At 70.8% G+C, this 57,106-nt stretch carries 50 protein-coding genes, 1 tRNA gene and 3 pseudogenes (2 of these 54 only partly in view); 28 read left to right on the plus strand and 26 right to left on the minus strand.

Annotated elements, in window-relative coordinates; genetic code table 11:
- A protein-coding gene (locus ABD374_RS01635; protein WP_344489371.1) for a carbon-nitrogen family hydrolase crosses the window boundary here: on the minus strand, positions 1-393 show its 5' portion. 393 nt of this gene lie to the left of the window's left edge; 393 of the gene's 786 nt are visible here — the first part of the coding sequence; it begins with the start codon at positions 391-393; the stop codon falls past the left edge of the window.
- Positions 394-551: 158 nt separating this feature from the next.
- On the opposite strand from ABD374_RS01635, the gene ABD374_RS01640 reads away from it, so the two are divergent.
- The gene (locus ABD374_RS01640) at positions 552-1,376 is read left to right on the plus strand and encodes a maleylpyruvate isomerase family mycothiol-dependent enzyme (RefSeq protein WP_344489374.1); all 825 of its coding nucleotides are present in this window, start codon (positions 552-554) and stop codon (positions 1,374-1,376) included.
- Between the two features lie 117 nt (positions 1,377-1,493).
- Here the strand turns inward: ABD374_RS01640 and ABD374_RS01645 are convergent, their stop codons facing one another.
- Together ABD374_RS01645 and ABD374_RS01650 are read right to left on the minus strand one after the other, a co-directional pair.
- Positions 1,494-2,774 carry an MFS transporter gene (locus tag ABD374_RS01645; RefSeq protein ID WP_344489532.1) on the minus strand — a complete coding sequence of 427 codons (1,281 nt, stop codon included), beginning with the start codon at positions 2,772-2,774 and terminating at the stop codon, positions 1,494-1,496.
- A gap of 62 nt (positions 2,775-2,836) precedes the next feature.
- A complete protein-coding gene (locus ABD374_RS01650; RefSeq protein ID WP_344489377.1) occupies positions 2,837-3,520 on the minus strand; it encodes a GntR family transcriptional regulator in 684 nt (227 codons plus the stop codon).
- A gap of 267 nt (positions 3,521-3,787) precedes the next feature.
- Between ABD374_RS01650 and ABD374_RS01655 the strand changes: the two genes are divergently transcribed.
- Together ABD374_RS01655 and ABD374_RS01660 are read left to right on the plus strand one after the other, a co-directional pair.
- On the plus strand, positions 3,788-4,732 hold the full coding sequence (locus ABD374_RS01655) for a BRO-N domain-containing protein (protein ID WP_344489380.1): 945 nt from the start codon (positions 3,788-3,790) through the stop codon (positions 4,730-4,732).
- 233 nt (positions 4,733-4,965) lie between these two features.
- Positions 4,966-5,136 (plus strand): annotated as a pseudogene (locus ABD374_RS01660) (VOC family protein); the annotation flags it as partial.
- Positions 5,137-5,307: 171 nt separating this feature from the next.
- Here the strand turns inward: ABD374_RS01660 and ABD374_RS01665 are convergent.
- From ABD374_RS01665 to pdhA (ABD374_RS01675), 3 genes are read right to left on the minus strand one after another with little or no spacing between them, the layout of a single operon-like run.
- Positions 5,308-6,786 (minus strand): dihydrolipoamide acetyltransferase family protein, encoded by a 1,479-nt coding sequence (locus ABD374_RS01665; RefSeq protein ID WP_344489383.1) that lies wholly within the window; start codon positions 6,784-6,786, stop codon positions 5,308-5,310.
- Positions 6,787-6,800: 14 nt separating this feature from the next.
- On the minus strand, positions 6,801-7,790 hold the full coding sequence (locus tag ABD374_RS01670) for an alpha-ketoacid dehydrogenase subunit beta (RefSeq protein WP_344489387.1): 990 nt from the start codon (positions 7,788-7,790) through the stop codon (positions 6,801-6,803).
- A gap of 2 nt (positions 7,791-7,792) precedes the next feature.
- Complete coding sequence (gene pdhA, locus ABD374_RS01675; protein WP_344489390.1) at positions 7,793-8,950, minus strand: pyruvate dehydrogenase (acetyl-transferring) E1 component subunit alpha; 1,158 nt, start codon at positions 8,948-8,950, stop codon at positions 7,793-7,795.
- Between the two features lie 325 nt (positions 8,951-9,275).
- On the opposite strand from pdhA (ABD374_RS01675), the gene ABD374_RS01680 reads away from it, so the two are divergent.
- The 3 genes from ABD374_RS01680 (at position 9,276) to ABD374_RS01690 (ending at position 11,512) form a co-directional block, all read left to right on the plus strand.
- The gene (locus ABD374_RS01680) at positions 9,276-9,938 is read left to right on the plus strand and encodes a response regulator (protein WP_344489393.1); all 663 of its coding nucleotides are present in this window, start codon (positions 9,276-9,278) and stop codon (positions 9,936-9,938) included.
- A gap of 95 nt (positions 9,939-10,033) precedes the next feature.
- Positions 10,034-10,483: a pyridoxamine 5'-phosphate oxidase family protein gene (locus ABD374_RS01685; RefSeq protein ID WP_344489395.1), complete on the plus strand. Its 450-nt coding sequence runs from the start codon at positions 10,034-10,036 to the stop codon at positions 10,481-10,483.
- Positions 10,484-10,498: 15 nt separating this feature from the next.
- Positions 10,499-11,512, plus strand: coding sequence for a phosphotransferase (locus ABD374_RS01690; protein WP_344489398.1), 1,014 nt, complete (start codon positions 10,499-10,501; stop codon positions 11,510-11,512).
- Between the two features lie 10 nt (positions 11,513-11,522).
- On the opposite strand, the gene ABD374_RS01695 is transcribed toward ABD374_RS01690, so the two are convergent.
- On the minus strand, positions 11,523-13,211 hold the full coding sequence (locus tag ABD374_RS01695; RefSeq protein WP_344489401.1) for a protein kinase domain-containing protein: 1,689 nt from the start codon (positions 13,209-13,211) through the stop codon (positions 11,523-11,525).
- Positions 13,212-13,560: 349 nt separating this feature from the next.
- Here ABD374_RS01695 and ABD374_RS01700 point away from each other — a divergent pair, with 349 nt between their 5' ends.
- The 6 genes from ABD374_RS01700 (at position 13,561) to ABD374_RS01725 (ending at position 21,309) form a co-directional block, all read left to right on the plus strand.
- Positions 13,561-15,252 (plus strand): Stk1 family PASTA domain-containing Ser/Thr kinase, encoded by a 1,692-nt coding sequence (locus tag ABD374_RS01700; protein WP_344489404.1) that lies wholly within the window; start codon positions 13,561-13,563, stop codon positions 15,250-15,252.
- 231 nt (positions 15,253-15,483) lie between these two features.
- Positions 15,484-16,200: a hypothetical protein gene (locus ABD374_RS01705; protein WP_344489407.1), complete on the plus strand. Its 717-nt coding sequence runs from the start codon at positions 15,484-15,486 to the stop codon at positions 16,198-16,200.
- Positions 16,201-16,338: 138 nt separating this feature from the next.
- Entirely contained in the window at positions 16,339-17,019 is a 681-nt protein-coding gene (locus ABD374_RS01710) for a PadR family transcriptional regulator (protein WP_344489410.1), read from the plus strand.
- A 46-nt stretch (positions 17,020-17,065) separates the two neighbouring features.
- Positions 17,066-17,818, plus strand: coding sequence for an ABC transporter ATP-binding protein (locus ABD374_RS01715; protein ID WP_344489414.1), 753 nt, complete (start codon positions 17,066-17,068; stop codon positions 17,816-17,818).
- Positions 17,815-20,655, plus strand: coding sequence for an ABC transporter permease (locus ABD374_RS01720; RefSeq protein ID WP_344489417.1), 2,841 nt, complete (start codon positions 17,815-17,817; stop codon positions 20,653-20,655). The genes ABD374_RS01715 and ABD374_RS01720 overlap by 4 nt, the downstream gene beginning before the upstream one ends.
- A 114-nt stretch (positions 20,656-20,769) precedes the next feature.
- The gene (locus tag ABD374_RS01725) at positions 20,770-21,309 is read left to right on the plus strand and encodes a bacterial proteasome activator family protein (protein ID WP_344489420.1); all 540 of its coding nucleotides are present in this window, start codon (positions 20,770-20,772) and stop codon (positions 21,307-21,309) included.
- 81 nt (positions 21,310-21,390) lie between these two features.
- Here ABD374_RS01725 and ABD374_RS01730 read toward each other — a convergent pair.
- The 7 genes and pseudogenes from ABD374_RS01730 to pdhA (ABD374_RS01760) all read right to left on the minus strand — a co-directional run bounded on the left by ABD374_RS01730 (position 21,391) and on the right by pdhA (ABD374_RS01760) (position 29,585).
- Positions 21,391-22,409: pseudogene (locus ABD374_RS01730) on the minus strand (NAD(P)H-quinone oxidoreductase).
- 60 nt (positions 22,410-22,469) lie between these two features.
- Positions 22,470-23,543, minus strand: a complete 1,074-nt coding sequence (locus tag ABD374_RS01735; RefSeq protein WP_344489534.1) for a potassium channel family protein — start codon at positions 23,541-23,543, stop codon at positions 22,470-22,472.
- Positions 23,544-23,563: 20 nt separating this feature from the next.
- Positions 23,564-25,048: a molybdopterin molybdotransferase MoeA gene (locus ABD374_RS01740; protein ID WP_344489423.1), complete on the minus strand. Its 1,485-nt coding sequence runs from the start codon at positions 25,046-25,048 to the stop codon at positions 23,564-23,566.
- Positions 25,045-25,950, minus strand: a complete 906-nt coding sequence (locus tag ABD374_RS01745; protein ID WP_344489426.1) for an NTP transferase domain-containing protein — start codon at positions 25,948-25,950, stop codon at positions 25,045-25,047. The genes ABD374_RS01740 and ABD374_RS01745 overlap by 4 nt, the downstream gene beginning before the upstream one ends.
- Before the next feature lie 67 nt (positions 25,951-26,017).
- Positions 26,018-27,391: a dihydrolipoamide acetyltransferase family protein gene (locus ABD374_RS01750; RefSeq protein WP_344489429.1), complete on the minus strand. Its 1,374-nt coding sequence runs from the start codon at positions 27,389-27,391 to the stop codon at positions 26,018-26,020.
- A 17-nt stretch (positions 27,392-27,408) separates the two neighbouring features.
- Positions 27,409-28,455 carry an alpha-ketoacid dehydrogenase subunit beta gene (locus tag ABD374_RS01755; RefSeq protein ID WP_344489432.1) on the minus strand — a complete coding sequence of 349 codons (1,047 nt, stop codon included), beginning with the start codon at positions 28,453-28,455 and terminating at the stop codon, positions 27,409-27,411.
- Positions 28,452-29,585, minus strand: a complete 1,134-nt coding sequence (gene pdhA, locus ABD374_RS01760; protein WP_344489537.1) for a pyruvate dehydrogenase (acetyl-transferring) E1 component subunit alpha — start codon at positions 29,583-29,585, stop codon at positions 28,452-28,454. The genes ABD374_RS01755 and pdhA (ABD374_RS01760) overlap by 4 nt, the downstream gene beginning before the upstream one ends.
- A gap of 189 nt (positions 29,586-29,774) precedes the next feature.
- Here pdhA (ABD374_RS01760) and ABD374_RS01765 point away from each other — a divergent pair, with 189 nt between their 5' ends.
- Positions 29,775-30,341: an Lrp/AsnC family transcriptional regulator gene (locus ABD374_RS01765; protein WP_344489435.1), complete on the plus strand. Its 567-nt coding sequence runs from the start codon at positions 29,775-29,777 to the stop codon at positions 30,339-30,341.
- Positions 30,342-30,347: 6 nt separating this feature from the next.
- Here ABD374_RS01765 and ABD374_RS01770 read toward each other — a convergent pair whose 3' ends face one another.
- Positions 30,348-30,950, minus strand: a complete 603-nt coding sequence (locus tag ABD374_RS01770) for a TetR/AcrR family transcriptional regulator (RefSeq protein ID WP_344489438.1) — start codon at positions 30,948-30,950, stop codon at positions 30,348-30,350.
- Positions 30,950-32,458 carry a 3-hydroxyacyl-CoA dehydrogenase gene (locus tag ABD374_RS01775; RefSeq protein WP_344489441.1) on the minus strand — a complete coding sequence of 503 codons (1,509 nt, stop codon included), beginning with the start codon at positions 32,456-32,458 and terminating at the stop codon, positions 30,950-30,952. Before ABD374_RS01775 ends, ABD374_RS01770 begins: the two co-directional genes overlap by 1 nt.
- A gap of 125 nt (positions 32,459-32,583) precedes the next feature.
- Between ABD374_RS01775 and paaN the strand changes: the two genes are divergently transcribed.
- On the plus strand, positions 32,584-34,275 hold the full coding sequence (paaN, locus tag ABD374_RS01780) for a phenylacetic acid degradation protein PaaN (protein ID WP_344489444.1): 1,692 nt from the start codon (positions 32,584-32,586) through the stop codon (positions 34,273-34,275).
- A gap of 90 nt (positions 34,276-34,365) precedes the next feature.
- Here the strand turns inward: paaN and ABD374_RS01785 are convergent, their stop codons facing one another.
- From ABD374_RS01785 to ABD374_RS01795, 3 genes are all read right to left on the minus strand, one after another.
- On the minus strand, positions 34,366-35,130 hold the full coding sequence (locus tag ABD374_RS01785) for a TrmH family RNA methyltransferase (protein ID WP_344489448.1): 765 nt from the start codon (positions 35,128-35,130) through the stop codon (positions 34,366-34,368).
- A 39-nt stretch (positions 35,131-35,169) separates the two neighbouring features.
- A complete protein-coding gene (locus ABD374_RS01790) occupies positions 35,170-36,402 on the minus strand; it encodes an HTTM domain-containing protein (RefSeq protein WP_344489540.1) in 1,233 nt (410 codons plus the stop codon).
- Between the two features lie 86 nt (positions 36,403-36,488).
- Positions 36,489-37,301 (minus strand): DUF5819 family protein, encoded by an 813-nt coding sequence (locus ABD374_RS01795; RefSeq protein WP_344489451.1) that lies wholly within the window; start codon positions 37,299-37,301, stop codon positions 36,489-36,491.
- A 162-nt stretch (positions 37,302-37,463) separates the two neighbouring features.
- Here ABD374_RS01795 and paaA point away from each other — a divergent pair, with 162 nt between their 5' ends.
- Genes paaA through ABD374_RS01820 form a run of 5 tightly spaced genes read left to right on the plus strand, consistent with a single transcriptional unit; the run spans position 37,464 to position 41,075 of the window.
- Entirely contained in the window at positions 37,464-38,453 is a 990-nt protein-coding gene (paaA, locus tag ABD374_RS01800) for a 1,2-phenylacetyl-CoA epoxidase subunit PaaA (protein WP_344489454.1), read from the plus strand.
- Entirely contained in the window at positions 38,450-38,737 is a 288-nt protein-coding gene (gene paaB, locus ABD374_RS01805) for a 1,2-phenylacetyl-CoA epoxidase subunit PaaB (protein ID WP_344489457.1), read from the plus strand. The genes paaA and paaB overlap by 4 nt, the downstream gene beginning before the upstream one ends.
- Positions 38,734-39,480, plus strand: coding sequence for a 1,2-phenylacetyl-CoA epoxidase subunit PaaC (paaC, locus tag ABD374_RS01810; protein ID WP_344489460.1), 747 nt, complete (start codon positions 38,734-38,736; stop codon positions 39,478-39,480). Before paaB ends, paaC begins: the two co-directional genes overlap by 4 nt.
- Positions 39,474-39,971 (plus strand): 1,2-phenylacetyl-CoA epoxidase subunit PaaD, encoded by a 498-nt coding sequence (gene paaD / locus ABD374_RS01815; RefSeq protein WP_344489463.1) that lies wholly within the window; start codon positions 39,474-39,476, stop codon positions 39,969-39,971. The genes paaC and paaD overlap by 7 nt, the downstream gene beginning before the upstream one ends.
- Complete coding sequence (locus ABD374_RS01820; protein WP_344489466.1) at positions 39,972-41,075, plus strand: 2Fe-2S iron-sulfur cluster-binding protein; 1,104 nt, start codon at positions 39,972-39,974, stop codon at positions 41,073-41,075.
- Positions 41,076-41,118: 43 nt separating this feature from the next.
- Here the strand turns inward: ABD374_RS01820 and ABD374_RS01825 are convergent, their stop codons facing one another.
- The 4 genes from ABD374_RS01825 to ABD374_RS01840 all read right to left on the minus strand — a co-directional run bounded on the left by ABD374_RS01825 (position 41,119) and on the right by ABD374_RS01840 (position 45,415).
- Positions 41,119-41,463, minus strand: coding sequence for a rhodanese-like domain-containing protein (locus ABD374_RS01825; RefSeq protein ID WP_344489469.1), 345 nt, complete (start codon positions 41,461-41,463; stop codon positions 41,119-41,121).
- 93 nt (positions 41,464-41,556) lie between these two features.
- Positions 41,557-42,543, minus strand: coding sequence for a J domain-containing protein (locus tag ABD374_RS01830; RefSeq protein WP_344489471.1), 987 nt, complete (start codon positions 42,541-42,543; stop codon positions 41,557-41,559).
- Positions 42,544-42,614: 71 nt separating this feature from the next.
- Complete coding sequence (locus ABD374_RS01835) at positions 42,615-44,105, minus strand: DUF2252 domain-containing protein (protein ID WP_344489473.1); 1,491 nt, start codon at positions 44,103-44,105, stop codon at positions 42,615-42,617.
- Between the two features lie 167 nt (positions 44,106-44,272).
- Positions 44,273-45,415, minus strand: coding sequence for a hypothetical protein (locus ABD374_RS01840; protein WP_344489476.1), 1,143 nt, complete (start codon positions 45,413-45,415; stop codon positions 44,273-44,275).
- Between the two features lie 81 nt (positions 45,416-45,496).
- Between ABD374_RS01840 and ABD374_RS01845 the strand changes: the two are divergent.
- Positions 45,497-45,916, plus strand: a pseudogene (locus tag ABD374_RS01845) (MarR family winged helix-turn-helix transcriptional regulator); the annotation flags it as partial.
- 85 nt (positions 45,917-46,001) lie between these two features.
- Here the strand turns inward: ABD374_RS01845 and ABD374_RS01850 are convergent.
- From ABD374_RS01850 to ABD374_RS01860, 3 genes are all read right to left on the minus strand, one after another.
- Positions 46,002-46,163 carry a hypothetical protein gene (locus ABD374_RS01850; RefSeq protein ID WP_344489479.1) on the minus strand — a complete coding sequence of 54 codons (162 nt, stop codon included), beginning with the start codon at positions 46,161-46,163 and terminating at the stop codon, positions 46,002-46,004.
- A gap of 18 nt (positions 46,164-46,181) precedes the next feature.
- Positions 46,182-46,571, minus strand: a complete 390-nt coding sequence (locus tag ABD374_RS01855) for a hypothetical protein (protein WP_344489482.1) — start codon at positions 46,569-46,571, stop codon at positions 46,182-46,184.
- Between the two features lie 640 nt (positions 46,572-47,211).
- A tRNA-Leu gene (locus ABD374_RS01860) sits at positions 47,212-47,294 on the minus strand.
- A 425-nt stretch (positions 47,295-47,719) separates the two neighbouring features.
- On the opposite strand from ABD374_RS01860, the gene ABD374_RS01865 reads away from it, so the two are divergent.
- The 8 genes from ABD374_RS01865 to pknB all read left to right on the plus strand — a co-directional run.
- The gene (locus tag ABD374_RS01865; protein WP_344489484.1) at positions 47,720-48,598 is read left to right on the plus strand and encodes an FHA domain-containing protein; all 879 of its coding nucleotides are present in this window, start codon (positions 47,720-47,722) and stop codon (positions 48,596-48,598) included.
- Positions 48,599-48,608: 10 nt separating this feature from the next.
- Complete coding sequence (locus ABD374_RS01870; RefSeq protein WP_344489487.1) at positions 48,609-49,118, plus strand: FHA domain-containing protein FhaB/FipA; 510 nt, start codon at positions 48,609-48,611, stop codon at positions 49,116-49,118.
- A 128-nt stretch (positions 49,119-49,246) separates the two neighbouring features.
- Complete coding sequence (locus ABD374_RS01875; protein ID WP_344489490.1) at positions 49,247-50,794, plus strand: PP2C family protein-serine/threonine phosphatase; 1,548 nt, start codon at positions 49,247-49,249, stop codon at positions 50,792-50,794.
- Positions 50,795-50,816: 22 nt separating this feature from the next.
- Positions 50,817-52,214, plus strand: a complete 1,398-nt coding sequence (locus ABD374_RS01880; RefSeq protein ID WP_344489493.1) for an FtsW/RodA/SpoVE family cell cycle protein — start codon at positions 50,817-50,819, stop codon at positions 52,212-52,214.
- Positions 52,211-53,671, plus strand: coding sequence for a peptidoglycan D,D-transpeptidase FtsI family protein (locus ABD374_RS01885; protein ID WP_344489496.1), 1,461 nt, complete (start codon positions 52,211-52,213; stop codon positions 53,669-53,671). Before ABD374_RS01880 ends, ABD374_RS01885 begins: the two co-directional genes overlap by 4 nt.
- Positions 53,672-53,875: 204 nt before the next feature.
- On the plus strand, positions 53,876-54,295 hold the full coding sequence (locus ABD374_RS01890) for a hypothetical protein (RefSeq protein WP_344489502.1): 420 nt from the start codon (positions 53,876-53,878) through the stop codon (positions 54,293-54,295).
- A 326-nt stretch (positions 54,296-54,621) separates the two neighbouring features.
- Positions 54,622-55,317: a hypothetical protein gene (locus ABD374_RS01895; RefSeq protein ID WP_344489504.1), complete on the plus strand. Its 696-nt coding sequence runs from the start codon at positions 54,622-54,624 to the stop codon at positions 55,315-55,317.
- Between the two features lie 207 nt (positions 55,318-55,524).
- Positions 55,525-57,106, plus strand: the 5' portion of a protein-coding gene (pknB, locus tag ABD374_RS01900) for a Stk1 family PASTA domain-containing Ser/Thr kinase (RefSeq protein ID WP_344489507.1). The gene runs 464 nt beyond the window's last position; 1,582 of the gene's 2,046 nt are visible here — the first part of the coding sequence; it begins with the start codon at positions 55,525-55,527; its stop codon lies beyond the right edge, outside the window.

A 57,106-nucleotide genomic window follows, 5' to 3' on the forward strand; every position in this document is an offset into this window, starting at 1 on the left:
GCCGGCGCCCATCAGCACGGCCTCGCCCGTGTCGAAGCCGAAGCGGTGGATCTTGCGGTACGCACGGACGAGCTCGCCGTCGGGGGAGAAGACCAGCGAGGTGTTGTAGAGGGGGCCCTCGGGGTCGCGCTCGACGATCGACCCGGCGTGCAGCCACACCCCGGCACCGGCCGCCGCCTCCGCCATCACCTCGTACGTCGGGCCCTCCAGGGGTTCCGCCTCGTCGACGAAGGACGTGTACGCGAAGGCCCCGGTCGGCCACAGCTCGGGAAGGACCACCAGATCCGCACCGTGCCGCTCGCGCTGCTCACGCACGAGCGAAGCCGCGCGCCGCCGACGGGAATTGACCGGTTCGTCCGGGTCTACTGCGATCTGGATGAGGGAGGCGCGCACACTACCACCGTCCTGGCATTCGAGCCGTCAACACGGGCCTACGATCGTCACACCAAAGCACTGCCAGGGTGCCACGGGGCAGCGTAACTTAGCGTGCAAGCCTCCCACAGAGCCCAGACCAGCCCGCGCCACCGCCACTGAACCGCACGAGGGGTCCCGTGACCGTCCATCCCAGCCTCCAGCCCTACGCCGAAGCATGGACCCACTCCATCGAAGCGATATCCGAGCTGGTGACACCGCTCGTCGAGGGCGAGTGGAACCGCCGTACGCCGTGCCCCGGCTGGTCGGTGCGCGACATCGTCTCGCACGTCATCGGCATGGAGTGCGAGATGCTCGGCGATCCCCGGCCGATCCACTCGCTGCCGCGCGACCTGTACCACGTGACGTCGGAGTTCGCCCGGTACATGGAGATGCAGGTCGACGTACGGCGCCACCACACCGCGCCGGAGATGACCTCCGAGCTCGAATACACGATCATCCGCCGCGCGCGTCAGCTCCGCAACGAGACGCGCTCCCCCGACACCATGGTCCGCGCCCCGCTCGGCGCCGAGCAGACCCTGGAACTGGCCCTGCGGATGCGCGCCTTCGACACCTGGGTGCACGAGCAGGACCTGCGCACGGCGCTCGGCCGGCCCGGCAACCTCGACTCCCCCGGCGCGCTCGTCACCCGCGACGTCCTCGTCCAGGGGCTGCCGAAGGTCGTCGCGAAGGGAGCGGACGCGCCCGCCAACTCCGCGGTCGTCTTCGACGTGCACGGCCCGGTCGAGTTCATGCGCACGGTCCGCGTGGACGCGGAGGGCCGCGGCACGGTGGACGGCACGCCCTCGCTGGGCCCGCTCGCGACGATCGCCCTGGACTGGGAGACGTACGTGCGCCTGGCCTGCGGCCGGGTCCGCCCCGGCGCGGTCGCCGACCTGATCAAGGTCGAGGGCGACGAGGAGCTGGCGGACGCGATCCTGCGCAACTTCGCCGTCACCCCGTAGAGCCGCCACCCCCTGAGGCCGCCACCCCCTGAGGCGGTCACCCCTTGATGCGGCCGGCCCTTGAGGCCGTCGCCCCTTGAGGCGGTCACCCCTTGAGGCGGTCGCCTCCCGGCCCCGTCAGACCGGGACGTGCACCGCCTCGACGCGGCTGGCGACCAGGTGGTCCCGCTCCCGGCGCGCCGTGCGCTTGCGCAGGCGCAGGATCTGCGCGACCCCGGCCGCCTCCAGCACGAAGACCGAGGCGAACGCGATCCGGTAGTTGTCCCCGGTGGCGTCGAGCAGCACGCCCACCGCGAACAGCGTCGTCATCGAGGCGACGAAGCCGCCCATGTTGACGATCCCGGACGCGGTGCCCTGGCGCTCCGGCGGGTTGGCGGGCCGGGCGAAGTCGAAGCCGATCATCGAGGCGGGACCGCAGGCCCCGAGCACCGCGCACAGCGTGATCAGCAGCCACATCGGGGCGTGGTCGCCCGGGTACGCGAGGGTCGCCCCCCACAGCAGGGCGGTGGCCCCGACCGTGCCGAGGGCGAGCGGCGCGCGGGCCGCGCCGTGGCGGGCGATGAGCTGTCCGTACACCAGGCCGAGCGCCATGTTGGACAGCACGACGAGCGTCAGCAGCTCGCCCGCCGTCCCGCGCGAGAGCCCCTGCGCCTCGACGAGGAACGGCAGCCCCCACAGCAGCAGGAACACCATCGCCGGGAACTGCGTCGTGAAGTGCACCCACATCCCGAGCCGTGTCCCGGGCTCGCGCCACGCGGCGGCGATCTGCTGGCGGACGTAGGCCGCGCCCGCGTGCTCGGCGGGCGCCGGCGCGTGCCCCTCGGGGTGGTCCTTGAGGAACAGCAGCAGCAGTACGAGCACGACCACCCCGGCGAGCGAGCTGCCCGCGAAGGTGGCGGTCCAGCCGACGCCGTGCAGCATGCGCGCGATGACGAGCGTGGACATGAGGTTGCCCGCCATCCCGCAGAGCGCGGCGACCTGGCCGATGAGCGGTCCGCGGCGGGCCGGGAACCAGCGGGCGCCGAGCCGCAGGACGGCGATGAAGGTCATCGCGTCGCCGCAGCCGAGGAGGGCGCGGGCGGCGAGAGCCATGCCGTACGAGGGGGAGAGGGCGAATCCGAGCTGTCCGAGGGTGAACAGGGTGACGCCCAGGGTCAGGACCTTCTTCGTCCCGAGGCGGTCGACCATGAGGCCGACGGGTATCTGCATGCCCGCGTACACGAGGAGCTGGAGGATCGAGAACGTCGACAGCGCGGACGCGTTGACGTCGAACCGGTCGGCGGCGTCGAGCCCCGCGACCCCCAGGCTCGTACGGAAGATGACGGCGACGAAGTAGACGGCGACGCCGATGCCCCAGACGGCGACGGCGCGCCGGCCGCCGGGCGGGTCGCCGGGCAGGGAGGCGGCGGAGCCAGGAGGGCCGGGGGGAACGGAGGAGCCGGGAGGAACGGGGGGAACCCTCACCGGTCCTCACCCCGGACCAGCACCTTGACCCGGCCGACGTGGCGGCGTACGCACTGCGCGGCGCCTTCCGCGTCCCCCGCCCTGATGGCTTCGAGCATCTCGGCGTGCTCGGTGATGTTCTTGGCCACGCGGTCGGGGTGCGCCTCCATGATGGTGACGCCCATGCGCAGCTGACGGTCGCGGAGCTGGTCGTAGAGGCGGGAGAGGATCTGGTTCCCGGCGTTGCGGACGATCTCGGCGTGGAAGCAGCGGTCGGTGACGGCGACTTCGGCGAGGTCGCCCTCCAGGGCGCGTTGCTTCTGCTCCTCCAGCAGCTCTTCGAGCCGGGCGACGAGAGCGGGGGGCGCGGGAACGGCCCGGCGTACCGCGAACTCCTCGACCAGCAGCCGGGTTTCGACGACGTCCGCGATCTCCTGGGCGGAGACGGCGAGGACGAGGGCGCCCTTCTTCGGGTACAGCTTGATGAGCCCCTCGACCTCCAGCCGCAGCAGCGCTTCCCGCACGGGCGTCCTGGACACGCCGACGGCGTCGGCGAGGTCGCCCTCGGTGAGGAGGGTGCCGCCCTCGTAATGGCGGTCCAGCACACCCTTCTTGATGTGGGCGTAGACGCGCTCGGCGGCGGGGGGCCGCTTGCCGGGGACGGTGGCGGGACGGGCGGGAACCGGGGGCGCGGCAGGCATGCGCACAGCATAGATACAACAGGGGTGCAACAGAAACCGGCGTCCGCATCCCGGGACGGACCCGGAAGGGAGACCGGAAGGAAGCCCGGAGGAGGAGACGGAACGGAAAGCGGAACGGAAGGCGACTGCCGGACAGCGTTCGTTATACGGACACCGGTGATCGTCCGCAGGGAAATCCGCCCCGTCCACTCGCACTTGTGAACATCACCGATTCGACTGGCATATTCGGTTCGTCCCGTTCTACGTTCCGCCCTGGAGGTGGTCCGAATGAACGAACACGCCATGCCGCCGCAACACGAGGCGATCGACATCGGCGACTTCGCCTACGGCGCGACCGGGGCACGGCTGCGGAGGCTGACGATGCCCGACGGAAGCCACTGGTTCCCGGCATCCGACGTCTGCAGGAAGCTCGGGTACACCACGACCGGGAAGGCCCTTCTCGATCACGTCCCGGAAGAACACCGCAAGCGCCTCGAAACGGTGACCAGGAGCCACGGTCTCGGCATCCCCGCGGGCAGAGAGTGGCGCCGGGACCTCCAGCTCATCGATCTGCACGGGCTCGTCCTCCTCGTCAGCGGTTGTACGAAACCCGCCTGCGCGCCGTTCAGGGAATGGGTCGCCGAGGTGGTCCTGTCCGTCCAGCGGCACGGCTCCTACGCCCTCCCCCGGGCCGAGGTGCAGCCGTCGGACCCGGCAGCCCCCGCGGCCTACGCCATGCCGGCGCGGATCGCCGATGCCATCGTCCGGCTGGAGGAGCGGAACCTCCGGGCGGACGAGGAGTTCGCGGCCGTACAGCGCGAAGCGCTCGCGGCCCAGCGCGAATCCCTTGCCGCCCAGCGCGCGTCCCTCGCCGCGCACCAGGCGACCGCGCGGGCCATGGAGCGGATCGCGGACCGGCTCGACGTGCTGCTCACCGACCACGCCGCGCCGCCGGCCGTACGGCACCCGCGCCTCACCGCCGAGGCGGTGCTGGCCGACTGGAAAACGCGCATGTCGGTGACGGAGGACGTGTGGGCCGTGGCCGTCACCATCGCTCCCGTACTGGCCCAGGACGGTGAGCTCCGGCAGCCGCTCGAATCCATCGCGGAGCGGACGGGGCTGCCGGTGTCCCGTGTGGACGAGTGTCTGGGGCTCATGCGCGAACACGCGTGCATCCGCCCTGCGGACGGCACGGAGGAGGGGGCGCCGGTCTACGTCCTGCACCGGCCGTAGGTCCGGACCGTCCGGTGCGGCCCGGTGCGGTCCGGTGCGGTCCGGTGCGGTCCGGTGCGGTCCGGACCGGGAGGACGGCCCATGGAGAGAACGCCGCAAGCGACGGTCGACTGCGCGGACCCGCAGAAGCTGGCGGCCCTCTGGTGCGACGCGCCGGGTTACGTGGAGGAGCCGGCCACCGGGGCCGACGAGAGTCCCGGGTCGATCCTCGCCCCGGCGGGGCGGGGACACGGGTGTGGTTCCAGCGGGTCCCGGAAGCCGAGTGCGTCAAGAACCGGGTGCACCTCGGCGTGAAGGCGAGCGGTGGGCACGGCGTTCCGCCCGGCCTCCGGACCCGGCGCGTCACCGACACGGTGAGACGGCCGGCCGACGCCGGTGCGCCGGTGTTCCGGGTCCTGGACCGGCCCGGCATGGAGTTCCGCGCCGTCGTCCTCCAGGACCCCGAGGGCAACGGGTTCCGCGTCGGCCGAGCCCGGGAACAGCCGGGCCGGAAACCGGCCGGACCGGGCCCCGCCGTGCGGCGGGACCCGGTCCGGGGGAGGCGTCCGGGGGAAGCCCCCGGGGAAAGCGGATGCCTAGGCCCAGGTGATCAGGCGCTTCGGCTGTTCCAGTACGGCCGCCACGTCCGCCAGGACCCGGGAGCCCAGTTCGCCGTCGACCAGGCGGTGGTCGAAGGAGAGGGCGAGGGTGGTCACCTGACGGGGCTTCACCTTGCCCTTGTGGACCCACGGCTGGAGCTTGATCGCGCCGACCGCGAGGATCGCGGACTCGCCCGGGTTGAGGATCGGCGTACCGGTGTCGACACCGAAGACGCCGACGTTGGTGATGGTCACCGTGCCGCCCTGCATCGCCGCCGGAGACGTCTTGCCCTCACGGGCGGTGGAGACCAACTCGCCGAGCGCGGAAGCGAGTTCGGGCAGGGTCTTCACCTGGGCGTCCTTGATGTTCGGGACGATCAGGCCGCGCGGGGTGGCCGCCGCGATGCCCAGGTTCACGTACTCCTTGCGCACGATCTCCTGGTTCGCCTCGTCCCAGGCCGCGTTGACGTCCGGGTTGCGCCTGATCGCTACCAGGAACGCCTTGGCGACCAGGAGGAGCGGGTTGACCCGCAGGCCCGTCATGTCCTTGTCGGACTTCAGCTCCTCGACGAGCTTCATGGTGCGCGTGATGTCGAAGGTGATGAACTCCGTGACGTGCGGCGCGGTGAACGCGCTGTTCACCATGGCCGACGCGATGGCCTTCCGTACGCCCTTGATGGGGGTACGGGTCTCCCGGGCGCCGGTGGTGACCGGCCCGGCAGCCGCAGCGGGCTCCGGCGCGGACACCGGCTCGGGCTCCGCCCGCTGTGCCCGGGCCGCCTGTTCCCGCACCTGCTCCTGGGGTGCCGGAGCCGGGACCGCCGCACGGACGTCCTCGCGGGTGATGATCCCGTCGGGGCCGGTCGGCGTGATCGTGGCCAGGTCGATGCCCAGGTCCTTGGCGAGCTTGCGGACCGGGGGCTTGGCCAGCGGGCGGGACTGCCGGGGCTCCGGGGCCGCCGTGGCGCCGGAACCGTGGCCGTTGAGCTCCGCCTGGACGGCGGCGGCGACCGCCGCCGTCTCCGCCGGGGCCACCGCGCCCCTGCGCGGGCGGCGCTTGGTGGAGGCTTCGGACACGCCGTAGCCGACGAGCACCGGCTGGCGGGCCGCGGGCCTGGCTTCCGCCGGCTTCTCCGCCTCGGGCCCGGGCTCCGCCACCGGGGCCTGATCCGCAGCACCGGCCGTGTCCGTCCCCGGCGCCACGTCCACCGTGATGATCACCTGGCCGACATCGACCGTCACGCCCTCGTCGAAGCGCAGCTCGTGCACCACGCCGTCGTACGGGATGGGAAGTTCCACGGCGGCCTTCGCCGTCTCGACCTCGCACACCACCTGGCCGTCGGTGACCGTGTCGCCCGGCCGGACGTACCACTTGAGGATCTCGGCCTCGGTGAGCCCCTCGCCCACGTCGGGCATCTTGAACTCGCGGAAGCGCTGGGAGGCGGGGGTACGGGGAGTCTGGGAAGTCTCAGTCATCGTCACGGCTCTCCTCAGTACGCAAGCGAGCGGTCGACGGCGTCGAGTACCCGGTCGAGTCCCGGCAAGTACTCCTCCTCCAGGCGCGCCGGCGGGTACGGCGCGTGGAAACCGCCCACCCTCAGCACCGGCGCCTCCAGGTGGTAGAAGCACCGCTCCGTCATGCGGGCGGCGATCTCCGCGCCCGAGCCGTAGAAGACCGGGGCCTCGTGGACCACGACCAGGCGGCCGGTCTTCTCGACCGACGTCTGGACCGTGTCGAAGTCGATCGGGGACATCGACCGCAGGTCGAGGACTTCGAGGGACTTGCCCTCCTCGGCCGCCGCCGCTGCCGCCTCCACGCAGACCTTCACCATCGGGCCGTACGCCGCGAGCGTCAGGTCGGTGCCCTCACGCACGACGCGCGCCGTGTGGAGCGGGCCGGGAACGGCCTCGACGTCGACCTCGCCCTTGTCCCAGTAGCGCCGCTTCGGCTCGAAGAAGATCACCGGGTCGTCGCTCCGGATGGCCTGCTGCATCATCCAGTACGCGTCCGAGGAACTGGACGGCGAGACCACCTTCAGGCCGGCGACGTGCGCGAACAGCGCCTCCGGGGACTCGCTGTGGTGCTCGACCGCGCCGATGCCGCCGCCGTACGGAATGCGGATGACGACCGGCATCTTGATCGTGCCGAGCGAACGCGCGTGCATCTTCGCGAGCTGCGTGACGATCTGGTCGTACGCCGGGAAGACGAACCCGTCGAACTGGATCTCCACGACCGGGCGGTAGCCGCGCAGCGCGAGGCCGATCGCCGTGCCGACGATGCCGGACTCGGCGAGCGGGGTGTCGATGACCCGCTCCTCGCCGAAGTCCTTCTGGAGACCGTCGGTGACCCGGAAGACACCGCCGAGCTTTCCGACGTCCTCGCCCATGATCAGGACCTTGGGGTCGGTTTCGAGGGCCTTGCGCAGCGACTCGTTGATCGCCTTCGCGAGGGGAAGTTTCTGTACGGACTGAACGGACATGCTTACTTGCCCTCCCCTGACTCGGCCGCGAAGGACGCCTGGTAGGCGGCGAACTGCGCGCGCTCCTCGTCGACGAGGGCGTGGCCGTCCGCGTAGACGTTCTCGAAGATCGCCAGCTGGTCCGGGTCGGGCATGGCGCGCACCGCCTCGCGGACCCGCCTGCCGAGGCTCTCGCTCTCGGTCTCCAGCGCCTCGAAGAAGGCCGCGCCGGCGAGGCCCTCCTTCTCCAGGTACGTGCGCAGGCGCAGGATCGGGTCCTTCGCCTCCCACGCCTCGCGCTCCTCGTCGGCCCGGTACTTCGTCGGGTCGTCGGAGGTGGTGTGCGCACCCATCCGGTACGTGAACGCCTCGACCAGCGTCGGCCCCTCGCCCCGCCGCGCGCGCTCCAGCGCGTCGCGGGTCACGGCCAGGCAGGCGAGGACGTCGTTGCCGTCGACCCGCACGCCCGGGAAGCCGAAGCCCTGCGCGCGCTGGTAGAGCGGCACGCGGGTCTGGCGCTCGGTGGGCTCGGAGATCGCCCACTGGTTGTTCTGGCAGAAGAAGACGACCGGGGCGTTGTAGACCGCCGAGAAGGTGAACGATTCAGCGACGTCACCCTGGCTGGACGCGCCGTCGCCGAAGTACGCGATGACCGCGGAGTCCGCGCCGTCCTTGGCGACACCCATCGCGTAACCGGTCGCGTGCAGCGTCTGCGACCCGATGACGATCGTGTACAGATGGAAATTGTTGGTGCTGGGATCCCAGCCACCGTGGTTCACGCCACGGAACATTCCCAGCAGATTCGTCGGATCGACACCTCTGCACCAGGCGACACCGTGCTCGCGGTACGTCGGAAAGACGTAGTCGTCGTCACGCAGCGCACGGGCCGAGCCGATCTGGGCGGCCTCCTGGCCGAGCAGCGAGGCCCACAGGCCCAGCTCGCCCTGGCGCTGGAGAGCGGTGGCCTCGGCGTCGAAGCGGCGGGTCAGGACCATGTCCCGGTACAGGCCGAGCAGTTCGTCCGGGGTGAGGTCGATCGCGTAGTCCGGGTGCTCGACGCGTTCGCCCTCGGGGGTGAGCAGCTGTACGAGCTCCGGCTCGGATCGCTGGGGTTTCTTGGCGCTGACGCGCTTGGTGCTGCTGCGTCGCGGCTTACGCGCGGCAGTGCTCTCCACGGTCACGTGCGTGCTCCTCCGTCTGTCCGGCCCCCGGGGTCTGCCGGTGACCAGTGCGGCTCACCTGCTCGCGTCCTCGTGCACGGGGTGGGTGCGACTCGGCCGGGAACAGATGTGACAGGTGCCCCGGCGAAACGCCTGCCACAGGCACGTTACCCAGTGGGTCGCATAACTGCGAAACCCCGTTTGACCTGCAATTTTGCTTGGATATCCAAGTAAATCGCAGAATTCGGGAACAACCACTGGTCAGAGCCTTGCAGTCTGCCGGAACAACGGCACGTTATCCCGGCGACCTACGGCACGGGAAGAGTTCGTGTGTGAGGATGACGGCGTGCGCGAAGATGGAAAAATCACCGTATTTCTCGTCGACGACCACGAGGTGGTCCGGCGCGGCGTCCACGAACTGCTCTCCGTCGAGGACGACATCGAGGTGGTCGGTGAGGCGGGCACAGCCGCAGAGTCCCTGGTCAGGATCGTTGCGACCCGTCCCGACGTGGCCGTTCTCGACGTACGGCTGCCCGACGGAAGCGGGGTGGAGGTCTGCCGCGAAGTCCGCTCGCAGAACGAGGACATCAAATGCCTGATGCTCACCTCGTTCTCCGACGACGAGGCACTTTTCGACGCGATCATGGCCGGCGCCTCCGGATACGTGCTCAAAGCGATCCGCGGCAACGAGCTGCTGGCGGCCGTGCGTGACGTGGCGGCGGGCAAGTCGCTGCTCGACCCGGTGGCGACCGCCCGCGTCCTGGAGCGGCTGCGTTCGGGCAGCGCGGCCAAGGACGACAGCCGGCTCGCGCGCCTCACCGAGCAGGAACGCAGGATCCTCGACCTGATCGGCGAGGGCCTGACCAACCGGGTCATCGGCGAGCGGTTGCACCTCGCGGAGAAGACCATCAAGAACTACGTCTCCAGCCTGCTCTCCAAGCTGGGCATGGAACGCCGCTCGCAGGCCGCCGCGTATGTGGCGCGCAAGCAGGCGGAGGAGAGGCGCTAACCGCCCGCTCGCTTGCTCGCGGCTCCCGGTTCCTGGTTCGATTCGGGACTTCCGTCCCTTTTACGGGCCCCTGCCGGTGGCCGACAGTGAAGGGCATGCCCACCGAGCCCGCCGAGCCCGCCGAGCCCGCCGAAGGTCCATGCGCCGTCGAGCTCCTCCGCCGCGTCCCCTACGGCCGAGTCGTCACGAGCATGCGGGCCCTGCCCTTCCTCGCCGTCGCGCGTCACATCGTCGTGCGCGGGCGTGTGCTGCTGCGCATGCATGCGGGTTTCAACCACCACCAGGCCTGCCACGGCAGCGTGGTCGCGTACGGTGCGGACAACTTCGGCTGCGGTTCCGACGACGCCACCCTGTGGTCCGTCCAGTTCACCGGCACCGCCGAACTGTTCGAGCCGGCCACCGACGAGCTGGAACTCTTCGGCCGTGGCCCCCACCATGTCAACGGCGAGCTCTTCGATCCCGTCTACATGCGCATCGAACCGCAGTTCACCACCGTGCACACCTTGAGCGGTACCCCGGAGCAACGCTATGCGTACGCTCTGTGATCTAACATCTGACGGGTGTCACGCTCATCTGTATCCGCCCCTCCGCCGCCCGTCGGCCCCCTGCTGCGCCACTACCGCGACCCGGGCGAGCCGCTCTCCTGCGAGCCCGTGGCCCAGGGCCTGCTCAACCACGGCTACCGCCTCGTGACCACCCGCGGCGACTACTTCCTCAAGCACCACCTGGACGGCGACCGCGACACGATCAGACGCCAGCACCGCGCCACCCGCCACCTCCAGGCGTTCGGCGTCCCCGTCGCCCCGCCCGTCGAGGACACCCACGGCGGTACGGTCACGGTGATCGGCGGCCACTGCTACGCCCTGCACCCGTGGATCGACGGCCGGCACCGGGGCGGCGCCCAGCTCACGACGGCGGAGTCCCGGCGGCTCGGGGCGCTCCTGGGGCTCGTGCACACCTGCCTCGACCGGGTGATGGAGGAGGCCGCACGGCGTACGCACGACTGCGCCGACCCCGCCGACACCTTCACCCTGATCGACGGGCTGCTGACGCTCGCGCGCGGGCGGCGGCCCCGCGACGCCTTCGACGTACTGGCGGAACACCGCCTCCTGGAGCGGCGGACCCTCCTGGAGCGGCACGCCCACCGGCGGCCCCCGCCGGTCGCCGAGCCCGCCACCGGGTGGGTGCACGGCGACTTCCACCCGCTGAACCTGCTCTACCGGGGCGCCGAGCCCGCAGCGATCGTCGACTGGGACTGCCTCGCGGTGCAACCGCGTGCGGAGGAGGCGGTACGGGCCGCGGCGATCTTCTTCGTGCGGCCGGACGGGGAGCTGGAGCTGGCGAAGGTACGGGCGTACGCGGCGGCGTACCGGCGGGCGGCCGGGGCCGGGGCGGACGAGCTGGCCGCGGCGGTGCACCGGGTGTGGTGGGAGCGGCTCAACGACTTCTGGATACTGCGCTGGCGCTACCAGCTGAACGACCGCAGGGCCGACCCGCAGTTTCCTGCGGCGTCGGCCCTGGTGGTGTGGTGGACGAGGGAGTACGAGGCGGTGCGCGAGGCGTTCGCCGGGTGAGGGGCCCGGGTCAGGGGGTGGCGGCCCCGCCGGCCGCGTCCGTACCGCCGACATCCGTACCACCCGCGTCGGTGCCGCCGGTGTCGGTGCCACCCGCGTCCGTGCCGCCCGTGTCCGTGCCACCCGCGTCCGTGCCGCCCGTGTCCGTGCCACCCGTGTCGGTGCCACCGGTGTCCGTGCCACCGGTGTCCGTGCCGCCCGTGTCCGTGCCACCGGTGTCGGTGCCACCGGTGTCCGTACCGCCGTCCGTCGTCGTGCCCGGGGCGGTGCCCGTCGCCGACGGGGTGCTGCTGGGCGTGTACGACGGCGTACGGCTCGGGGGATACTTCGGGTACTTCTTCGACGGGGTCCAGCTCGGCTGCTGACCGCCGGTGGAGGTGCCCGGGTCGGTGCCGGGCGAGGACTCGTCGTCCGAGGGCTTCGCCGTCTTCTCGTCCGTCTTGGTCGGGGTGGAGGAGACCGACGGGTTCTTGTCCTTGTGGTCCGTGCCGCCGCCGCCGTTGTCGTCCGGCCGGTTCATCGCGAAAGCGACGCCCGCCGCGATCGCGACGACCGCGAGCACCGCGAAGATCCACATCCTGCCGCGGCCGCTCCCGCCGCCGCCGTGCCCGCCGTCGTACGCCCCGTCGTGCGGGTTCATCGGCGGCAGTATCGCGCCGCCCGCCTGCATCTGCGAGGTGTCGCCGTGGTTCGGGTGGCCCATCACGGTCGTCGCGTAGGCACCCCCGGCGGGGGTGTGGCCGCCCTCGTGCACTTCCACGGGGCCGGTGTTCCAGGTGCCGGTGTGGCTGCCCTGCTCCTGGAGCATCGACAGGCCGTACTGGATGAGCCCGCGCATCTCCTCGGCGCTCTGGAACCGGTCGTCCGGGTCCTTGGCGAGGGAGCGCATGACGAGCCCGTCGAGCTCGGGCGGCGCCACGTCCGAGATCTCGGACGGAGGTACGGGGATGTCCTGCACGTGCTGGTAGACCACCGAAAGGGGGGTCTCGCCGGTGAAGGGGGGCCGCAGCGCGAGCAGCTCGTAGAGCAGGCAGCCCGTCGCGTACAGGTCGCTGCGGTGGTCGACGGCCTTGCCCAGCGCCTGCTCCGGCGAGAGGTACTGGGGCGTGCCCATGACCATGCCGGTCTGGGTCATGGTCGACTGCGCGCCGTGCAGGGCGCGCGCGATGCCGAAGTCCATGACCTTGACCGCGCCGCTGTGCGTGATGATCACGTTCGCGGGCTTGATGTCGCGGTGCACGATGCCGTGCTGGTGGCTGTACGCGAGCGCTTCGAGCACGCCGGAGACGATGATCAGCGCCTGCTCGGGGCCGGGGGCCTCCGCGTTCTGGAGCAGCTCGCGGATCGTACGGCCCTCGACGAGCTCCATCACGATGTAGGGGACGACGCTTCCGCCGACCTGGTCCTCGCCGGAGTCGTACACGGCGACCACGGCGTGGTGGTTCAGGCCGGCGACCGACTGTGCCTCACGCGTGAACCGCGCCTTGGAGGTGGGGTCCTCCGCAAGATCGGAGCGGAGCAGCTTCACCGCCACGGTACGGCCGAGCCGTACGTCCTCGGCGGCGAACACTTCCGCCATGCCGCCACGGCCGAGGCGGTGCGTCAGCCGGTAGCGGCCATCGCCGACCAATCCGCCCATACCCCATGATTCCGGGGCGTCCGACACTCCGCCGCCGCTTCCCTCGGGTTCGGGTGCCATCAGTCCTCGCCGTCGTTTCTGTCCACGTCGCGTTCGCGGTGGTCCTCAGGGCCTCAAGGTTCTCCGCCACGTCACGCTACAGCCTCCGCGCGGCGCGCCGGTCCGGGATGGACCGGCCATCAAACCCGTTGCCGATGTACCCGTGCAAATTCCGGGCCCCTGCCGGACCCCTGCCGGGCTCGCGCCGGGCCCTCGCCGGACTCCCGCCGGGTCCGTGCCGGGCCCCTGGCTGTAACGCTTGCGCGACGCTTGTGGCGCGTACGGTCACGGAACGGGCACCGCGCTTGACGTGTCAGTGCCCTCGGGCAGACTTGGCCCGTAAATCTTGCGCTGAGGGGGAAGCACGGTAATGAGCCAGGACGGCGGACAGGGCCGCTACGCGGGCGGCTCGGTCGCGGGCGGGCGGTACCAGCTGCGCGACCTGCTCGGAGAAGGCGGCATGGCGTCGGTGTACCTCGCGTACGACTCCGCGCTGGACCGCCAGGTGGCCATCAAGACGCTGCACACGGAACTGGGGCGCGAGCAGTCGTTCCGCGAACGGTTCCGGCGCGAGGCGCAGGCGGTCGCCAAGCTTTCCCACCCCAACATCGTCTCCGTCTTCGACACCGGTGAGGACGCGCTGGACGGCGCGTTGATGCCGTACATCGTCATGGAGTACGTCGAGGGGCAGCCGCTCGGCTCCGTCCTCCGGGCGGACATCGAGCAGTACGGCGCCATGCCGGCCGACAAGGCGCTCAAGATCACGGCGGATGTGCTGGCCGCGCTGGACACCAGTCACGAGATGGGCCTGGTCCACCGCGACATCAAGCCCGGCAACGTGATGCTGAACAAGCGCAATGTGGTCAAGGTCATGGACTTCGGCATCGCGCGCGCCATGCAGTCCGGCGTCACGTCGATGACGCAGACCGGCATGGTCGTCGGTACGCCGCAGTACCTCTCGCCCGAGCAGGCCCTGGGGCGCGGCGTCGACGCGCGCTCCGACCTGTACTCGGTCGGCATCATGCTGTTCCAGCTGGTGACGGGACGGCTGCCGTTCGACGCGGACTCGCCGCTCGCCATCGCGTACGCACACGTCCAGGAGGAGCCGGTGGCTCCTTCGTCGATCAACCGGTCGATCCCGCCGGCAGTCGACGCCCTCGTCGCGCGGGCGCTGAAGAAGAACCCGAACGAGCGGTTTCCCAGCGCGGCCGCGATGCGCGACGAGTGCGCGCGGGTGTCGGGGTCGGGTCAGACGGGCGCCACCCCGGTGATCGTCGGTGGCAGTCCGGCGGCGCAGAGCGGGTCCGGGGTCGGGGCGGCGGTCTTCCCGCCGGTCGAGCAGACGGGTTACCCGCAGAGCGGCAGCGTCCAGACGCCGTACCAGCCGGGCCCGGCACCGTACGGGCCGCCGACGCCCGCCCCGGGCCCCGCGCAGCAGGGGTACGGGTATCCGGCGCAGGCGGCGCACCATACGCCCGCTCCTTCGCCGTACGCGACGCACGGGATGCAGCACGGCGGGCACGGCATGCAGGGCGGCCAGGGCGGGCAGACCCCGCCGCCGTACACGATGTCGCCCCGGATGGCGCCGGGTCAGGGGGGCGGGAACGGCGGCGGCAACCGGAACATGCCGGTGGTCGTGGGGGCGGTCGTGGTCGCGCTGCTGGCGATCGGCGGCCTGGTCACGGCGCTCTCGCTCAGGGACGACCCGAAGGGCGGGAACGAGGGCGGCGCCGACCCCACCGAGAGCGCGGTGGCGGCCAAGCCCGGCTACAAGGGCCCGGACCGCTCCAGGACCATGAAGACCACCGACTGCTCGCCCGGCAGGGAGTCGATGTCGGACCCGGAGAAGGTCGTGGTGCCGAGCTTCCTCTACAAGGACATCCGCTCGGTCAAGCTGTGTCTGAACGCGGCGGGGTGGAAGCTCAAGGAGACCAAGGTCGACGACCCCACCTGGGGCGAGGACACGGTGGTCAACCAGTACCCCAAGCGCGATGCCGACATCGATCCCGAGGACTTCACGATCGAGCTGGAAGTCGCCACCGGCAACCCGCCCTCGGACTAGACCGGACGGCCGAACGGAGCGTTTCGACCCCGTTCAGGCCGGCTTGACAGCGTCTGTCCGGTTCGGGCCGGTTCGGTGTGGATGCACGGAAGGGGCCCCGCGCGCAACACCGCGGGGGCCCCTTTCGTGTGACCCGGGGTGCCGGAGGTGTGGCGGCGTGTGACGCTGGGTCCGGCATCCCAGCGGCGGACACAGCGGTCCGGCGCATCTCGGCACAGGAGGCGGAGTCCCATGGCTGTCCGGTTCGCGGCGGTGGGGGTGGCCGCGGTGCTGGCACTGCCGGCCCCGGGGGCGTACGCCGGCGAGCGTGCGCCGGACCCGACGCCCGCACGTACCTCAGCACCCCTTTCCGCCCCCGACTCCGCCTCCTCACCCCTGTCCACTTCGTTCACTTCCTCGTCTTCCTCGTCCGGGCCCGCCTCCGCAGGAGAGCCGGGGCCGGGCGCCGGAGCGTCCGACGGTTCGAAGCGGTTCTCCGGTCCCACCGTCGCGCCCTCCAGGAGCCTGGCCGGGAGGCCGGCCGGGGAGGGGCGTACACGGCCGGGAAGGACTCCCGGGAAGAACGCGGCTCCCAGCGGGAGCGGGTCCGCCACGGCGGAGGCGGCCGAGAGCGGCGGTGCGAGCCCGTCGGGCAGTACCGGCGCCCCGCGCAGCCCCTCGGCGTCCGCGTCCGGCTCGGCTTCCGCGTCGGCGAGCGCCTCGGCCACCCCCCGTGAGGCGTACACGCCCACACCCGGGGACGTCCACGAAGAGGCGCTGGAGGACCCCTGGCACGAGTCCGCCGCCTCCCCCTCCCACGCCGTCCCGCCGGGCGCCGCCCACGAGGGGTCCCAGCAGGCCGTCGCACAGTCAGGACCCCTGGGCGTCCATGTGCTTCCACTGGGAGTGGGGCTCTCACTGGTCGGGCTCGGGCTCGGGTTCCTGGGGCTCCGGCTGCGGCGCGGCTGACCTGACCCGGCCGGCGGTGCGTCCCCCTCAGGGCCTGCTTCCCTTCTCAGGACCTACTTCCCCCCTCTCAGGACCTACTCCCGATGTCCTCCTCGGGTCGGTTGGCGTTCGACGGCATACTCGGTATACATACTCAGTATGTCGATCCGCCACGGGCTGCTGGCCCTCCTGGAACAAGGCCCCCGCTACGGCTCCCAACTGCGTACCGAATTCGAGTCGCGCACCGGTGCGACCTGGCCTCTCAACGTCGGCCAGGTCTATACGACCCTGGCGCGCCTCGAACGCGACGGCATGGTCGTCCAGGACGGTGAGGACGGAGCGGGCCACGCGCTGTACGCGATCACGGACGCGGGGCGGGGCGAACTCAAGAGCTGGTTCGAGCGGCCCGTCGACCGCGCCAGTCCGCCCCGCGACGAGCTGGCCATCAAGCTCGCCATGGCCGTCGGCGCCCCCGGCGTCGACATCCGGGCCGTCATCCAGGCCCAGCGCCACGCCACCCTCAAGGCGATGCAGGACTACACCCGCCTCAAGGCCCGGGCCCTCGCGGCCGTCGAGGGCGAGTCCGGGAGCGAAGACGGCGAGCAGGCGCGTGACGACATCGCCTGGCTGCTCGTACTGGAACAGCTGATCTTCCAGACCGAGGCCGAGGCGCGCTGGCTCGACCACTCCGAGTCCCGGCTCGCCCGGCTCTCCGTGACGGCCGGGCGCAGGGCCAGGAACACTCCCGCGGCCGCGCCACCGGTCCCTGCGGGCCATGACGTCACCGCCGTTGCCGATGCCGCTCGTACGGCCTCGATGTCTCACAGCACAGGGCGCTAGAACCCGCGCCCCGCCACCACCCTTCCACCCCAGGGGGACCTTTTTCATGCCTGAATCCACGCCCCACGAGTCACAGCAGCCCGTACTGCAACTTGAGCAACTGACCCGCGTCCACGGCAGCGGCGCCACCGAAGTCCACGCCCTGCGCGGCGTCAACCTCTCCGTCTTCCCCGGTGAACTCGTCGCCGTCATGGGCCCGTCGGGCTCCGGCAAGTCCACCCTGCTCACCATCGCGGGCGGTCTCGACAGCCCCACCTCGGGCCGGGTCGTCGTCGAAGGCACGGACATCACGACCGTGGGCCGCAAGGAACTCGCCGCCCTGCGCCGCCGCAGCATCGGCTACGTCTTCCAGGACTACAACCTCATCCCGGCCCTGACCGCCGCCGAGAACATCGCCCTGCCCCGCGAACTGGACGGTGTGTCCGCCCGCAAAGCGCGCGTCTCCGCCGTCGCCGCCCTGGAGGAAATGGGTCTCGGCCGGCTCGCCGACCGCTTCCCCGACGAGATGTCCGGCGGCCAGCAGCAGCGCGTGGCCATCGCCCGCGCCCTGGTGGGCGACCGCCGCCTCGTCCTCGCCGACGAACCGACCGGCGCCCTGGACTCCGAGACGGGCGAGTCCGTGCTCGCACTGCTGCGCGCCCGGTGCGACGCGGGCGCGGCCGGTGTCCTCGTCACCCACGAGCCGCGCTTCGCGGCCTGGGCGGACCGGGTGGTCTTCCTGCGCGACGGCTCCGTCGTCGACGAGACCCTGCGCAGCCAGGCCGACTCGCTGCTCTCCGAGCAGGCGGCCGCACAGTGAACCACTGGTACCACTCATGGGTGGCCGCGGTGCGCATAGCCCGCCGCGACGCCTGGCGCTTCAAGGGCCGCAGTTCCCTCGTACTCGCCATGATCGCCCTGCCGATCCTGGGCGTGAGCGCCGCCGATCTGACCCTGCGCAGCGCCGAACTCTCCACCGAGCAGGAGATGGAGCGCGGCCTCGGCGCCGCCGACGCCCGGATGTCCGATCCGGGCATGGGCGGTGTGCCGATCCACCAGTCGCCCGACGGCGCCGACAACATGACGGTGGAGAACTTCGACGACAAGCCGTGGCCCGAAGGCTCCGCCGACATCCGGGCGGCGTTCCCGGCGGGCGCGAAGATACTCAAGGACACGAGCGGCAGCGGCAAGCTCCGTACCGAGCACGGCCTGCTCAACACCGCGATCCATGAGCTGGACGCGACCGATCCGATGGCCAAGGGCCTCCTGACCCTCGACCGGGGCCGGTTCCCCGGGAAGGCCGGCGAGATCGCCGCGACCACCCACTTCCTGGAGACCAGCGGCCTGAAGGTGGGCTCGAAGCTCACCGCCCGCGGGCTCGCCACCGAGTACCGGATCGTCGGCTCGTACGAACTCCCCGGAGCCCTCAAGACCGACGAGGTCCTCGCGCGGCCCGGCACGTTCCTGGCGCCGCTCGACAAGGCGCTCAAGGCCGACGGCCTGCCCGGCACGGCGGCCGGCAGCACGTACCTGGTGTCGGTCGGCGGCGACGGTTTCACGTGGAACATGGTCAAGAAGGCCAATGCCCGGGGTGTCACGGTGACTTCGCGGGCCGTGGCCCTCGACCCGCCCGCCGACTCCGAGGTGCCGCTCTACCAGCGGGACGACTGGTCCGACTACGAGCAGAGCGCGGCGGCCAAGACCGCGGAACTCGCCGCCGTCGGCACCGTCGTCGGCCTCGCCATGCTGGAGATCTGCCTGCTCGCGGGCCCGGCGTTCGCGGTCGGGGCCCGGCGTTCACGCCGTCAGCTCGGCCTGGTCGGCGCCAACGGCGGTGACCGCCGCCACATCCGCGCCATCGTGCTCTCCGGCGGTCTGGTCATCGGTTTCGCCGCGGCCGTCGTGGGCACCGCGCTCGGTCTGCTCCTCACCTTCGTGCTGCGGCCGCTGCTCGAGGACGCCATGGGCAAGCGGTTCGGCAGCTTCGACGTCCGCCCCCTGGAACTGCTCGGCATCGGCCTGCTCGCCGTCCTCACCGGTCTGCTCGCCGCGATCGTCCCGGCCGTCACCGCGTCCCGGCAGACCGTGCTGGCCTCGCTCACCGGCCGCCGCGGTGTACGCCGTTCCAGCCGCGTCCTGCCCGTCGTCGGCCTGATCGCGACCGGCCTGGGCATCACCATCACGCTGTTCGGTGCCACCGCCACCGACAGCATCGTCGTCGTCGCGGGCGGCAGCGCCCTCGCCGAGCTGGGCATCGTCGCGCTCACCCCCGCCCTGGTCGGCCTCTTCGGCAAGCTCGGTGGGTGGCTGCCGCTGTCGCCGCGCCTGGCGCTGCGCGACGCCGTACGCAACCGGGGCCGCACGGCTCCCGCCGTCGCCGCCGTGCTGGCCGCCGTAGCGGGCACGGTCGCCGTGGCGACGTACGCCACCAGCGTCGACGTACAGCAGCGCGCCTCCTACCAGGCACGGCTGCCGCACGGTGCGGTGACCGTGTCCGACACGGAGGGCGGCGGCCGCGGTGTGCCGGCCCTGCGCGCGGCCGTCCAGAAGCACTTCCCCGTCGACATGCGCGCCGATGTCGGCCGGATCGTCGTGGGCAACGCCAACTGCGAGCCGTACAGCGACGCGAAGGGCTGCGGGCAGTACGAGCTGGTCGTACCCGAGGAGAACCGCTGCGCCCTGTGGTCGCAGGACGTCCCGGGCTCGAAGGAGCTGTCGCCGGCCGAGCGCCGCAAGCTGTCCGGGGACTGGCGCTGCCAGGAGGACGGTCAGTACGCCGATCAGGAGGTCCTCGTCGCCGACGAGAAGCTGCTGTCGGTCCTCGCGATCGACGACCCGGCCGCCGTCGACGCCCTCAAGAGCGGCAAGGCCGTCTCCTTCGACCGGCGCAACGTCGACAAGGGACAGATCGGCGTCAAACTGATCACCGACACCGAGAAGGCCGACCTGATGCGGCAGGAGGGCAAGGACGCGCCCGGCGAGATCGCGTCCTTCCCCGTCCACCAGGCCCCCGAGTCCGTCCAGTCGTACGGACTGAACGTCGTCCTGCCGGTGCAGGCCGCGAAGGCCGCCGGTCTCACCACCGTCCCCTTCGGCGCGTACTTCTCGACCGACAACCTGCCGAACAGCACACAGCGGCAGAAGCTCGACGCGGCGCTCGACACGCTGGGAACCGAAGGCGGCCTGTACGTGGAGGAGGGGTACGTCAGCGACAACAGCATCGTCCTGCTGGCCCTGACCGTCTTCGCCGGACTCGTCACCATCGGCGCGGCCGGCATCGCGACGGGCCTCGCCCAGACCGACGCCGAACCCGACCTGAAGACCCTCGCCGCGGTCGGCGCGCCCCCGCGGGTGCGCAGGACACTGAGCGGTTTCCAGTGCGGGGTGGTCGCCGCGATGGGCGTGGTCCTCGGCTCGGCGGCGGGCGTGCTGCCCGCGATCGGACTGCGGCTGACCGAGGAACACCAGCAGCTGAAGTGGTACGAGAGGGACCTGGACGCCGGCATGGGCGGCATGATCGATCCGCCGTACGTCCCGATCGTCGTCCCGTGGGAGACCCTCGCGGCGCTGCTCGTCGCCGTACCCGTGGGCGCGGCGCTCCTCGCCGCACTGGTCACCAGGTCCCGTACCGCGGTGGCGCGGCGCGCGGCGGGCTGAGCCGGGGCGCCTGTTCCCGCGCCCCCCGCTGTTCCCGTACCCCCGCGCAGGGTGGATCACCTCTGTGCGGGGGCACACCGTGGGTGTGACGGAGGTGTACGAGAGAATGGCGGCATGGAGATGCCGAGGAGTGAACGGTCGCAGGAGAGCCCGAAAGTTCTTGTCATGGGACAGGACGGAATGGCTTTCGGCGGCGCTGACGACGAGCCGCGCGAGGTGCCAGTGACGGAGATGGTCGAACAGCCCGCGAAGGTCATGCGCATCGGCAGCATGATCAAGCAACTCCTGGAGGAGGTCCGCGCGGCTCCTCTCGACGAGGCGAGCCGGGTACGGCTGAAGGACATTCACGCCAGCTCGGTGAAGGAGCTCGAAGACGGTCTCGCGCCTGAGCTCGTCGAGGAACTGGAGCGGCTCTCCCTGCCGTTCACGGACGAGGCGATCCCCTCCGAGGCGGAACTGCGCATCGCGCAGGCCCAGCTGGTCGGGTGGCTCGAAGGCCTCTTCCACGGCATCCAGACGGCGCTCTTCGCCCAGCAGATGGCGGCGCGGGCGCAGTTGGAGCAAATGCGGCGCGCGCTTCCGCCGGGCGCGGGCCACGAGGACGACGGTCAGGAAGAAGGCCACGGCCCGGTGCGTTCGGGCCCGTACCTCTAGCCCGCCGCACCCGCTCACCGGCGGGGAGAGGCCCGCCCCGCCGTGACGGCGGCGCGGGCCTCTCGCGCGGATCGGGTCCGCTCAGGCCGTGGTCAGCAGGATCTTGCCGACATGGCCGCCCGCGTCCAGCGCCCGGTGGGCCTCCGCCGCCTCGGCCATCGGCACGACACGGTCCACCANTCCGCCGCCTCGGCCATCGGCACGACACGGTCCACCACCGGGCGGACGCGGCCGGTGGTGATCAGCGGCCAGACATGCTCCCGTACCGCCGAGACGATCGCCGCCTTCTCGCCCAGCGGGCGCATCCGCAGCGACGTCGCCGTGATCGCGGCGCGCTTCTTCATCAGCGCGCTCAGGTTGAGCTCGCCCTTCACTCCGCCCTGCATGCCGATGATCGCGAGGCGGCCGTTGACGGCGAGTGCCTTCACGTTCCGGTCCAGGTACTTCGCACCGATGATGTCGAGGATGACGTCCGCGCCGGCCCCGTCGGTGGCCTTGCGCAGCTCCTGTACGAAGTCCTGCTCCCGGTAGTCGATCAGGATGTCCGCGCCCAGCTGCGCGCAGCGCGCCAGCTTCTCGGGACCGCCGGCGGTGACCGCGACGCGCGCGCCGACCGCCTTGGCGAGCTGGATCGCCATCGTGCCGATGCCGCTCGCACCGCCGTGCAGCAGCAGCGTCTCACCGGGCCGCAGGTGGGCGATCATGAAGACGTTCGACCAGACCGTCGCGGTCACCTCGGGCAGCGACGCCGCGGTGACCAGGTCCACACCGTCGGGCACGGGCATCAGCTGCCCGGCCGGTACGGCGACCTTCTCGGCGTATCCGCCGCCGCTCAGCAGGGCGCACACCTCGTCGCCGACGGACCAGCCCGAGACGCCGGGCCCCAGTGCCGCGATCCGGCCCGAGCATTCGAGGCCGGGGTACGGGGACGAGCCGGGCGGCGGGTCGTAGAAGCCCTGGCGCTGCAGCAGGTCGGCGCGGTTGACGGCGCTCGCCGCGACCTCGACGAGGACCTCGCCCTCGCCGGGTACGGGATCGGGGACCTCCGCCCACACGAGCGCCTCGGGGCCACCGGGTTCAGGAATCGTGATCGCATACATGGCCGCGAGGCTACTCCGCACCGGCCCGTTCCCGTCCCGGCCGTAGTCCTGGACGTGGTCCTAGTCCGGCACCGTCACCCGCATGTCCCCCGCGCTCGTGGCACCGGGCGAGGCGCGCACAATGGTGATCAGCCGGTCCGTCAGCTGCAGCGGACTGGCCGCCGGGTCGTCGTAACCGAGCAGCCGGTGCCCGCGCAGGACACTGACCACCAGGTCCTCGGTCTCCCGCACGTTCCGCCCCACCTCGGCCTTTATCACCGGCCGCTCGACGAGATCGAGTCCGCTGCCCTGCTGGATCAGGTCCTCCATCACCGTGCCCGCGCTGGGACTGAGCACGGACAGGCCGAGGAGGCGCCCGGCCGCGCTGGCGCTGGTGATGACCGCGTCGGCACCGGACTGGCGCAGCAGCGGCGCGTTCTCCTCCTCACGGACCGCGGCGACGATCTTCGCACCGCGGTTGAGCTGACGCGCGGTGAGCGTGACCAGGACCGCCGTGTCGTCGCGCTGGGTCGCGATGATGATCTGGCGGGCCTTCTGGAGCTCGGCGCGGAGCAGTACGTCGCTGCGGGTGGCATCGCCCAGGACGCCCGTGAACCCGTCGGCGTTGGCCGCCTCGATGACCTTCGCACTCGGGTCGACGACCACGATCTGCTCTTTCCTGAGCCCCGTGGCGCCCAGGGTCTGGATCGCGGAACGTCCCTTGGTGCCGAATCCGACGATGACGGTGTGATCGCGCAACTGGGCCCTCCAGCGGTTCAGCCGCCACTCCTCCCGGGTCCGTTCGGTGAGGACCTCGAGAGTGGTGCCGACCAGGATGATCAGAAAAAGCACGCGCAGCGGCGTCACCAGCAGCACGTTGGTGAGCCGGGCGCTGTCACTGTGCGGCACGATGTCGCCGTAACCCGTCGTGGAGAGGGTCACGGTCGAGTAGTAGACGGCGTCGAGGAAGTCGATGCTCTCGTCGGCGTTGTCGTGGTAGCCGGCGCGGTCGATGTAGACGATGAGCACCGTCACGGCCAGAACCATCATCGCCATCAGCAGACGCTTGCCGACCTGCCGCAGCGGGCGGTCGACGATACGGCGCGGCAGCCTGATCCTGGCGGTGACGAGGTGCTCGTCGGCATGCCTGGCCATCGCGTCTTGGCCGGGAAGTTTCACGTGAAACGTCCTTCTGTCCAGGGCAGGTCGAGGATTTCCAGTACCTGGCCGGCCCGTGCGCCGCCGGGCGGGACGACGGCCAGGCCGTCGGCGGCGGCGATGCCGCGCAGCATGGCCGGACCGTTGTAGTGCAGCGGCACGGCCTGTTCCGGTCCGTTCCCGTCCCTCCCCCTTCGGCGGCGGACGACAGGAACGAGACGGGTGTCGTACGGGTGGCCGCTCACATCGTCCCGTACGGACGAGAAGTGCGGAGCGCGGGGTGCCTGTTGGGCACGGGCACGCAGCAGCGGCTCGGCGAGGGTCAGCAGGCCCGACACGGCGGCCAGCGGATTGCCGGGCAGACCCACCAGATACGGACGCCCCTCTGCCCCGCCGGCTCCTCCCTCCCCTTCCCCTTCTTCCCCTTCCCCCGCTTCGAGGCGCGCCAGCAGCATCGGGTGGCCGGGCCGCACCGCGACACCGTCGACCAGCAGCTCGGCGCCCGCCTTGCGCAGGATCGGGTGGACGTGGTCGACGGGGCCGGCCGCCGTACCGCCTGTGGTCACGACCAGGTCGGCCGTGGACGCGGTGACGGCCCGGTGGAGCGCTTCGGCGTCGTCACCCAGGCGGCGGGTGCCCAGCACTTCGGCACCGAGGGCGCGCAGCCAGGGGTCGAGGAGCGGGCCGAGGGCGTCGCGGACCATTCCGTCGTGCGGCAGGCCCTCGCTCAGCAACTCGTCACCCAGGACGAGCACTTCGACGCGGGGCCGGCACACCACGGACAGCGCGTCGTAACCCGCGGCCGCGGCGAGGCCGAGGACGGCGGGGGTCACGAGGGCGCCGGCGGGCAGCAGCCGGTCACCGGTACGGCACTCCTGGCCGCGCGGCCGGATGTCCTGGCCCTGGACGACCTCGCGGCGCGCGTACAACCGCCCCTCGGTCTCCGCCGGCCGGGCGTGCTCGGTGCGGATCACGGCGGTGGTGTCGGGCGGGACACGGGCCCCGGTGGCGATGCGTACGGCCGTACCGTCGGTGAGCGCTCCGGGGGCGGCATGCCCGGCGAGGACCTGGCCGCCTTCCCCGATGTGCCACGGCCCTGGGCCCGCGACCGCCCATCCGTCCATGGCGGACGTGTCGAAGGACGGCAGATCGGTGAGCGCGGTGAGGGGTTCGGCGAGGACCTGCCCGAGGGCCTGCCCCAACGCCACCCGCACCGTGCGGGGCGCGGCGGCCCCACCGGCCCGGGCGGCGACGGCGCGCGCCTCGGTCCAGGCAGTGGCGCCGGTACGGGCCTGGGGCGCGGGTACGGCGGCGGTCCTGTCGGCCCGACCGGCCTGTCCGGGCGGCTCCGGCGCCTGCGGCTGCTCCGGTGCCCCGCCCGGATCCGGAGCCGGCTCCCGCGCTGATGCGGATGCCGGTGCCGGTGTCGATGTCGATGTCGGTGTCGGTGCCCGGCTGACGAGAGCGAGTGCCTCGTCGATCTCGCGATCCTCCTGGTTCACCCCGCGCCGTCTTCCCTGCGGTCTCCCGTGGCGGCCCCCGAGACCTCCCCCTTGGCCTCTTCCTCGGCTTCCTGCGCCCAACGGGCGGCGAGAGCCGCGGCCTTGCGAGCCGCTTCGGCAACGGCCTGCGGCCCGCCCCCGCCCGCCTTCGCCGCCGCATAACCGACCAGGAAGGTGGTGAGCGGCGCGGCGGGCCGGGCGACACCGTGCGCGGCGTCGCGGGCGAGGTCGAGCAGGAGGCCGGTGTCGACATCGAGTTCGACGCCGAGCTCGTCCTTGACTGCGGTCATCCATTCATCCAGCACATGTCCATGCTCCCTGATCCGCGACCGGGCTGCGGCAATGTTTTCCCAGGTGTCGCAGTCGAAGGAGTCCAGGGGACCGGCGGGGACGCGTGTCAGTGCGAGTTCGCCCGTGAGCAGCCGGAGGGGCAGGCCGGAGAGACTGCCGTGCTCGGTGGCGAGGAGCGCCAGCTCGCGGCGGAGCGGTTCGGCGCGGTAGGCGGCGACGAGGGGCTGGTCCCGCCCTCCCGCGTCCACCAGCAGGGCGGCTTCCCTCCCGCTCTCCTCCAGAGCACCGAGGAGCCGCTGAACCGTACCGCTCCCGATGAACGGCAGATCGGCGGAGAGTACGAGCACGCTGTCCGCGGTGGTACGCCGCACTCCGGCGTCCAGCGCGGCCAGCGGCCCGCCCCCGGCCGGTTTCTCCCGCGCCCACTCGACGGGGCGCACGGTCGCCCGCCGTCCGCCGGCGACGACGGTCGTACCGGCTCCGCGGCAGGCCCCCAGCACCCGGTCGAGCAGGGTTCGCCCGCCCACGCGCACCCCGGGTTTGTCCACCCCGCCCAGTCGCCTCGCGGCGCCTCCGGCCAGCACGATGGCGTCATACGGGGTCGTGGTCATTCCCCGAGTATGCGGCCCTCCGGGAAGAGGCGGGTAGGGGCAGCGCCCGCGCAGCGGTCCGAGCGGTCTAAAGGGTGCGCAGCAACAGCGCCGGCTGCTCCACGCAGTCCGCCACGTACCGCAGGAAGCCGCCCGCCGTACCGCCGTCGCACACCCGGTGGTCGAAGCTCAGGGACAGCTGAACGACCTTGCGGACCGCCAGTTCGCCCTCGTGCACCCACGGCTTGGGGACGATCCGGCCGACCCCGAGCATCGCCGCCTCCGGATGGTTGATGATCGGCGTGGAGCCGTCGACACCGAACACCCCGTAGTTGTTCAGCGTGAACGTGCCGCCGGTCAGGTCCGCCGGGGTCAGCGCCCCCTTCCTGGCCGACTCCGTCAGCCGGGCGATCTCCGCGCCCAGTTGCTCCACGGTGCGGGCATGGGCGTCCCGTACGACCGGGACGACCAGTCCCCGCTCCGTCTGCGCGGCGAACCCGAGGTGCACACCGGGGAGGCGCACGATCTCGCGGGAGGCCGTGTCCACGGTGGAGTTGAGCTCCGGGAAGCGGGCCAGGGCAGCCGTACAGATCCGGGCGAGCAGCGCGAGTACCGAGACCGGTGGCCCGGCCGGCCGGTTCATCGCCGTACGGGCCGCCATGAGCTCCGTCGCGTCCGCGTCCACCCAGCAGGTGGCGTCCGGAATCTCGCGACGGCTGCGCGAGAGCTTGTCGGCGACGGCCCCGCGCGTCCCCCGCAGCGGGACACGCTCCCCGGCGCCGACGGAAGCCCCCGCGGACACCGGAACGGACGCCGGTACAGACGCCGGTGCCGGTACCGTCGCAGGCTCCTGCTCCTTGCTGCGGATCGCGCTGTCCACGTCGGACCGCAGGATCAGGCCGTCGGGCCCCGTGCCCTTCAGTTCCCGCAGATCCAGGCCGTTCTCGCGCGCCAGCCGTCGCACCAGCGGCGAGATCACCGGCACCGGCCCGGCCGACCTGGCCGCCGCGACCTCAACCACCGGCACCACCGCCGGCCCGGCCTCAGCCACCGGCCCGGCAGCCGCGACCGGCCGGACACGCCGCCGCCGGGCCACCGTCGCCCCCGTGCCGTACCCCACCAGCACGTTCCCCGAGGACTCCGCATCCACGGAGGAATCCGCCTCCGCGGGAGAGACGGCAACCGGCACAGCACCGGGGGCCGCCGCGGCGTCGGGGGCCGCTCCCACCGCGACCGTCAGCAGGGGAGAACCCACCGGCAGCTCGGTCCCCTCCTCGCCGAAGCGGGCGGTCACCACGCCCCCGTACGGGCACGGCACCTCCACCATGGCCTTGGCCGTCTCGACCTCGACCACCGGCTGGTCGACGGCGACGACATCGCCCACCTCCACCAGCCAGCGCACGATCTCCGCCTCGGTGAGGCCCTCACCGAGGTCGGGGAGCTTGAATTCCAGACTCGCCATGTCAAAAGCGTGTGGCATCAGCTGCCCGCCTCCCACTGAAGCCGCGCGACCGCGTCGAGGACCCGGTCCACTCCCGGCAGATGGTGCCGCTCCAGCATCGGCGGCGGATACGGGATGTCGAATCCGGCCACCCGCAGCACCGGCGCCTCCAGGTGGTGGAAGCAGCGCTCCGTCACCCGGGCGGCGATCTCCCCGCCGGGTCCGCCGAAGCCGGTGGACTCGTGGACGACGACCGCGCGCCCGGTCCGCCGTACCGAAGCGGCCACCGTCTCGTCGTCGAAGGGCACGAGCGAGCGCAGGTCCACGACCTCGAGGTCCCAGCCCTCCGCCCCGGCCGCCTCCGCCGCCTCCATGCACACCGGCAGGGACGGCCCGTACGTGATGAGCGTCGCGCTGCGTCCGGAGCGCCGCACCACCGCCCGGCCGATCGGCTCGACGGCGGCCGGCGCGTCCGGCGACCACGCCGCCTTCGACCAGTACAGCCGCTTCGGCTCCAGGAAGACCACCGGGTCGTCGGAGGCGATCGCGGCCCTCATCAGCCCGTACGCGTCCTCGACCGTGGCCGGCGTGACGACATGGAGCCCCGGAGTCGCCATGTAGTACGCCTCGGACGAGTCGCTGTGGTGCTCGACGCCGCCGATCCCGCCGCCGTACGGCACCCGGATCACCATCGGCATCGGCATCGCGCCGCGCGTGCGGTTGCGCATGCGCGCGACATGGCTGACGAGCTGCTCGAACGCCGGATAGGCGAACGCGTCGAACTGCATCTCGACGACCGGCCGCAGCCCGTACATCGCCATGCCGACGGCCGTCCCCAGGATCCCCGCCTCCGCGAGCGGTGTGTCCGTGACCCGGTCCTCGCCGAACTCCTTCACGAGCCCGTCGGTGACCCGGAAGACACCGCCGAGCGCGCCGACGTCCTCGCCCATCACATGGACGGTCGGGTCCTCGGCCATCGCGTCGCGCAGCGCCCGCCCGAGGGCCTGCGCCATCGTCGCGGGCTTCGCGGCTTTCGCGGCGGCCGCCGCCGCAGCCCTCGCACCCGTCTTCGCCGCCGTCGTCATCGCTCGCCCTCCGCGTCGAGTTCGGCCCGCAACAGGGCTTCCTGCTCCCTCAACTGCGCGGTCTTCCCGGCGTAGACGTGCGCGAAGAGGTCCATGGGGTCGAGCACCGCGTCCGCGTTCATGCGCTCGCGCAGGTCCGCCGCCATCTTCTCGGCGTCCTCACGCGCCTGCCGTACGGCGTCCGCGTCCAGGATCGCCCGCTGGGTGAGTTCCCGCTCCAGCAGCTGGACCGGGTCGTGCGTACGCCACGCCTCCACCTCGGCCTCGCCCCGGTAACGGGTCGCGTCGTCGGCGTTCGTGTGGGCCTCGAGGCGGTACGTGACCGCCTCGACCAGCGTCGGGCCGCCGCCCCGCCGGGCGCGCTCCACCGCCTCGGCGAGCACCTCGTGCACGGCGGCGGCGTCGTTGCCGTCGACGAGCCGGCCCGGCATGCCGTACCCGACGGCCTTGTGGGCCAGGGAGGGCGCCGCGGTCTGCTTGGCGAGCGGCACGGAGATCGCGAAGCCGTTGTTCTGCACGAGGAAGACGACCGGTGCCTGCCAGACCGCGGCGAAGTTGAGCGCCTCGTGGAAGTCGCCCTCACTGGTGCCGCCGTCACCGACCATGGCGAGCGCGACCACGTCGTCGCCCTTGAGGCGCGCGGCGTGTGCCAGGCCCACCGCGTGCGGCAGCTGGGTCGCGAGGGGGGTGCACAGCGGCGCGATGCGGTGCTCGCGCGGGTCGTACCCGGTGTGCCAGTCGCCCCGCAGCAGCGTCAGCGCCTGTACGGGGTCGAGCCCGCGCACCACGGCGGCCAGGGTGTCCCGGTAGCTGGGAAAGAGCCAGTCCCGCTCCTGGAGGACGAGCGCGGCGGCGACCTCGCAGGCCTCCTGGCCGGTGCTGGACGGGTAGACGGCGAGGCGGCCCTGCTTGGTGAGGGCGGTGGCCTGCGCGTTGTACCTGCGGCCGCGGACCAGTTCCGCGTACAGCCGCCGCATCAGAGCGGCGTCGAGCCGGTCTGCGGCGTCGGTGCCGAGCACGCGGTACGGCTCGCTGTCCGGGAGCAGCGGTGCGGGGTCCGTGCGGGGCTTCCAGGCCGGGGGAGGAGTGGGCCTGTATGGGGCGGCACCCGGCATTTCCTGGACCGTCATGGTGCTCTTCTTCATCGCGTGCACCTCCTCGTGGGAGCGGTGAGAACGGCACAGGAGTGTGGTGTGCCTCACCTACCGATTGTTCGGTCGTGGACGCAATTTGGCTACAGGCGGCTCCAGCCTGTGGACAAACGGTTCTCCACAGCCTGGGATGGACGCAGGTCGTCCATGAGAGGAAGGCGGGGGGACATGGCAGCTGAACAAATGGCCGACGCGGGGACGGGGCCTCCCGCGCGCCCGCTCGACGCCATCGACCGCGACATCCTGCGCATGCTCCAAACGGACGGCCGCGCGTCGATACGGTCCGTGGCCGAGCGCGTGCACGTGTCGCGCGCCAACGCGTACGCGCGCATCAACCGCCTCATCGACGACGGCGTGATCCGCGGCTTCAGCGCGCGCGTGGACCACGAACGCGCGGGGCAGGGGGCATCGGCGTACATCACGCTGAAGATCGTGCAGAACTCCTGGCGGACGGTGCGCGAGCGGCTTCAGGAACTGCCCGGCGCCGCGCACATCGCACTGGTCAGCGGGGACTTCGACGTACTGCTGCTGGTGCACACGGCGGACAACAGAGCGCTGCGCGAGCTCGTACTGACGAAGATCCAGTCGATCCCGGAGGTGCTCAGCACACGCACCCTGCTGGTCTTCGAGGAGACAGACCTCGACTCGGCCGCCCCGCCCCAGGCGCCCCAGGCGCCCCAGGCGCCCCAACCGACTCAGCCACCGCAATCGCCGCAATCACCCCAGGGGCTGTGAAAAGGCTCAGCGGCTGGTCCGCAGCCCGTCGAAGGCCAGCCGCACCACGGTCTCGGCGAGCTGCTCCCCGTCCGTCCCGCCGCCCCCCTGGGCCGTCTGCGGCCGGTACCACTCCACCAGCGAGTTGACCATTCCGAAGAGCAGCCGCGTCGCCAGGCGTATGTCCACGTCGGTGCGCAGGTCCCCGTCGGCCGCCGCCGCCTTCATCAGATCGGCCACCCGCTGGTCGAACTCGCGGCGCCGCTCCAGGGCCCAGCGCTCGGCCTTCGTGTTGCCGCGCACGCGAAGGAGCAGCGTGACGTACGGCAGCTCGGCCATCAGCACCTCCACGGTGCGGCGGGTGACGTACTCCACCCGCTCGATCGCCCGCCCGCGCACCGCGCCCGGCTCGTCGAGGATCCCGAAGAGCCCGTCGAGCGCGCGGCTGACGGCGCGCCGCAGCAGTTCCTCCTTGCCCGCCACATGGTGGTAGATCGAGGACTTCGAGATACCGGCGGCCCGGGAGAGGTGCTCCATGGACGTGCCGTCGTAACCGCGCTCGTTGAAGACCCGCACGGCCACCGTCAGGAGGCTTTCGGGGGTGTACGTGTCCCGCTTGGCGGTGGCCATCAGACGCTCTCCTCCCTGGTGGCGAACGCCTGCCGGTGGAGCGCCAGGGACGGGGCGTAGCGCCCGGTCGGACAGCACTCGTGCAGGTTCTTCAGCAGGTCGTACGCCCAGTCCTGGCCGAGCACGCCGCTCCATTCGACCGGCCCCAGCGGGTAGTTCACGCCGAGGCGCATCGCCGTGTCGATGTCCTCGGGCGAGGCGACACCGCGCGCGACGGCGTCGGCGGCCAGGTCGATGAGCATGGCGACCGTACGGGCGACGATCATGCCGGGGACGTCACCGATGACGCTGACGTCCTTGCCGAGCCTCTGGAAGAGCCCGGTGGCCTCCGCGAGCGCCCGCGCGGACGTGTCCTCGGAGGCGGAGAGCGCGATACGGGTGGCGCCGCGGTAGTCGAGGGCGAGGTCGAAGTAGACGACGTCCGCGTACTCGACGGAGGTGCGCCCGTCGGCCGGTACGAGCTGCCCTTCGCCCGGCAGCTCGATGTACGGGCCGCCCGTCTCGACCCGCTCCACGGCGATGCCCGCCTCCTCCATCATCGCGACGAGGACGCCGGCGTGGCCGAGGTCCCCGACGACGGTGACGGCTTCGGGGGCCTCCTCCGGTCCCGCGGTGAGCGGGGCCGGTCCCGCCGCCCCCTCGTCCCCGTACGGGAACCAGCCGCGGCCGGACTTGCGGCCGAGCCGCCCCGACTCGACAAGGCGACGCTGGGCGAGCGAGGGGACGAACTTGGGGCTGCGGAAGAACGACTCCCACACCGACCGGCTGACGGCTTCGTTGACGTCCTGCCCGATCAGGTCGGTCAGCTCGAAGGGGCCCATCCTGAAGCCCCCCGACTCGCGCAGCACGGCGTCGATGGTGGCCGGGTCCGCGCCCTGTTCCTCGTACACCGCGAACGCCTCGGCGTAGAAGGGGCGGGCGATGCGGTTGACGACGAAACCGGGGGTGTCCGCGCAGCGGACCGGGGTCTTGCCCCAGGCGGCCGCGGTCGCCCACGCGCGCGCGGCGCTCGTTTCTTCGGTCGCGAAGCCGCTGACGACCTCCACGAGGGGCATCAGGGGCGCCGGATTGAAGAAGTGCAGTCCGACGAAACGGCCGGGGTTCTTCAAGGGGCCCGCGATGGCCGTGACGGAGAGGGAGGAGGTGTTGGTGGCGAGGAGACAGTCGTCGGCGACGATCGACTCGAGCGCGGTGAAGAGCTGCTGCTTGACCGGCAGGTGCTCGACGACCGCTTCGACGACCAGCGCGGCGTCGGCGAGCCCGGCGAGCTCGTCCGCGGCGTGCAGCCGGGCGCGGGCCTCGTCCGCCGCGCTCCGCTCCAGCCGGCCCTTCCCGACGAGCCGGTCCAGGCGCGCGCCGACGGCCTCGGCGGCCTCCTGGGCACGTCCGGCCGCGGCGTCGTAGAGACGCACCGGGTGGCCGGCGAGGAGGGCGACCTGGGCGATGCCCCGCCCCATGGTGCCGGTGCCCACGACGGCGACGGTGCGGGCTCGATCGATAGCTGTCATGACCCCGATCCTCCCGTACGAGTTGTCCACAGGTTTTACCGGGCCCTCTTGTCCCGACCGATCGTTCGGTTACTGTATCTCGTGTCCGCCTGTCCCTGCCCAGCTCGACGAGGAGTTGGTCCGCCGTGGCCGCCGAACTCACCACTTCCCAGCTGTCCGAGACCCACCGGACCACCCTCGACCAGGCGCTCGACGTGATCCGCACGCGGGCGTACTGGTCCCCGCACCCCGAGCACCCCAAGGCCTACGGCGAGAACGGCAGCCTGAGCGCCGCCGAGGGCCTCGCGGCCTTCCAGGCCCTGCAGGGCAGCCGCTTCGCCCTCGACCAGCCGGGCACCGACGGCTGGACGGGCGCCGAGGTGTCGCCGTACGGCCCGGAACTGGGCATCGAGTACCCGCACGCGGACATCGACGTCCTGCTGCCGGCGATGCGGGCCGGCATGGGCGCGTGGCGGGGCGCGGGCCCGGAGACCCGCGCCCTGGTCTGCCTCGAAATCCTGTCGCGCATCAGCGCCCGCACGCACGAGTTCGCCCACGCGGTGATGCACACCAGCGGCCAGGCCTTCATGATGGCGTTCCAGGCGGGCGGCCCGCACGCGCAGGACCGCGGCCTCGAGGCCGTGGCGTACGCGTACGCCGAGCAGACCCGCACCCCCGCCGCGGCCGACTGGTCCAAGCCGCAGGGCAAGCGCGACCCGCTCAGCCTGAACAAGACCTTCACCGCGGTCCCGCGCGGCATCGCGCTGCTGATCGGCTGCAACACCTTCCCGACGTGGAACAGCTACCCGGGCCTCTTCGCCTCCCTCGCCACCGGAAACCCGGTCCTGGTCAAGCCGCACCCCCGCGCGGTCCTCCCCCTGGCCCTCACGGTGCGGATCGCCCGCGAGGTCCTCGGCGAGGCCGGTTTCGACCCGAACCTGGTGACGCTGGCGGCCGAGCGGCCCGGCGAGGGCATCGCCAAGACCCTCGCGACCCGCCCCGAGATCCGGATCATCGACTACACGGGGTCCACCGCCTTCGGCGACTGGCTGGAGGCGAACGCCCGCCAGGCACAGGTCTACACGGAGAAGGCCGGCGTCAACACGGTCGTCATCGACTCCACCGACGACTACAAGGGAATGCTGTCCAACCTGGCGTTCTCCCTGTCCCTCTACAGCGGCCAGATGTGCACGACCCCGCAGAACCTGCTCATCCCCCGGGACGGCATCACGACGGACGCCGGACCGAAGTCGTACGCCGAGGTGACCGCCGACCTCGGGGCCTCGGTCGCCGGTCTCCTCGGCGACGACGCCCGCGCGAACGCGCTGCTGGGCGCGCTGGTCAACCCGGACGTGAAGGCCCGCCTCGAAGCGGCCGCCGAACTGGGCGAAGTGGCCCTCCCCTCGAAGGAGATCACCCACCCGGACTTCCCGGACGCGACCGTCCGCACGCCGCTCGTGGTCAAGCTCGACGGTGCGAAGCCGGACGCGGAAGCGGCGTACATGTCCGAGTGCTTCGGCCCGGTCTCCTTCGCGGTCGCGGTCGGCTCCACCGCGGACGCCCTGGAACTGCTGCGCCGTACGGTCCGCGAGAAGGGCGCGATGACGGTGGGCGCGTACACGACGTCGCCGGACACCGAAAGCGCCGTCGAAGAGGTCTGCCTGGAGGAGTCCGCCCAGCTGTCCCTGAACCTGACGGGCGGCGTCTACGTCAACCAGACCGCGGCCTTCTCCGACTTCCACGGCTCGGGCGGCAATCCCGCGGCCAACGCGGCCCTGTGCGACGCGGCGTTCGTGGCCAACCGCTTCCGGATGGTGGAGGTCCGCCGCCAGGCGTAACGGCCCCGGCCCTTCGTGAGCCCCCGCCCCGTGATCGCTTCATTACGACACGCCGCCACCCGGTCACCGCCTCGCCTTCGCCCCGCTCGCTCAGGGGGTGATGGCGGGCGGCCCGCCCCAGTGGAACAGCGCCATGGCCACACTGGTCGCCAGGTTGTAGCTGGACACCTGCGGCCTCATGGGAAGGGCCACCAGCCTGGTCGCCCGGCCGCGCAGCTCCGGTGAGATCCCGTGCCGCTCCGAGCCGAACGCGACGAGGGCGTCGTCGGGGATCCTGACCGACCTGATGTCCTCGCCCTCCGGGTCCAGTACGTACAGCGGGCCCGGCGGCAGCTCGTCGAGGCTCCTGCGCTCGACGGCCGTGGCGTAGTGGAGCCCGGCGCCGGCCCGCACGACGTTGGGGTGCCAGGGGTCCATGTCACCGGTCGTGACGACGCCCGTGGCGCCGAATCCGGCAGCCAGCCGGACCACCGCTCCGACGTTGCCGAGGTTACGGGGATTGTCCAGCACGACGACCGGGGCCGGCCGGGGCAGCCGGGTCAGCCTGTCCGTGTTCGCGCGCGCGTCGCGCCGCACCGCCAGTGCGGCCACCGCCGTCGTGTGCGCCCTGGGAACCAGCCCGCGCAGGGCGTGCGCCGGGATTTCGACGACGGACTCGGCGAGCACGTCCGACAGGTCGTCGGCGAGCTCCCGCGCGAGCGCCAGTACGGCCTTCCGGTCGCTCGCGACCGTCAGCCGCACCTCCGCGCCGAAGCGGAGCGCGTGCTTGAGGGCATGGAACCCGTCGAGCAGAACGGCGCTCGGGGCAGCCTCACGCCACTGCCGCATCACGGCCTCGGCCACGTCCTCAGTCATGGCTTCAGCCTACGGGGGGCCTGCGGCCGGAACCCTCACTCACTCGACGAGCGTACGGACCTGCTCCTCGCGCCGCGGCCGCTCCTGCGGCGTCGCCCGCGCTTCCGGCCGTCGCAGCCCCCCGGCACGCATCCGGGCACGCATCCGGGCACACACCCGGGCACGTCCGCGTGCCGCCCGGTGGCCGGTGCGCCGCAGGAAGCCGGTCGGCAGGAAGACCGCGTCGGCGGCGATCATCGCGAGCGAGAAGAAGGGCAGGCCGAGCACCACGGCGATCGCCGCATGCTCAGCGATCATGACGGCGAGCAGGACGTTCTTGACCCGCCGGTTCAAGAGCGTGAAGGGGAAGGCGACCTGCACGGCCACCGTCCCGTACGTCAGCAGCATCACGATCACGCCATGGGAGGCGAGCAGTCCCGAAAGCGCGGGCCAGGGCGAGAAGTAGTCCAGGTGCAGCGGGTAGTAGAGCGCGGTGCCGTCCTGCCAGCGCGAGCCCTGGATCTTGTACCAGCCGGCGGTGGCGTAGACGAGACAGACCTCCGCCATGATCACGAGGAGGCCCGCGTTGTGCGTGAGGTTGGCAATGACGTCCAGCAGCACGCGCGGCTGCCCGGGCGCGTAACGTCCGGCGGCCCACCACAGCGCGTGCACCGCCCACAGGCCCCAGAAGATCAGCAGCCAGCCGCCGCTGAGCCGGTCCATGAAGGTCAGCGCGGCAAGGCAGGCACCGAGCGCGCCCCACAGCGCGGGTCCCACCTGGTCGCCACGCGAGGGGTCGCGCCGCGCGTCCAGCGACCACACCTGACCGCACCGCGTCAGCACCAGATAGATCGCCATCAGGTGAATGACGTTGTCGCCGCCGTCGCCCATGAAGATGCTGCGGTTCTGCAGCGACAGCACACCGATCATGAAAAGGACGGACATGGTCCGGGTCCGCCAGCCCAGCATCAGCAGCGCCGCGGACACGACCGCGAACCCGTAGACGATCTCGAACCAGACCGGGTTCTGCGACCACATCAGCGCGGTGAACGCGTGGTTGTCCGCTATCAGCTGCCGGGCCATGTCCCAGCCCCACGGCCCGCCGGGCCCGTACAGCTCATGGCGGTGCGGGTATTCGCAGAGCAGGAAGAACAGCCAGGTCAGCGAGAACCCGATCCGGACGACGGCACTCTGGTACGGCCCGAGGGCGGTGGAGGTGACGCGCTGAACGGCGCGGGCGAGCTTACGGACGGAAACGCGGCCGAAGACGCGCCCCGGGGCGCGAACAGGCAGGCGGGCAGGCGCGCGGACAGGAACATCGGCAGAAGTGCGGGCAGGGCTGCCGGAGGGGACATCGGCAGGAGGGGGAACGGAAGAGCTCACCGGGCCGCCCCCGATGCGTGCCGCACGCCCTCGGGCAGGTCCGCCCCGGTCACCGGCCACCACGGCAGGACCCGGTGGGCCGGCCGCGTGTTCGTCCTCTCCTCGCTCCACGGCGGCGCCTTCACCCACACCGTCTCCGACCTGACCTGTATCCGCTCGACCTTGCCGCCCAGGTCCTGCCCGTCGAGGCGCAGCATGACGGTGCGGCGGACGTAGCGCTCGGAGAGGGCGCCGCGCAGGCCGTTCGGCTTGTTCGCGCTGTCGTGCGTGGCGGTGTAGAAGTCCCAGCTGCGCCGCAGCGCGTTCTGGACCGTGTGGCTCGGCAGCGGATTGCCGCGGATCGCTTCGCCGTCCCGGGCGGTGAGGTCGATCCAGTCACTGGTCTTCCACCGCCCGTCCGCCGTACGGACCTGTGCCCGCACCTGTACGGAGATGTTCTGCTGGAGCGGATTGGGTGCGAACAGCTTCCAGTTCTGCTCGAACTCGGGGTAGACCCAGTCGTCGACCGCCTCGCCGTTCTGCTTGGTGAGGGTGTTGGACGGTGCGACGTGCAGGAAAACCATCCCGAGGTGCACGCAGGCGACCACCCCGACCACGGCGAGCGCGAGAGCGGCCACGAGCTGGTACGGGAGGGAGAGCGCCGCGATACCGCCCGACGCACCGGGGCGACGAGGGCCTTCCGCGACTCCCGCGAGATCTGGCGGCGCGACGGCCTCCGAGGCCGTCGCGGCCTCTGGAGCGTCCGGGGCGCCCGGGGCGGAGGCCGCTTCCTGCCCGGCGGTCACACCCCTGTCGTCGTACGAATCCATCCCGCCCCGATCCCCGTCGGCCCACAGCAGTTATCCACAGGGTTGACACCCTACGGGCCGTCGACTCACCATTGAAGTCATCGAACCGAACGATCGGTCGGTCGGCTGGTCGTCCCTTCGGAGGACCGGCCGGGAACCCGGCAGGAACGGCAGGGGGCTCGGATGGCAACAGCAGCTGCGCACCGTACGACGGCTGGGACGCAGACCGGACAGGCAGAGCGGACAGCGGCGTACGAAGCGGCGTTCGACACCGCGGTGGCCGCGGACGAGCGCATCGAGCCGCGGGACTGGATGCCCGACGCCTACCGGGCCTCACTGGTCCGCCAGATGGCCCAGCACGCCCACTCGGAAATCATCGGCATGCAGCCGGAGGCCAACTGGATCACCCGCGCCCCCTCACTGCGCCGCAAAGCCATCCTGATGGCCAAGGTGCAGGACGAGGCAGGGCACGGCCTCTATCTCTACAGCGCCGCCGAAACCCTGGGCACCAGCCGCGAAGAGCTGCTCGACAAGCTCCACTCCGGCCGCCAGAAATACTCCTCGATCTTCAACTACCCCACTCTGACCTGGGCCGACGTCGGTGCGATCGGCTGGCTGGTGGACGGCGCCGCGATCACCAACCAGGTGCCGCTGTGCCGCTGCTCGTACGGCCCGTACGCCCGCGCGATGATCCGGATCTGCAAGGAGGAGTCCTTCCACCAGCGACAGGGGTACGAGCTGCTGCTCACCCTCAGCCGGGGGACGCCGGAGCAGCACGCGATGGCGCAGGACGCGGTGGACCGCTGGTGGTGGCCGTCGCTGATGATGTTCGGCCCGCCGGACGACGAGTCGGCACACTCGGCCCAGTCCATGGCCTGGAAGATCAAGCGGCACTCGAACGACGAACTGCGCCAGCGCTTCGTCGACATCGCCGTCCCGCAGGCCGAGGCGCTCGGCCTCACCCTCCCCGACCCGGACCTGCGGTGGAACGAGGAACGCGGGCAGTACGACTTCGGCGCGATCGACTGGGACGAGTTCTGGGACGTACTGAAGGGCAACGGTCCGTGCAACGAGCAACGGATCACGCAGCGGCGTCGGGCACACGAAGAGGGCACCTGGGTCAGGGACGCGGCGAGTGCGTACGCCGCGAAGCACGGGAAGGCAGCAGCATGACGAGTTCCGACTGGCCGCTGTGGGAGGTGTTCGTGCGCTCGCGCCGCGGACTGTCCCACACCCACGCCGGCAGCCTGCACGCACCGGACGCGGAGATGGCGCTGCGCAATGCCCGCGACCTCTACACCCGCAGGTCGGAAGGTGTCTCGCTGTGGGTCGTGCCGTCATCGGCGATCACCGCGTCCTCACCCGACGAGAAGGACCCGTTCTTCGAGCCGGCCGCGGACAAGCCCTACCGGCACCCGACGTTCTACGAGATCCCGGAAGGGGTGAAGCACCTGTGAACCGCGCACCCGCCACCGCAGCCCTCGCGCCCGCGGCCCTCGCCCTGGGCGACGACGCGCTGGTGCTCTCGCACCGGCTGGGGGAGTGGGCGGGGCACGCCCCCGTACTGGAAGAGGAGGTGGCCCTCGCGAACATCGCGCTGGACCTCCTGGGGCAGGCCCGGATCCTGCTCTCCCTCGTCGGTGACGAGGACGAGCTGACGTACCTCCGCGAGGAACGGGCCTTCCGCAACCTCCAGCTCGTCGAGCAGCCCAACGGCGACTTCGCGCAGACCATCGCCCGACAGCTCTACTTCTCCACCTACCAGGGACTGCTGTACGGGCAACTGGCGTCCGGCGACGGCGAGTCCGGTGGCGGCGAGTTCGCACCTCTGGCGGCGAAGGCCGTCAAGGAGGTCGCCTACCACCGGGACCACGCCGAGCACTGGACGTTGCGCCTGGGCGACGGCACCGAAGAGAGCCACGAACGGATGCAGCGGGGCTGCGACGCGCTGTGGCGGTTCACCGGCGAGATGTTCCAGCCCGTGGAGGGCATCGACGCCGACTGGCGGAAACTGGAGGCCGACTGGCGGGAGTCGGTCGGCGCCGTGCTGGAGCGGGCGACGCTGACCGTGCCCGACGGGCCGCGCAGCGGTGCCTGGACGGCGGGAGCGGGACGGCAGGGACTGCACACCGAGCCGTTCGGGCGGATGCTCGCCGAGATGCAGCACCTGCACCGCAGCCACCCGGGGGCGACATGGTGACCGAGACGCTCCTGGAGGCCGAGCTGCGCCGGCTCGCGGGCTCGGTCCCCGACCCGGAGCTGCCGGTGCTCACCCTGGAGGAGCTGGGCGTTCTGCGCGCCGTCCACGTCTTCGGTCCCGGCCGGGTCGAGGTCGAGCTGACCCCGACGTACACCGGCTGCCCTGCGATCGAGGCGATGTCCTCGGACATCGAGCGCGTGCTGCACGAGCACGGCATACCGGAGGTCTCGGTCCGAACGGTCCTGTCCCCCGCCTGGTCGACGGACGACATCAGCGCGGAGGGCCGGCGCAAGCTCGCGGAGTTCGGCATAGCCCCGCCGCGCCCGCAGCCCGCCGACGGCGGACCCGTGCCGCTCACGCTGTCGGTGCGCTGCCCGCACTGCGGCTCCACGGACACCGAGCTGCTCAGCCGGTTCTCCTCCACCGCGTGCAAGGCGCTGCGCCGCTGCGTGTCCTGCCGTGAACCGTTCGACCACTTCAAGGAGTTGTAGATGTTCCATCCGCTCCGGGTCCGCGAGGTCGAGCGGCTCACCGACGACTCCGTGGCCGTCACCCTCGACGTGCCGTCCGAGCTCCGCGAGACCTTCCGGCACACACCGGGCCAGCACATCGCGCTGCGCCGCGTGGTGGCCGGGGAGGAGATCCGGCGTACGTACTCGATCTGCGCCCCGGCCACCGAAGAGCCGCTGGACCCGGTCCTTCGGGTGGGTATCCGGCTGGTCGACGGCGGTGACTTCTCGACGTACGCCCTCAAGGAGCTGGCCGTCGGCGACACGGTCGAGGCCATGGCCCCCACGGGCCGGTTCGTCCTGAAGCCGCGTCCGGGCCGCTTCGCGGCGATCGTGGGCGGCAGCGGCATCACACCGGTGCTGTCGATCGCGGCGACGCTGCTGGCGCGGGAGCCCGACGCCCGCTTCTGTCTGATCCGCAGCGACCGCACCGCGGCTTCGACGATGTTCCTGGAGGAGGTGGCCGACCTCAAGGACCGCTATCCCGGCCGTTTCCAGCTGGTCACCACGCTCTCCCGGGAGGAGCAGCAGGCAGGGCTGGGGTCGGGCCGTCTCGACGAGGACCGGTTGACAGGGTTGCTGCCCGCGCTGCTGCCGGTGGCGGATGTGGACGGCTGGTTCCTGTGCGGGCCCTTCGGTCTCGTCCAGAGCGCCGAGCGCGCACTGCGCGGTCTGGGGGTGGCCAGGAACCGCATCCACGAAGAGATCTTCCACGTCGACGCCGGGGGCGGGACGGAAACGGTCACGAGCAGTACGTCACCAGGGGCGCCCACGAGCAGCACCCTCACCGCCACCCTCACCGCCACCCTCACCGCCACCCTCACCGCCACCCTGGACGGCCGGTCGGGCAACTGGCCGGTGCGGGACGGCGAATCACTGCTGGAGACGGTGTTGCGCAGCCGCGCGGACGCGCCGTACGCCTGCAAGGGCGGGGTCTGCGGAACGTGCCGGGCCTTCCTGGTCTCCGGTGAGGTGCGGATGGACCGCAACTACGCACTGGAGCCGGAGGAGACCGAAGCGGGCTATGTGCTGGCCTGCCAGTCGCACCCGGCATCACCGGAGGTGGAGCTGGACTTCGACCGCTGAGACGACTGCTACGACGGAGACGGCTACGACGGCTGCGGTGACGTCAGAGGACGAAGGCCGGGCTTCCGTTGTCGGTGACCATCGGGCGCCCGGCACCGTCCCAGGCGAGCATCCCGCCGTCGATGTTCACCGCGTCCACCCCCTGCTGCACCAGGTACTGCGTGACCTGTGCGGAACGGCCGCCGACCCGGCACATCACATGCACCCGTCGGCCGTCCTCCGCCGCTTCGGTGAGCTCACCGAAGCGGCTCACGAAGTCACTCATCGGAATGTGCAGCGCGCCCTCGACGTGACCGGCTGCCCACTCGTCGTTCTCCCGTACGTCCAGCACGAGACCGTCGGCCGGCACCGACGCCACGTCGACGGAAGGGAGCGGGGCGAAGTTCATGGGACATGCCTTCTCTCGTACGTACACAGTGTTCTCGTCGTGCTCGTCGTGCTCGTCACTCAGCGGGGAGCGGGGCTCGCCCGGCAGTGCAACCTACTGCACCAGTTTCGCAAGATCTGCCTCGCGCTCGGCGACCCGCGCGAGCAGCTGCTCCGCGATCTCCTCCAGCAGCCGGTCCGGATCGTCGGGCGCCATCCGCAGCATCGAACCGATGGCGCTGTCCTCCAGCTCCTTGGCGACCACGGACAACAGTTCCTTGCGCCGCGAGAGCCACTCCAACCGGGCATAGAGCTCATCGCGCTCCGGCTGCTGCTCCACGGGCACCGGACCCGCGGCCCACTCGTCGGCGAGCACCCGCAGCTGATCCACGTCCCCACGCCCGTACGCAGCGTTCACCCGCGTGATGAACTCGTCCCTGCGGCTCCGCTCCGCCTCGTCCTGCGCCAGGTCCGGGTGCGCCTTACGGGCCAGCTCGCGGTAGAGCCTGCGCGCCTCCTCGCTCGGCCTGACCCGCTTGGGAGGCTGCACGGCCTGCTCGGTGAGCATCGCCGACGCCTCCGGCGAGAGGCCGTCCGAGTCCATCCAGTCGTGGAACAGCTCGTCGACACCGGGCATCGGCATGACCATGGCCCGCGCCTCTTCCGCCCTGCGGCGGTCTTCCGGATCACCGGTGCGGGCGGCCGTGGCCTCCGCGATCCGGGCATCCAGCTCGTCGAGGCGCGCGTACATCGGACCGAGTTTCTGGTGGTGGAGCCGGGAGAAGTTCTCCACCTCGACCCGGAAGGTCTCCACCGCGATCTCGAACTCGATCAACGCCTGCTCGGCAGCGCGCACGGCCCTCTCCAGCCGTGCCTCCGGCCGCTCCGAGGCCTGGTCCGGGTCCGGCCCCGTGTTCTGCTCAGCGCCCCCGCCGGCGACCTGGCCGGCGGTCTCCTCACCGCTCACCGGCCCGGCGGCGGTCACCCGCCCCTCGGCCTGCTGACCGCCGGGCTGCTGACCGGCTGCCTCGTGCCCGGCTGCCTGCGGGTCCTGCGCGTCGTCGTTCCGGGTCGTCGGCTCCCCGGGAGCTTCCTGAGTCACCTGCCCAGCGTACGGGCGACCGGGGCGCGCGGTCACACCCCGACGTCACGCCCTGCGGTCACACCCCTCAGTCACACCCCCGGCTCGGCGGCTATTCGCCCGCTCTTGACCGCCGCCACCAGGTCACCGTGGTCCGCTTCCGTACGGTCCGCGTACACCACCGCGAAACGCGCCACCGCCTCGTCGAACTCCTCGTTCTTCCCGCAGTACCCGGCGAGCAGCCGGGGGTCGACGCTGTGCGCATGGGCCCGCGCCAGCAGTGCCCCGGTCATCCGCCCGTAGTCGTCCAGCTGACCGGGTTCGAGCGCCGTCGGGTCGACGCTGCCCTTGCGGTTCCTGAACTGCCGCACCTGGAAGGGTCGACCGTCGACTTCGGTCCAGCCCAGCAGAGTGTCGCTGACCACCTGCATGCGCTTCTGCCCGAGCACCACCCGGCGTCCTTCGTGCCCGGCCTCCGTCGCCCGGAATCCGACCGCCGGCAAAAAGGGCGCCAGCGCCGAAGCACGCGCCTCCTTCACCTGGAGCACCAGCGGCTGGCTCCGGTGGTCGAGGAGCAGCACCACATACGACCGCGTACCGACGCTGCCGGTCCCGACCACCCGGAACGCCACATCGTGGATCGCGTACCGCGCGAGCAGCGGCCACCGGTCCTCCGGAAGCGTCTCCAGGTACCCGCCGAGCGCCGAAGCCACCACGGCGGCCTCCGCGTCCGCCACCCGCCGCAGCACCGGCAGCGCGTCCACGAAGCGCCGCATCCCGCCGGGCCCCTCGGCCGTCGCCTTGGCGGCGAAGCGCGCACTGGTGTTGTTACGGGCCTTCTGCGCGACCCGCTCCAGAGTGCCGGCCAGATCCCGCGCGTCCACGTGCGAGACGAGCTCCTCGTCCGCGATCGCGTTCCACGCGTCCAGCACCGGCATCCTGGCCAGCAACCGCATGGTCCGCCGGTACGCCCCGACCGAGTCGAACGCCGCCTGCCGGCAGACGTCCTCACCGGCCCCGGCCTGGCGTCCCGCCAGCACCAGCGAGGCCGCGAGCCGCTTGACGTCCCACTCCCACGGGCCGAAGACGGTCTCGTCGAAGTCGTTCAGGTCCATGACCAGACGGCCGCGCACATCGCCGTAGAGACCGAAGTTCGCCGCATGCGCGTCACCACAGATCTGCGCCCCGACTCCGGTGGCGGGCGTACCCACCAAGTCGTGTGCCATCAGCCCGGCCGCGCCCCGAAGAAAGGCGAAGGGCGACTCGGCCATACGACCGACCCGTATCGGGGCCAGCTCGGGCACCCGGCCGCGGCTCGACTCCTCGACCGCCCGCACCGCGTCGGGCCGCCCCACCGAGAGCACCAGCGAATCGTGCGAAGCCCTGGGCACACGGGACCGCAGCGCCTTGCCCTCGCTCTTCGGCGAGTCCCCGGGCGAGCCCTCCGCCGTACACCGGGCGAAGCCGCGAACCTCCGGAATCCGTTTCCCGGCGCCCCCGCCCGGTCCCTCACCGAAACCCTCGCCGGACCCACCGTCGAGCCCTCCGCGCTGCCCCGACACCACTGTCTCGTTCTCGGCCATGGTGCGCCTCCTCCCCAGCCCTCGCACAGCACCGTCTGCCGCCCGTAACGGCCAACATCAACTGTTCACGACCGTACCGCCGCCCACCGACACCCGCCTCTCCCTGTGGACAACCGGCAACTGACAACCACCAACCACCAACCACCAGCCACCGAACGCCCAGGAGTTCACACCCCGACGGCCTCTTCCATCTCCTCCTCCTCCTCGGCCGCAGCCGCCCCGGACTCCGAAGCCTCTCCAGCAACCTCTCCAGCAGTCGCCCCGGCAGCCGCCCCGGCAGTCACCCCCGGAGCGCCGGCCACAGCCGCCCGTCGCCGCCGCGCCTCGGCCAGTCCCGCCGCCCCCATCGCCGCGAGTCCGGCCACCAGCCACAGGCCCAGCACCAGCACATGCCGTCCGAGCCCGTTCCCGTCGAAGTACACATGGCTGCGCGCACCCTCGATGAAACCCGCACCGTTCCAGAACGCGTGCAGCGCACCGAAGAAGCCCGACTGCAGCTCCGGCCGGAAGATGCCTCCCGAGCTGGTGAAGTTGAGCATCACGAACAGCACCATCACGCCCAGCGTCGTCCACCGCTTGAGGAAGGTGTGCAGTCCGACGCCGATCAGCAGGATGCCCGCCGAGTAGACCCAGGACATCGCCCACAGCCCGCCGAGCCCCCGGTCCACCAGGTGGAACATCGGCCCTGCGAAGACTGCCCCGATCCCGCTCACGACCAGCGACATCCCCGCCGCCAGCAGCGTCCTGATCCGCATCGGCAGCACACCGCCCGCACCGCCGATCACCGCGACCGAGGCGTACGAACCGATGCTCAGCGCGACCAGCAGGAAGAAGAGCCCCTGTCCCGTCGGGTCGCCGCTCGCCGTCGGCGTGACGTCTGTCACCTTCAACGGTTCGCCGTGCTTGGCCGCCACCTCGGTGAAGACCTTCTGGACGGCGGTGGCGCTGGTCTCCGAGGAGGCGGTGGCGACCAGCAGCTCCGGCGCTCCCTCGCCCTTCCCCGGTACGTACGCCCCGTAGACCGCCTGATCCATCAGCTGCCCGACGGCGGCTTCCCGGTCGGGCACGGTACGCACGTTCAGCGCCCCCGCGCCCTTGTCCTGCAGCGTCTGCGCGAGGACCTGCGCACTCGGTCCGGGCCCCACCACGTCCACCCGCAGATCGTGCGGGGCCGGGGCGTGGAAGGCCCCCAGATACGCGATGCCCATGCCGACGCACATCAGCAGCGGCGTGAGGAGATGACCGAGGACATGGCGCAGAGCGGCCCCGTCTCCCGTACGGCCGGGGACCGCGTGTGCCGGAGCGGACATCAGGAAAACCTCCGATGGTTGGTTTTTACAACCGAATCAATGGATGTACTCTACAACCAATACCTGGGAGGGCCAAAACACATGGACCACGCCGACAACGCCATCGACACCATTGAGCGCGAACTCACAGCATTCGCCCGCCGCGCCCGCGCGGCCGCCGCCCGCCTGCACCCCGATCTGCCCCTGGTCTCGTACACGCTGCTCGCGCACATCAACGACCAGCGGGGCTGCCGCGCCACCGACCTCGCGGCCCACTACCTGCTCGACAAGTCGACGGTCAGCAGGCAGATCGGGTCCCTCGAAAAGCTGGGCCTGGTCGAACGCCGCCCCGACCCCGACGACCACCGCGTCCAGGTCCTGCATCCGACCCGGGCCGGCGCCGAGCTCCTCAGCGCGACCCACGCCAGCCGCCACACGGCCTTCCAGGAACGCCTCGCCGACTGGAGCGAGGAAGACCTCACCCGCTTCGCCGCCTACCTCCTGCGCTACAACCAGGCAGGCCCATCAGCCCCATCAGACCCGGCAGACCCGGCAGACCCGGCAGACCAAACAAGCCAAGCAGACCAGCCGGACCAGCCAGATCCGGCTACCGCAGCGTGACGACCGCCGCCGCCCCCAAGGCCCCGTCCGTCCCGATGGCGCGTACCTCGGTCCCGCGCCCCGCGACCAACCGCTCCAGCCCCGCCGCATCCGGCTGCAGCCGCCCGCACTCGAAGACGACCAGGCTCACCCGCGTCCCCTCGGGCACCCGCCCCTTCCGCTCCCGTTACTGGGCGCACGTCACCGCGTCGCACCCGAAGTACCAGCCGAACTCCGGCTCGTACCCCGTCACCACCAGGCACGGCCGCCCTGCGCCGCCCCGATCTCCCGCGCGACCGGCACCGTCGACCAGCTCAGCCGCGTCGGCGCCGGCGTCGCGCCGTGCGCCATGACCTGTGTTGTGCCGAGCACCGTGAGCCCGGCGGTACGGTCGTACCGGCCAGCACGGTCGTACCGCCAGCACGGGGGCACTGGGCACCGACCCCACCAGTTCGGCCACCGCCTGCACCCCGAGCACGGTCAGCAGGACGACGGCGAGACAGGCGAACCGCGGTTCCCCGTCCGTCGCCAGGCCGAGGATCACGAAGACCAGCACGGCGGCCGTTCCCAGGAACACCCGCCGCCGGTCCTCAGGACGCACCTCCGGCGCCCCCACCCCGGGCGCCCCGCGCACCCCGCACCCGCCATTCCCGCCGCAGCGCCGCCCCCGCCGCCCACAGCCCCGCGGCCATCACCACCGCGCCGAGATCTCCCGCCAGCCGGCAGGGAAAGACCGCCAGGAAGCCTTGAAGCAGCGCTCACAGTCCTGAAGCACCGCCCACACCCCGGCGGCGAGCACCAGCCCCCCACCCCCAGGACGTACGCCCAGGAAGGCACCCGGCGCAGCGCGCCCACCGCCGACCGCGGGCCGGCGGACACCCGCCCCGCCCCCAGGGGCCGGGAGACCAGCCAGGCCGGCGCCGCGACAAGCAGGTACGGCCACGGCTGCCACCCCGGCAGCCGTCCCCCGAACCCGGCCACCAGCAGCACCTGCTGCACAGCTGCCGGAACCGTGAACACCACGGCCACGACGAAGGCGGCCTTCCTGCGGGCCACCCCGACATCGCCCCGCCGCCGACGAACCGCCGGACACACCGCACGACAAGCCTCAAGCCGGCCCTCGAGCCGGACCGCACGGCAGGCGGCAAGCCGGACAGCAAAAAGAAACGGACCCCATCGTGGTCAACGATGAGGCCCGGATCATGGGTCCTGCAAAGTGCGCGAGGGGGGATTTGAACCCCCACGTCCCTAAGGACACTGGCACCTGAAGCCAGCGCGTCTGCCGTTCCGCCACTCGCGCATGAGTGGTGCCGTTCGAATCTCTCACTGGTTTGTGCGAGCGCCTGACGACATGCAGAAGATTAGCACGGTGGCGAGGAGGGATTCACACCCGTTGTTGCGGGGGACCTGGGGAGAGGCGGAGAAGCGAGCAGAGGGCGGACTGGAGGGCAGGGCGAAGGCGGAACGGAAGGCGGACGAAGGGCGGAACGGGGCAGCGAACCGGAGGGGGAACGGACGGGGAACAAGGAGAGGGAACGACGCCGCCTCTCACCCACTCCTCCAGAGTGCCGCCCGGGTGCGGGACACTGTCAGGAGGCCACCTCTACGATCCCTGTGAGAGGTGACACTCATCCACTGTGCAGACAAGGGGAACCAGCCGATTTCCCGACGCGTGGATACGATCAGTAAGCAGTACCAGGACGACAACGACGGAGGAGGTGCCCCATGGGAGTTCTGAAGCGTTTCGAGCAGCGTCTCGAAGGTCTGGTCAACGGCACCTTCGCCAAGGTCTTCAAGTCCGAGGTCCAGCCCGTCGAGATCGCCGGCGCCCTCCAGCGCGAGTGCGACAACAACGCCACGATCTGGAACCGCGAGCGGACCGTCGTCCCCAACGACTTCATCGTCGAGCTCTCCACCCCGGACTACGAACGCCTCAGCCCGTACTCCGGTCAGCTCGGCGACGAACTCTCCGGACTCGTCCGCGACTACGCCAAGCAGCAGCGCTACACCTTCATGGGCCCCATCAAGGTCCACCTGGAGAAGGCCGAAGACCTCGACACCGGTCTCTACCGCGTGCGCAGCCGCACCCTCGCCTCGAGTACGTCGCAGACAGCCGCCCCCCAGTCCCCGGCCCCCGGCCACTCCCCCTCCGCACCGGCCGCCCCCCGCGGCGGCGGCTACGGCTACCCGCCGTCGGCCGCCCCCGGGGTGCCCCCCATGCCCGCGGCCCCGCCGCCTTCGCACGGCGCGAGGCCCGGTCCGGCGGCCGCCGACCGCAGACCCGCCGGACAGGGCACAGCCCCCGGCCCCATGCCGGGCGCCCAGACGCGGCGCTGGATCGAGATCAATGGCACACGCCATCAGATGTCCCGCCCGACGCTGGTGCTGGGCCGCAGCACCGAAGCAGACGTGCGGATCGACGACCCCGGCGTATCGCGCCGGCACTGTGAGATCCGGACCGGAACGCCCCCGACGATCCAGGATCTCGGGTCTACCAACGGCATCGTGGTAGACGGACAGCACACCACCCGCGCTACGCTCCGCGACGGCTCGCGGATCGTCGTGGGCAGTACGACCATCGTTTATCGGCAAGCCGAAGGGTGAAGCGGGGGCAATGTCAGAGCTGACCCTGACGGTCATGCGGCTAGGTTTCCTGGCTGTTCTGTGGCTGTTCGTGATTGTGGCCGTCCAGGTCATCCGCAGCGATCTGTTCGGTACGCGGGTCACGCAGCGCGGCTCACGCCGTACTGCGCCCGCCGACGCCAGACCGCAGCAGACCGGACGCCAGCAACAGGCTGCGGCCCCGCCGCAGCAGCGCCAGCGCCGCGGCGCCCCCACCAAGCTGGTGGTGTCCGAAGGCACGCTCACCGGCACGACGGTGGCCCTCCAGGGGCAGACCGTCACGCTGGGGCGGGCGCACGACTCGACGATCGTGCTGGACGACGACTACGCGTCCAGCCGCCATGCCAGGATCTACCCGGACCGTGACGGCCAGTGGATCGTCGAGGATCTCGGGTCCACCAACGGCACGTATCTCGACCGGACCCGGCTCACCACCCCGACCCCCATTCCGCTGGGCGCGCCGATCCGCATCGGCAAGACCGTCATCGAGCTGCGGAAGTAGTGCCACGTCATGATTGAGCGCGAGCGGAGCGAGCGAGCCGCGGCGGTCCCCACAACGGATCCCCGAAGGCTCCCGACCGGAGGGTGGGCACCGTGCGGATGTACCCGGAGCCGACGGGCGAGGTGCGCATGAGTCTGTCACTGCGCTTCGCCGCCGGATCGCACAAAGGCATGATCCGGGAGGGCAACGAGGACTCCGGTTACGCCGGCCCGCGCCTTCTCGCCATCGCCGACGGCATGGGCGGCCAGGCCGCGGGCGAGGTGGCGAGTTCCGAAGTCATCTCCACCCTGGTCACCCTGGACGACGACGTACCCGGCTCGGACATCCTCACCTCGCTCGGCACCGCCGTGCAGCGTGCCAACGACCAGCTGCGCATGATGGTCGAGGAGGACCCCCAGCTGGAGGGCATGGGCACCACGCTCACCGCCCTGCTGTGGACCGGCCGGCGCCTGGGCCTCGTGCACGTCGGCGACTCACGGGCGTACCTCCTGCGCGACGGCGTGCTGACGCAGATCACGCAGGACCACACCTGGGTGCAGCGCCTCGTCGACGAGGGCCGCATCACCGAGGAAGAGGCCACCACCCACCCGCAGCGCTCCCTGCTGATGCGCGCGCTGGGCAGCGGCGACCACGTCGAACCCGACCTCTCCATCCGTGAGGTCCGGGCCGGCGACCGCTATCTGATCTGCTCCGACGGCCTGTCCGGCGTCGTCTCCCACCAGACGATGGAGGAGACGCTCGCCGGCTACCACGGCCCGCAGGAGACCGTGCAGGAGCTCATCCAGCTCGCGCTGCGCGGCGGCGGCCCCGACAACATCACCTGCATCGTCGCGGACGTCCTCGACGTCGACGGCAACGACACCCTGGCCGGGCAGCTCAACGACACCCCGGTCGTCGTGGGCGCGGTCGCCGAGAACCAGCTCCAGCTGAACGACGGCGGCGCCATGCAGACCCCCGCGGGCCGCGCGGCGGGCCTCGGCCGGCCCGTCCCCCCGCAGTCCGCACCGGGAGGCGCCTTCGGCCCTCCCGGCAGCGGTGACAACGACGGTTACGGAGCGGCACCCGACGGCGTCTTCGGCGCGTACAGCGACGAGGACTTCGACAAGCCCCGCACCGGCCGCAGGTGGCTCAAGAGATCGCTCTGCATCGTGCTCGCGCTCGCCGTCGTCGGCGGCGGTCTGTACGGCGGCTACCGCTGGACCCAGACCCAGTACTACGTCGGCGCCAACGACGAGCACGTCGCGCTCTACCGGGGCATCAGCCAGGACCTCGCCTGGGTCTCCCTCTCGAAGGTCGAGAGGGACCACCCCGAGATCGAACTCAAGTACCTCCCGCCCTACCAGCGCAAGCAGGTGGAGACGACCATCGCCGAGGGCAGCCTCGCCGACGCGCGCGAGAAGGTCACCGAACTCGGCACCCAGGCCTCCGCGTGCAGGAAGGACGAGGAGCGCCGCCGGGCGGAGCGCGAGAAAGCGGAACGCGAGCAGGCAGCGCGTGAGAAGGCAGAACGCGAGAACGACGCGCGTACGGGCGAGGCGGGCGGCACGCCCGGTTCCGGCGCCACGACCCAGACCACCACGTCCAAGAAGATTCCGACGGCTACAGCTCCGCCCACTCCTGGCCCCAGCCTCTCCGAGGAAGAACAGAAGCTGGTCTCGCAGTGCGGTAAGCCGTAAAGCCGTAAGGGGCCTTACCACCATGAGCGTTGTCACCAACACGACCACCATCGGCGCGATCGAAGCGCCGAGCCGCCGCAACACCGAGCTCGCGATGCTCGCGTTCGCCGTCATCATCCCGGTCTTCGCGTACGGCAACGTCGGCCTCGCCAAGGACGGCAGCCTGCCCGCCGGCATGCTCGGTTACGGCATCGGGCTCAGCCTGCTCGCGGGCGTCGCGCACCTGATGGTGCGCAAGTTCGCGCCGTACGCCGACCCGCTGATGCTGCCACTGGCCACCCTGCTCAACGGGCTCGGCCTGGTGCTGATCTGGCGGCTCGACCTGGAACCGTCGATCACCACCGACGCCCTCGGCGGCGCGATGGCACCCAAGCAGATGATCTGGTCGGCGCTCGGCGTCGCCCTCTTCCTGGGCGTCCTGCTGTTTCTCAAGGACCACCGCGCACTCCAGCGCTACACGTACATCTCCATGGTCGTGGCCCTCGTGCTGCTGATCCTGCCGATGTTCTTCCCGGCCAAGTTCGGCGCGCGGATCTGGATCACCATCCCCGGTGTCGGATCGCTCCAGCCCGCCGAGTTCGCGAAGATCATCATCGCGATCTTCTTCGCCGGCTACCTGATGGTGAAGCGTGACGCGCTCGCCCTCGCCAGCCGCCGCTTCATGGGCATGTACCTGCCCCGCGGACGCGATCTCGGACCGATCCTCGCCATCTGGGCGATCAGCCTGATGATCCTGATCTTCGAGACCGACCTGGGCACCTCGCTGCTCTTCTTCGGCCTCTTCGTGATCATGCTGTACGTCGCCACCGAACGCACCAGCTGGGTCGTCTTCGGCCTCACCCTCAGCGCCGCCGGCGCGGTCGGCGTCGCCTCCTTCGCCGGCCACGTACAGTCCCGCGTCAACAACTGGCTCAACCCCCTCGCCCTCCAGGACGGCGGCGTCACCGAGACCGCCCAGGCCATGTACGCCTTCGGCTCCGGCGGCCTCTTCGGCTCCGGACTCGGCCAGGGCTACTCCCGCCTCATCGGCGGCATCGCCCCCAAGAGCGACTACATCCTCGCCACCGTCGGCGAGGAAATGGGCCTGACCGGCCTCATGGCGATCATCCTGCTGTACGGCCTCCTCATCGAGCGCGGCGTACGCACCGCCCTCGCCGCCCGTGACCCCTTCGGCAAGCTCCTCGCGATCGGCCTCTCCGGCGCCTTCGCCCTCCAGGTCTTCGTCGTCGCGGGCGGTGTCACCGGAGTCATCCCGCTGACCGGCATGACCATGCCGTTCCTCGCGCAGGGCGGCTCCTCCGTCATCGCCAACTGGGCACTCATCGCGATCCTGCTGCGCATCAGCGACACCGCGCGCAGGCCCGCCCCCGCCCCCGCCCCCACCTCCGACGCCGAAATGACCCAGGTGGTCCGACCGTGAACAAGCCCCTGCGCCGGGTCGCCATCTTCTGCGGCCTGCTCGTCCTCGCCCTGCTCGTACGCGTCAACTGGGTGCAGTACGTCAAGGCCGACGAACTCTCCAACGACCCGAAGAACCGCCGCGTCCAGATCGACCGCTACGCCCACAAGCGCGGCAACATCATCGTCGACGGCAAGGCGATCACGGGGTCCAAGGAGTCCAAGAGCAACGACTTCAAGTACCAGCGGACGTACAAGAACGGCCCGATGTGGGCCCCCGTCACCGGCTTCTCCTCACAGGCCTTCGGTTCCAGTCAGATAGAGGCCCTCGAAGACGGCATCCTCACCGGCAACGACGACCGCCTCTTCTTCGACCGTACGGTCAGCGTGTTCACCGGTGAGAAGAAGCAAGGCGGCAACGTCGTCACCACCCTGAAGTCCGCCGCCCAGAAGGCCGCGTACAAGGGCCTCGGCGACAAGAAGGGCGCCGTCGCGGCCATCGACCCGCAGACCGGCGCGATCCTGGCTCTCGCCAGCACCCCCTCGTACGACCCGTCCGTGTTCTCCGGCAACTCCAACAAGGACTCCGACAACCGGCAGAAGCTCCTCAACCACGAGGACGCGCCGATGAAGAACCGGGCCCTGCGCGAGACGTACCCGCCGGGGTCGACCTTCAAGGTGGTCACCGCCGCCGCCGCTCTCGAGCACGGCAAGGTCAAGGACATCAACGAGGCGACGGACACCCCCGAGCCGTACATCCTGCCCAACACCCGCACGCCGATGGTCAACCACGCGCGAGGCTGCGAGAACGCCAGCCTGAACAAGGCGATGGAAGTCTCCTGCAACTCGGTCTTCGCCAAGCTCGGTGACGAGGTCAGCCGGGACGAGATGGCGAAGACGGCCGAGAAGTTCGGCTTCAACAACTCCGAGATCGACACCCCGGTCCGGGCCGCCGAGAGCGTCTACGACACCAAGATGGACCGCTCCAGCAACGCGATGTCGTCCATCGGCCAGTTCAACACCGCCGCCACCCCGCTCCAGATGGCCATGGTCACGGCGGCGATCGCCAACGACGGCAAGCTGATGAAGCCGTACATGATCGACCGGCTCACTTCCTCCAGCCTGGATCTGATCGAGAAGACCGCGCCGGAGGAGATGAGCCGGCCCCTGTCCCAGGAGAACGCACAGCTGGTCCAGCAGATGATGGAGAACGTCGTCGAGAAGGGGACCGGCGGCAACGCCAAGATCGACGGCGTCAAGGTCGGCGGCAAGACGGGCACGGCGGAGAACGGCGTGGGCAACATGGGGAAGCCCTACGCCTGGTTCATTTCCTACGCGAAGACCGAGAAGGGCTCGCCCGTCGCCGTCGCCGTGGTGGTCGAAGACAGCCGGGCGGTCGGCGGCGACATTACCGGTGGCGGGCTTGCCGCACCGATCGCCAAAGATGTCATGAATGCGGTCCTGAACGGCGAAAGGTAACCCGGGCCCCCTTTGGCCTTTTCGTAACCTTCACACACAAGCGAGCGGTGACTTACACCACACTCTGCATCAAATGAAGATCATTCTGCTTCGTGATCTTGCTATGATCCCGAAGCCCTTCATTTGAAATGGGCACTTCACCCCAGTCGGCCGCGCGGAGGGCATTGAGCCCACCACCCCCAGGCCATTGACAAGGAGAGCCGCATGAGTGCGAAGAGAACATTTTCGGTGATCTCGGCGGGGGCATTCGCAGCCGCCGCCCTGACCATCACGGGTGCCACGCCCGCCGCCGCCGACACCTGCATGTCGGCGGCGGACAAGGGTGGTTACGAGATTTACTACAACTCGAACCAGGACAGCGCATGGCAGGGCTTCGCCTGGAATGACGCCAACCACTACGACGACTACTTCATGTGCAAAGGCAATGGCAACGGTTACACCCAGGTCGTCAAGAACAATGCCGCCTACGTGGTGAACTGGAACAACTCCAGCGGCGTGCGCATATACTACAACTCCAATTACCAGGGCGCTTCCCAGACTTTCGGCAAGGTGTTCAGCAGCACCTACGCAGGCCCGCTCAACTCCACCCTGAAGAACAACAACGCCTCCAGCCACTACGTCTGATGATTCCGACGGCGAGTTGCTGCACCTTTTTCAGCGACTCGCCGTCCCATTTCCTGGGATTGTGAATCCGATAGATAATGCCAGCCTCTGAGAAGCCAAGAAGCGCGGCGCTCTCGGCAACTGCCCGTATCGCCGCCGTGCTCGCTCTCGCCACCACCGCGGCTTGCGGCAGTTCCCCCACGACAACGCAGGGCGGCCCGCCGCGCGCAAGGACAGCCGCATCTCCGGCGCCGGTGCACGACATACCTCGCAATCCCGTGCCCCGCGACCTGTCACTACCGCTGGACGCATACGCTCCCGACAGCGCCCAGTCGAAGAAAATATCCATGGCGTCCGAGGCATTGAAACAGAGATGCATGCGAGCCAAGGGATTCAAGTACACCCCGGAAGAACCGCTTCCGCCCATGGGGCCGATCGGCAATGAACTGCGATACGGAAGCGCAGATTCCAAGATAGCCGCTTCATACGGGTACGGACTGACCCCCGAGCGCGATCCAGAAAAGCAGAAACAACCGGTCTCCCCGAACGCGGACATGCCGGCGGACGCGTTCAAAGCACTCACCGGATTCTCACCGAAGGAACGTGTCGACCCCCGCAAGGCCTCCGCCCCGAACCGGGGGTGCGTAAGTGAGGCCGAACAGCGTCTGTCCGAGGGCGCTCCGGACATGGGCGACCCCATGCTCGCCCAGCACCTGTCGCAGGAGAGCTTCGTGCGCTCGATGGACGACCCTAGAGTCAAGAAGGTGTTCCGAAGCTGGTCCGCCTGCATGAAGAAGAAGGGCTTCGACTACCAAAGCCCCATGGACCCGGCAAAGACCTTCACCTCCGGCGGACCTGCGGGCAATGCCGAGAAGTCCACCGCGACCGCGGATGTCTCCTGCAAGCAGGAAACCAATGTCGTAGGCATCTGGTACGCGGTGGAGAAGGCATACCAGCTCGGCTCGGTCAAAAAGAATTTCGAGCAGCTGGAAATGTTGCGAAAAAGCAATGAAACGGTACTCGAAGCGGCATCGAAGGTCTAGTTCACCCGGCGCACCGAGCCGGTTAACAGCCCTGCACCTTCCCCGAGGCACAACGCTTATCCCGCGCCCCACCGACAGCCTTCTCACGCCCCACATCCGCATACCGGTCGGATATCGACTACTGGGCACGGCCAAGTTTGCCCCGCCGCGACCGGTACCGTGTCCCAAGCAACCACACGTGGACGGTTGAGGGAGAGGTCTAGCGCTATGGAAGAGCCGCGTCGCCTCGGCGGCCGGTACGAGCTGGGCTCGGTGCTCGGCCGTGGTGGCATGGCCGAGGTCTACATCGCGCACGACACCCGGCTCGGCCGCACCGTCGCCGTGAAGACGCTGCGGGTGGACCTCGCCCGCGATCCGTCCTTCCAGGCCCGGTTCCGCCGCGAGGCCCAGTCGGCCGCCTCGCTCAACCACCCGGCGATCGTCGCGGTCTACGACACCGGCGAGGACTACGTCGACAACGTCTCCATCCCGTACATCGTGATGGAGTACGTCGACGGATCGACCCTGCGCGAGCTCCTGCACTCCGGCCGCAAGCTGCTGCCCGAGCGCACCCTGGAAATGACAGTGGGCATCCTCCAGGCGCTCGAGTACTCGCACCGCGCCCAGATCGTCCACCGCGACATCAAGCCGGCGAACGTCATGCTGACGCGTACCGGCCAGGTCAAGGTCATGGACTTCGGCATCGCCCGCGCCATGGGCGACTCCGGCATGACCATGACGCAGACCGCCGCGGTCATCGGCACCGCCCAGTACCTCTCGCCCGAGCAGGCCAAGGGCGAGCAGGTCGACGCGCGCTCCGACCTCTACTCCACCGGCTGCCTGCTCTACGAGCTGCTGACGGTACGGCCGCCGTTCATCGGCGACTCCCCCGTCGCGGTCGCGTACCAGCACGTACGGGAAGAGCCGCAGCCGCCCAGCAACTTCGACGCCGAGATCACGCCCGAAATGGACGCCATCGTCCTGAAGGCCCTGGTCAAGGACCCCAACTACCGCTACCAGTCCGCCGACGAGATGCGCGCCGACATCGAGGCCTGCCTCGACGGCCGGCCCGTCGCGGCCACCTCGGCACTCGGCGCGGTCGGCTACGGCGGCTACCCGGACGACCAGCCCACGACGGCGCTGCACTCGGCCGACGCGAGCGGCGGCCAGACCTCGATACTGCCGCCGGTCAATCCGGACGACGGCGGCTACGGCTACGACGACCGCCCGGACCGCCGCAGGCATCAGGAGAAGAAGAGCAACCTCTCGACGATCCTGCTCGTCCTCGCGGGCGCCCTCGTCCTCGTCGGCGCGATCCTGATCGGCAGAGCGCTCTTCCCCAGCGACAACAGCGCCGAAAGCGTCCCCGTGCCGACCCTGATCGGCGAGACCGTGGCCGATGCCAGAGGGCTTGCCACGAACGCCGACCTGACGCTCGAGGTCGGCGAGCGCAAGGAGTGCGAGGACCAGCCCGAGGGCAAGATCTGCGAACAGACCCCGGCCGGCGGCGAGGAGGTCGAGCCGGGCTCGGCCATCGCGGTCGTCGTCTCCACGGGCGCTCCGAAGATCGAAATCCCCGACGTCATGGACCAGACGAGGGACAGGGCGAGGGAGAACCTCGAGTCCAAGGGCTTCGACGTCGAGACCAAGTCGGTCGAGTCCGAGAAGACGGTCGGCACGGTCATCGACCAGGACCCCGCGGGCGGCACGAAGGCGGAGAAGGGCGAGACGATCACCATCTCGATCGCCAAGACCTCCAAGGCCGACGTCCCGGACGTGGTCGGCCAGGACTTCGAAGCGGCCAAGAAGC

The sequence above is a fragment of the Streptomyces enissocaesilis genome (assembly GCF_039533765.1).
In the GTDB taxonomy this organism is placed as follows: Bacteria; Actinomycetota; Actinomycetes; order Streptomycetales; family Streptomycetaceae; genus Streptomyces; species Streptomyces enissocaesilis.

Bases quoted from the DNA above. Each gene is read 5' to 3' on its own strand.
- ABD374_RS01665 (WP_344489383.1), bottom strand. From the start codon at position 6,786: ATGACTGAGACTTCCCAGACTCCCCGTACCCCCGCCTCCCAGCGCTTC.
- ABD374_RS01750 (WP_344489429.1), bottom strand. From the start codon at position 27,391: ATGGCGAGTCTGGAATTCAAGCTCCCCGACCTCGGTGAGGGCCTCACC.
- ABD374_RS01745 (WP_344489426.1), bottom strand. From the start codon at position 25,950: ATGACCACGACCCCGTATGACGCCATCGTGCTGGCCGGAGGCGCCGCG.
- ABD374_RS01700 (WP_344489404.1), top strand. From the start codon at position 13,561: ATGAGCCAGGACGGCGGACAGGGCCGCTACGCGGGCGGCTCGGTCGCG.
- ABD374_RS01695 (WP_344489401.1), bottom strand. From the start codon at position 13,211: ATGGCACCCGAACCCGAGGGAAGCGGCGGCGGAGTGTCGGACGCCCCG.
- ABD374_RS01655 (WP_344489380.1), top strand. From the start codon at position 3,788: ATGAACGAACACGCCATGCCGCCGCAACACGAGGCGATCGACATCGGC.
- ABD374_RS01880 (WP_344489493.1), top strand. From the start codon at position 50,817: ATGAGCGTTGTCACCAACACGACCACCATCGGCGCGATCGAAGCGCCG.
- ABD374_RS01870 (WP_344489487.1), top strand. From the start codon at position 48,609: ATGTCAGAGCTGACCCTGACGGTCATGCGGCTAGGTTTCCTGGCTGTT.
- ABD374_RS01735 (WP_344489534.1), bottom strand. From the start codon at position 23,543: ATGGCCAGGCATGCCGACGAGCACCTCGTCACCGCCAGGATCAGGCTG.
- ABD374_RS01765 (WP_344489435.1), top strand. From the start codon at position 29,775: ATGGCAGCTGAACAAATGGCCGACGCGGGGACGGGGCCTCCCGCGCGC.
- ABD374_RS01685 (WP_344489395.1), top strand. From the start codon at position 10,034: ATGCCCACCGAGCCCGCCGAGCCCGCCGAGCCCGCCGAAGGTCCATGC.
- paaA (WP_344489454.1), top strand. From the start codon at position 37,464: ATGGCAACAGCAGCTGCGCACCGTACGACGGCTGGGACGCAGACCGGA.
- ABD374_RS01795 (WP_344489451.1), bottom strand. From the start codon at position 37,301: ATGGATTCGTACGACGACAGGGGTGTGACCGCCGGGCAGGAAGCGGCC.
- ABD374_RS01705 (WP_344489407.1), top strand. From the start codon at position 15,484: ATGGCTGTCCGGTTCGCGGCGGTGGGGGTGGCCGCGGTGCTGGCACTG.
- ABD374_RS01895 (WP_344489504.1), top strand. From the start codon at position 54,622: ATGGCGTCCGAGGCATTGAAACAGAGATGCATGCGAGCCAAGGGATTC.
- paaB (WP_344489457.1), top strand. From the start codon at position 38,450: ATGACGAGTTCCGACTGGCCGCTGTGGGAGGTGTTCGTGCGCTCGCGC.
- ABD374_RS01835 (WP_344489473.1), bottom strand. From the start codon at position 44,105: ATGGCCGAGAACGAGACAGTGGTGTCGGGGCAGCGCGGAGGGCTCGAC.
- ABD374_RS01650 (WP_344489377.1), bottom strand. From the start codon at position 3,520: ATGCCTGCCGCGCCCCCGGTTCCCGCCCGTCCCGCCACCGTCCCCGGC.
- ABD374_RS01820 (WP_344489466.1), top strand. From the start codon at position 39,972: ATGTTCCATCCGCTCCGGGTCCGCGAGGTCGAGCGGCTCACCGACGAC.
- ABD374_RS01710 (WP_344489410.1), top strand. From the start codon at position 16,339: ATGTCGATCCGCCACGGGCTGCTGGCCCTCCTGGAACAAGGCCCCCGC.
- ABD374_RS01725 (WP_344489420.1), top strand. From the start codon at position 20,770: ATGGAGATGCCGAGGAGTGAACGGTCGCAGGAGAGCCCGAAAGTTCTT.
- ABD374_RS01840 (WP_344489476.1), bottom strand. From the start codon at position 45,415: ATGTCCGCTCCGGCACACGCGGTCCCCGGCCGTACGGGAGACGGGGCC.
- ABD374_RS01825 (WP_344489469.1), bottom strand. From the start codon at position 41,463: ATGAACTTCGCCCCGCTCCCTTCCGTCGACGTGGCGTCGGTGCCGGCC.
- pdhA (WP_344489537.1), bottom strand. From the start codon at position 29,585: ATGACGGTCCAGGAAATGCCGGGTGCCGCCCCATACAGGCCCACTCCT.
- ABD374_RS01775 (WP_344489441.1), bottom strand. From the start codon at position 32,458: ATGACAGCTATCGATCGAGCCCGCACCGTCGCCGTCGTGGGCACCGGC.
- ABD374_RS01670 (WP_344489387.1), bottom strand. From the start codon at position 7,790: ATGTCCGTTCAGTCCGTACAGAAACTTCCCCTCGCGAAGGCGATCAAC.
- ABD374_RS01770 (WP_344489438.1), bottom strand. From the start codon at position 30,950: ATGGCCACCGCCAAGCGGGACACGTACACCCCCGAAAGCCTCCTGACG.
- ABD374_RS01875 (WP_344489490.1), top strand. From the start codon at position 49,247: ATGAGTCTGTCACTGCGCTTCGCCGCCGGATCGCACAAAGGCATGATC.
- paaD (WP_344489463.1), top strand. From the start codon at position 39,474: ATGGTGACCGAGACGCTCCTGGAGGCCGAGCTGCGCCGGCTCGCGGGC.
- ABD374_RS01785 (WP_344489448.1), bottom strand. From the start codon at position 35,130: ATGACTGAGGACGTGGCCGAGGCCGTGATGCGGCAGTGGCGTGAGGCT.
- ABD374_RS01890 (WP_344489502.1), top strand. From the start codon at position 53,876: ATGAGTGCGAAGAGAACATTTTCGGTGATCTCGGCGGGGGCATTCGCA.
- ABD374_RS01755 (WP_344489432.1), bottom strand. From the start codon at position 28,455: ATGACGACGGCGGCGAAGACGGGTGCGAGGGCTGCGGCGGCGGCCGCC.
- ABD374_RS01865 (WP_344489484.1), top strand. From the start codon at position 47,720: ATGGGAGTTCTGAAGCGTTTCGAGCAGCGTCTCGAAGGTCTGGTCAAC.
- ABD374_RS01715 (WP_344489414.1), top strand. From the start codon at position 17,066: ATGCCTGAATCCACGCCCCACGAGTCACAGCAGCCCGTACTGCAACTT.